Origin of the sequence: Paraburkholderia sp. J11-2 (genome assembly GCF_905220185.1) — a bacterium.
GTDB lineage: Bacteria > Pseudomonadota > Gammaproteobacteria > Burkholderiales > Burkholderiaceae > Paraburkholderia.
Genome location: NZ_CAJMYY010000005.1, coordinates 169,887 through 227,365, shown reverse-complemented (window position 1 = coordinate 227,365; position 57,479 = coordinate 169,887). Strand labels below are relative to the sequence as shown.

Annotated in this window: 49 protein-coding genes (1 of these 49 only partly in view); 22 read left to right on the top strand and 27 right to left on the bottom strand. The window is 62.7% G+C overall.

All coding sequences use genetic code 11. The features are described from left to right. From U5A57_RS09520 to U5A57_RS09490, 7 genes are all read left to right on the top strand, one after another. Window positions 1-1,091 carry the 3' portion of a thiamine pyrophosphate-binding protein gene (locus U5A57_RS09520; RefSeq protein WP_321910202.1) on the top strand. 568 nt of this gene lie to the left of the window's left edge, so 1,091 of the gene's 1,659 nt are visible here — the last part of the coding sequence; its start codon lies off the left edge, out of view; the stop codon is at window positions 1,089-1,091. Next, window positions 1,084-1,911 carry an aspartate dehydrogenase gene (locus tag U5A57_RS09515; RefSeq protein ID WP_321910201.1) on the top strand — a complete coding sequence of 276 codons (828 nt, stop codon included), beginning with the start codon at window positions 1,084-1,086 and terminating at the stop codon, window positions 1,909-1,911. The genes U5A57_RS09520 and U5A57_RS09515 overlap by 8 nt, the downstream gene beginning before the upstream one ends. 25 nt (window positions 1,912-1,936) lie before the next feature. Then, window positions 1,937-3,430, top strand: coding sequence for an aldehyde dehydrogenase (locus U5A57_RS09510; protein ID WP_321910199.1), 1,494 nt, complete (start codon window positions 1,937-1,939; stop codon window positions 3,428-3,430). Between the two features lie 77 nt (window positions 3,431-3,507). Further along, window positions 3,508-4,470, top strand: coding sequence for a VOC family protein (locus U5A57_RS09505; protein ID WP_321910198.1), 963 nt, complete (start codon window positions 3,508-3,510; stop codon window positions 4,468-4,470). Beyond that, complete coding sequence (locus U5A57_RS09500; RefSeq protein ID WP_321910197.1) at window positions 4,467-5,708, top strand: NAD(P)/FAD-dependent oxidoreductase; 1,242 nt, start codon at window positions 4,467-4,469, stop codon at window positions 5,706-5,708. Before U5A57_RS09505 ends, U5A57_RS09500 begins: the two co-directional genes overlap by 4 nt. 39 nt (window positions 5,709-5,747) lie before the next feature. Then, window positions 5,748-7,175, top strand: a complete 1,428-nt coding sequence (locus U5A57_RS09495; RefSeq protein WP_321910195.1) for an MFS transporter — start codon at window positions 5,748-5,750, stop codon at window positions 7,173-7,175. A 127-nt stretch (window positions 7,176-7,302) separates the two neighbouring features. Beyond that, a complete protein-coding gene (locus tag U5A57_RS09490; RefSeq protein WP_321910192.1) occupies window positions 7,303-7,539 on the top strand; it encodes a hypothetical protein in 237 nt (78 codons plus the stop codon). A gap of 421 nt (window positions 7,540-7,960) precedes the next feature. Here U5A57_RS09490 and U5A57_RS09485 read toward each other — a convergent pair whose 3' ends face one another. Then, on the bottom strand, window positions 7,961-10,771 hold the full coding sequence (locus U5A57_RS09485) for an ATP-dependent Clp protease ATP-binding subunit (protein ID WP_321910190.1): 2,811 nt from the start codon (window positions 10,769-10,771) through the stop codon (window positions 7,961-7,963). 760 nt (window positions 10,772-11,531) lie between these two features. Here U5A57_RS09485 and U5A57_RS09475 point away from each other — a divergent pair. Together U5A57_RS09475 and U5A57_RS09470 are read left to right on the top strand one after the other, a co-directional pair. After that, the gene (locus U5A57_RS09475) at window positions 11,532-12,008 is read left to right on the top strand and encodes a hypothetical protein (protein WP_321910189.1); all 477 of its coding nucleotides are present in this window, start codon (window positions 11,532-11,534) and stop codon (window positions 12,006-12,008) included. A gap of 19 nt (window positions 12,009-12,027) precedes the next feature. Next, window positions 12,028-12,363 (top strand): DUF6566 family protein, encoded by a 336-nt coding sequence (locus U5A57_RS09470; RefSeq protein ID WP_321910187.1) that lies wholly within the window; start codon window positions 12,028-12,030, stop codon window positions 12,361-12,363. Between the two features lie 67 nt (window positions 12,364-12,430). Here the strand turns inward: U5A57_RS09470 and U5A57_RS09465 are convergent, their stop codons facing one another. The 7 genes from U5A57_RS09465 to U5A57_RS09435 all read right to left on the bottom strand — a co-directional run bounded on the left by U5A57_RS09465 (window position 12,431) and on the right by U5A57_RS09435 (window position 21,337). After that, on the bottom strand, window positions 12,431-13,330 hold the full coding sequence (locus U5A57_RS09465) for a LysR family transcriptional regulator (protein WP_321910415.1): 900 nt from the start codon (window positions 13,328-13,330) through the stop codon (window positions 12,431-12,433). A gap of 314 nt (window positions 13,331-13,644) precedes the next feature. Then, complete coding sequence (locus U5A57_RS09460) at window positions 13,645-14,100, bottom strand: DUF1269 domain-containing protein (protein WP_321910185.1); 456 nt, start codon at window positions 14,098-14,100, stop codon at window positions 13,645-13,647. A 189-nt stretch (window positions 14,101-14,289) separates the two neighbouring features. Continuing rightward, the gene (locus U5A57_RS09455; RefSeq protein ID WP_321910182.1) at window positions 14,290-15,201 is read right to left on the bottom strand and encodes a bestrophin family protein; all 912 of its coding nucleotides are present in this window, start codon (window positions 15,199-15,201) and stop codon (window positions 14,290-14,292) included. Window positions 15,202-15,334: 133 nt separating this feature from the next. After that, on the bottom strand, window positions 15,335-16,342 hold the full coding sequence (gene cydB, locus U5A57_RS09450) for a cytochrome d ubiquinol oxidase subunit II (protein ID WP_321910180.1): 1,008 nt from the start codon (window positions 16,340-16,342) through the stop codon (window positions 15,335-15,337). A 4-nt stretch (window positions 16,343-16,346) separates the two neighbouring features. Then, window positions 16,347-17,735, bottom strand: coding sequence for a cytochrome ubiquinol oxidase subunit I (locus U5A57_RS09445; RefSeq protein WP_321910179.1), 1,389 nt, complete (start codon window positions 17,733-17,735; stop codon window positions 16,347-16,349). A gap of 98 nt (window positions 17,736-17,833) precedes the next feature. Continuing rightward, entirely contained in the window at window positions 17,834-20,110 is a 2,277-nt protein-coding gene (locus U5A57_RS09440) for an FdhF/YdeP family oxidoreductase (protein ID WP_321910178.1), read from the bottom strand. A gap of 312 nt (window positions 20,111-20,422) precedes the next feature. After that, entirely contained in the window at window positions 20,423-21,337 is a 915-nt protein-coding gene (locus U5A57_RS09435; RefSeq protein ID WP_321910176.1) for a molybdopterin-dependent oxidoreductase, read from the bottom strand. 88 nt (window positions 21,338-21,425) lie between these two features. On the opposite strand from U5A57_RS09435, the gene U5A57_RS09430 reads away from it, so the two are divergent. The 3 genes from U5A57_RS09430 to U5A57_RS09420 all read left to right on the top strand — a co-directional run bounded on the left by U5A57_RS09430 (window position 21,426) and on the right by U5A57_RS09420 (window position 24,354). Continuing rightward, window positions 21,426-22,850 (top strand): PLP-dependent aminotransferase family protein, encoded by a 1,425-nt coding sequence (locus U5A57_RS09430; RefSeq protein WP_321910174.1) that lies wholly within the window; start codon window positions 21,426-21,428, stop codon window positions 22,848-22,850. Window positions 22,851-23,300: 450 nt separating this feature from the next. Next, on the top strand, window positions 23,301-23,942 hold the full coding sequence (locus U5A57_RS09425; protein WP_321910173.1) for a MarC family protein: 642 nt from the start codon (window positions 23,301-23,303) through the stop codon (window positions 23,940-23,942). A gap of 37 nt (window positions 23,943-23,979) precedes the next feature. Further along, window positions 23,980-24,354, top strand: a complete 375-nt coding sequence (locus U5A57_RS09420; protein ID WP_321910171.1) for a TraR/DksA family transcriptional regulator — start codon at window positions 23,980-23,982, stop codon at window positions 24,352-24,354. A 36-nt stretch (window positions 24,355-24,390) separates the two neighbouring features. On the opposite strand, the gene U5A57_RS09415 is transcribed toward U5A57_RS09420, so the two are convergent. Continuing rightward, window positions 24,391-24,945, bottom strand: a complete 555-nt coding sequence (locus U5A57_RS09415) for a phosphoglycerate mutase family protein (RefSeq protein WP_321910169.1) — start codon at window positions 24,943-24,945, stop codon at window positions 24,391-24,393. A 158-nt stretch (window positions 24,946-25,103) separates the two neighbouring features. Then, on the bottom strand, window positions 25,104-25,994 hold the full coding sequence (locus U5A57_RS09410; RefSeq protein ID WP_321910168.1) for a LysR family transcriptional regulator: 891 nt from the start codon (window positions 25,992-25,994) through the stop codon (window positions 25,104-25,106). Between the two features lie 77 nt (window positions 25,995-26,071). Here U5A57_RS09410 and U5A57_RS09405 point away from each other — a divergent pair, with 77 nt between their 5' ends. After that, window positions 26,072-27,373, top strand: coding sequence for an aspartate aminotransferase family protein (locus U5A57_RS09405; RefSeq protein ID WP_321910166.1), 1,302 nt, complete (start codon window positions 26,072-26,074; stop codon window positions 27,371-27,373). Window positions 27,374-27,391: 18 nt separating this feature from the next. On the opposite strand, the gene U5A57_RS09400 is transcribed toward U5A57_RS09405, so the two are convergent. After that, entirely contained in the window at window positions 27,392-27,850 is a 459-nt protein-coding gene (locus tag U5A57_RS09400) for an Lrp/AsnC family transcriptional regulator (protein ID WP_321910164.1), read from the bottom strand. 114 nt (window positions 27,851-27,964) lie between these two features. Between U5A57_RS09400 and U5A57_RS09395 the strand changes: the two genes are divergently transcribed. Next, the gene (locus U5A57_RS09395) at window positions 27,965-28,606 is read left to right on the top strand and encodes a LysE family translocator (RefSeq protein WP_321910162.1); all 642 of its coding nucleotides are present in this window, start codon (window positions 27,965-27,967) and stop codon (window positions 28,604-28,606) included. A gap of 7 nt (window positions 28,607-28,613) precedes the next feature. On the opposite strand, the gene U5A57_RS09390 is transcribed toward U5A57_RS09395, so the two are convergent. From U5A57_RS09390 to U5A57_RS09375, 4 genes are all read right to left on the bottom strand, one after another. Further along, window positions 28,614-29,276: a gamma-glutamylcyclotransferase gene (locus tag U5A57_RS09390; protein WP_321910160.1), complete on the bottom strand. Its 663-nt coding sequence runs from the start codon at window positions 29,274-29,276 to the stop codon at window positions 28,614-28,616. Between the two features lie 149 nt (window positions 29,277-29,425). Then, window positions 29,426-30,121, bottom strand: a complete 696-nt coding sequence (locus U5A57_RS09385) for a hypothetical protein (RefSeq protein WP_321910158.1) — start codon at window positions 30,119-30,121, stop codon at window positions 29,426-29,428. After that, window positions 30,118-30,732, bottom strand: coding sequence for a hypothetical protein (locus tag U5A57_RS09380; protein ID WP_321910156.1), 615 nt, complete (start codon window positions 30,730-30,732; stop codon window positions 30,118-30,120). Before U5A57_RS09380 ends, U5A57_RS09385 begins: the two co-directional genes overlap by 4 nt. Then, the gene (locus tag U5A57_RS09375) at window positions 30,729-31,277 is read right to left on the bottom strand and encodes a PAAR domain-containing protein (RefSeq protein WP_321910154.1); all 549 of its coding nucleotides are present in this window, start codon (window positions 31,275-31,277) and stop codon (window positions 30,729-30,731) included. The genes U5A57_RS09380 and U5A57_RS09375 overlap by 4 nt, the downstream gene beginning before the upstream one ends. Window positions 31,278-31,640: 363 nt before the next feature. Between U5A57_RS09375 and araD the strand changes: the two genes are divergently transcribed. From araD to U5A57_RS09355, 4 genes are all read left to right on the top strand, one after another. Continuing rightward, window positions 31,641-33,389, top strand: a complete 1,749-nt coding sequence (gene araD, locus U5A57_RS09370; RefSeq protein ID WP_415765434.1) for an L-arabinonate dehydratase — start codon at window positions 31,641-31,643, stop codon at window positions 33,387-33,389. Between the two features lie 27 nt (window positions 33,390-33,416). Beyond that, window positions 33,417-34,166 carry a ribonuclease activity regulator RraA gene (locus tag U5A57_RS09365; RefSeq protein ID WP_321910150.1) on the top strand — a complete coding sequence of 250 codons (750 nt, stop codon included), beginning with the start codon at window positions 33,417-33,419 and terminating at the stop codon, window positions 34,164-34,166. A 117-nt stretch (window positions 34,167-34,283) separates the two neighbouring features. Further along, entirely contained in the window at window positions 34,284-35,567 is a 1,284-nt protein-coding gene (locus U5A57_RS09360) for an MFS transporter (protein WP_321910414.1), read from the top strand. A gap of 55 nt (window positions 35,568-35,622) precedes the next feature. Further along, window positions 35,623-36,693, top strand: a complete 1,071-nt coding sequence (locus tag U5A57_RS09355) for a LacI family DNA-binding transcriptional regulator (RefSeq protein ID WP_321910148.1) — start codon at window positions 35,623-35,625, stop codon at window positions 36,691-36,693. A 17-nt stretch (window positions 36,694-36,710) separates the two neighbouring features. Here U5A57_RS09355 and U5A57_RS09350 read toward each other — a convergent pair whose 3' ends face one another. Together U5A57_RS09350 and U5A57_RS09345 are read right to left on the bottom strand one after the other, a co-directional pair. Continuing rightward, window positions 36,711-37,688 (bottom strand): 2-hydroxyacid dehydrogenase, encoded by a 978-nt coding sequence (locus U5A57_RS09350; protein WP_321910147.1) that lies wholly within the window; start codon window positions 37,686-37,688, stop codon window positions 36,711-36,713. 45 nt (window positions 37,689-37,733) lie between these two features. After that, window positions 37,734-39,098, bottom strand: a complete 1,365-nt coding sequence (locus U5A57_RS09345) for an MFS transporter (protein ID WP_321910146.1) — start codon at window positions 39,096-39,098, stop codon at window positions 37,734-37,736. A gap of 174 nt (window positions 39,099-39,272) precedes the next feature. Between U5A57_RS09345 and U5A57_RS09340 the strand changes: the two genes are divergently transcribed. Further along, entirely contained in the window at window positions 39,273-40,445 is a 1,173-nt protein-coding gene (locus tag U5A57_RS09340) for a citrate synthase family protein (protein WP_321910144.1), read from the top strand. A gap of 64 nt (window positions 40,446-40,509) precedes the next feature. On the opposite strand, the gene U5A57_RS09335 is transcribed toward U5A57_RS09340, so the two are convergent. The 5 genes from U5A57_RS09335 to U5A57_RS09315 form a co-directional block, all read right to left on the bottom strand. Continuing rightward, entirely contained in the window at window positions 40,510-40,848 is a 339-nt protein-coding gene (locus tag U5A57_RS09335) for a CBS domain-containing protein (protein WP_321910143.1), read from the bottom strand. Window positions 40,849-41,125: 277 nt separating this feature from the next. After that, complete coding sequence (locus tag U5A57_RS09330) at window positions 41,126-42,142, bottom strand: SGNH/GDSL hydrolase family protein (protein ID WP_415774048.1); 1,017 nt, start codon at window positions 42,140-42,142, stop codon at window positions 41,126-41,128. A gap of 140 nt (window positions 42,143-42,282) precedes the next feature. Continuing rightward, complete coding sequence (locus U5A57_RS09325) at window positions 42,283-43,452, bottom strand: GGDEF domain-containing protein (RefSeq protein WP_321910140.1); 1,170 nt, start codon at window positions 43,450-43,452, stop codon at window positions 42,283-42,285. Window positions 43,453-43,575: 123 nt separating this feature from the next. Continuing rightward, complete coding sequence (locus U5A57_RS09320) at window positions 43,576-44,160, bottom strand: UbiX family flavin prenyltransferase (RefSeq protein WP_321910138.1); 585 nt, start codon at window positions 44,158-44,160, stop codon at window positions 43,576-43,578. Next, window positions 44,153-45,670 carry a UbiD family decarboxylase gene (locus U5A57_RS09315; RefSeq protein WP_321910137.1) on the bottom strand — a complete coding sequence of 506 codons (1,518 nt, stop codon included), beginning with the start codon at window positions 45,668-45,670 and terminating at the stop codon, window positions 44,153-44,155. Before U5A57_RS09315 ends, U5A57_RS09320 begins: the two co-directional genes overlap by 8 nt. A 123-nt stretch (window positions 45,671-45,793) precedes the next feature. Between U5A57_RS09315 and U5A57_RS09310 the strand changes: the two genes are divergently transcribed. Then, window positions 45,794-46,681, top strand: a complete 888-nt coding sequence (locus tag U5A57_RS09310) for a LysR family transcriptional regulator (RefSeq protein ID WP_321910135.1) — start codon at window positions 45,794-45,796, stop codon at window positions 46,679-46,681. A gap of 641 nt (window positions 46,682-47,322) precedes the next feature. Here U5A57_RS09310 and U5A57_RS09305 read toward each other — a convergent pair. Both U5A57_RS09305 and U5A57_RS09300 read right to left on the bottom strand, forming a co-directional pair. Further along, window positions 47,323-48,627, bottom strand: coding sequence for an NAD(P)/FAD-dependent oxidoreductase (locus tag U5A57_RS09305; RefSeq protein ID WP_321910133.1), 1,305 nt, complete (start codon window positions 48,625-48,627; stop codon window positions 47,323-47,325). Window positions 48,628-48,994: 367 nt separating this feature from the next. Beyond that, window positions 48,995-50,104, bottom strand: a complete 1,110-nt coding sequence (locus tag U5A57_RS09300; RefSeq protein ID WP_321910132.1) for a purine nucleoside permease — start codon at window positions 50,102-50,104, stop codon at window positions 48,995-48,997. Between the two features lie 263 nt (window positions 50,105-50,367). Between U5A57_RS09300 and U5A57_RS09295 the strand changes: the two genes are divergently transcribed. Then, window positions 50,368-52,293 (top strand): potassium transporter Kup, encoded by a 1,926-nt coding sequence (locus tag U5A57_RS09295; RefSeq protein ID WP_321910130.1) that lies wholly within the window; start codon window positions 50,368-50,370, stop codon window positions 52,291-52,293. Between the two features lie 66 nt (window positions 52,294-52,359). Here the strand turns inward: U5A57_RS09295 and U5A57_RS09290 are convergent, their stop codons facing one another. From U5A57_RS09290 to U5A57_RS09280, 3 genes are read right to left on the bottom strand one after another with little or no spacing between them, the layout of a single operon-like run. Beyond that, window positions 52,360-53,697, bottom strand: coding sequence for a cytochrome c (locus U5A57_RS09290; protein ID WP_321910413.1), 1,338 nt, complete (start codon window positions 53,695-53,697; stop codon window positions 52,360-52,362). Window positions 53,698-53,718: 21 nt separating this feature from the next. Next, a complete protein-coding gene (locus U5A57_RS09285; RefSeq protein WP_321910128.1) occupies window positions 53,719-55,494 on the bottom strand; it encodes a GMC family oxidoreductase in 1,776 nt (591 codons plus the stop codon). A gap of 3 nt (window positions 55,495-55,497) precedes the next feature. Then, on the bottom strand, window positions 55,498-56,220 hold the full coding sequence (locus tag U5A57_RS09280) for a gluconate 2-dehydrogenase subunit 3 family protein (protein WP_321910127.1): 723 nt from the start codon (window positions 56,218-56,220) through the stop codon (window positions 55,498-55,500). A 426-nt stretch (window positions 56,221-56,646) separates the two neighbouring features. Here U5A57_RS09280 and U5A57_RS09275 point away from each other — a divergent pair, with 426 nt between their 5' ends. After that, on the top strand, window positions 56,647-57,156 hold the full coding sequence (locus U5A57_RS09275) for a DUF1269 domain-containing protein (RefSeq protein WP_321910125.1): 510 nt from the start codon (window positions 56,647-56,649) through the stop codon (window positions 57,154-57,156). The last annotated feature ends 323 nt before the right edge of the window (window positions 57,157-57,479 follow it).

Here is a 57,479-nt window from a genome sequence, read left to right as displayed (position 1 = left end):
ACGACGAAGCGCGCGTGGAGCAACTCGCCAACGAACTCGCGAAGGCAAAGCGCCCGCTGCTGTGGCTCGGCGGCGGCACGCGCCATGCGCGCGCCGCCGTGGAGCGCCTTGTCGCACTCGGCTTCGGCGTGGTGACGAGCGTGCAGGGCCGCGGCGTGCTGCCCGAAGATCATCCTGCCACACTCGGTGCGTTCAACGTGAGCCCATCGGTTGAGCGTCTGTACAAGACCTGCGACGCGATGCTGGTGGTGGGCTCGCGCCTGCGCGGCAACGAAACCCTCAAATACAAGCTCGCGCTGCCGCAACCGCTCTATCGCATCGATGCCGACGCGCTCGCTGACAATCGCGGCTATCGCAACGCGCTGTTCGTGCACGGCGACTCGGCGAGCGTGCTCGATGCGCTCGCCACGCGCCTCGAGAATCGCATCAAGGTCGATCCGCAGTTCGCAGCGGACATCGCCGAGGCGCGCGAAGTCGCAGTGGCGGAAACGGCCAAGGGTCTCGGGCCGTACCGCCGCCTCGTGGAAGCGCTCCAGCGCGCCGTGGGCCGCGACTACAACTGGGTACGCGACGTCACGATCTCGAACAGCACGTGGGGCAACCGCCTCTTGAAGATCTTCACGCCGCGTGCGGGCGTGCATGCGCTTGGCGGCGGAATCGGCCAGGGCATGCAGATGGCGATCGGCGCGGCGCTCGCGAATGCGGCGGCGAAGACCGTCTGCCTCGTGGGCGACGGCGGCCTGATGGTGAACGTGGGCGAACTTGCGACGGCCGTGCAGGAAAAGGCCAACGTGATGATCGTGCTGATGAACGATCAGTGCTATGGCGTGATCCGCAACATCCAGGACGCGCAATACGGCGGCCGCCGCATGTATGTCGATCTGCATCAGCCGGAGTTCTCGCAGTTCTGCGCGAGCCTGGGCCTCAAGCACTATCGCCTTTCGTCGCTCGACGACGCCGACACCGTGATTCGCGAAGGCATGGCGTTCGAAGGCCCCGTGCTGCTCGAAGTGGACATGAAGGCCGTGGGCAGCTTCGAAACGGCGTTCGCGGGCCCGCCGGTGCGCAAAGAGGAGCCCCAACATGCATAACGGCCACGCCGTGCCGCACGCACCCATCGACATTGCGATGATCGGCTTCGGCGCGATCGGGCAGACCGTGTACCGCGCAGTCGCCGCCGATCCGCTCGTGCACGTCTCGCACGTGATCGTGCCCGAGCACCACGCCGCCGCCGTGCGCGAGCAGGTGGACGGCGCGGTGGAAGTGGTGTCGTCGGTGCATGCGCTTTCCACGCGGCCGCAATTCGCGCTCGAATGCGCCGGTCACGCGGCGCTTGTCGATCATGTCGTGCCGCTCTTGCAAAGCGGCACGGATTGCGCGGTGGCTTCGATCGGCGCGCTTTCCGATGTCGAGCTGCTCGAACGCCTCTCGCACGCCGCCGACGAAGGCGACGCCACGCTCACACTGCTTTCGGGTGCGATTGGCGGCATCGACGCGCTTTCCGCGGCGAAGCTGGGCGGCCTGGACGAAGTGCTGTACACGGGCCGCAAGCCGCCGCTCGGCTGGCTCGATACGCCTGCGGAGAAGGTGTGCGACCTGCGTGCGCTCACGCAGGAGCAGGTGATTTTCGAAGGCAGCGCGCGCGAAGCGGCGCGGCTCTTCCCGAAGAACGCGAACGTGGCGGCGACCATCGCGCTTGCGGGCCTCGGCTTGGACCAGACGACGGTGTGCCTGATCGCCGATCCGGCTGTGGAGCGCAACGTGCACCGCATCGTGGCGCGCGGCGTGTTCGGCGAAATGTCGCTGGAGATGTGCGGCAAACCGCTGCCCGATAACCCGAAGACCTCCGCGCTCACCGCGTATAGCGCGATTCGCGCGCTGCGCAACCGGGCCGCGCGCTGCGTGATTTGATGCGAACACAAGTGAGACACCCAAGATGACTGCATTCGATACGAGCCTCATCCCGAACAGCGACATTCTGGTCGGCGGCGAGTGGCGTCAGGGGCGCGCTGCTCCGTTTGCGAGCCTGTACCCCGCCGACCAGTCGCTGAACATGGAGGTCTCGACAGCGAGCGCCGACGACGCGAGCGAAGCGGTCGAGAAGGCGCACGCGGCGTGGAAGCAGGGCGAGTGGGCCGGCATGAAGCCGCATCTGCGCGCGCTCGTGCTGTACCGCATCGCCGAGCTCATCATGCAGCGCCATGAAGCGCTTGCGCAGTTGCAGCGCCGCGACAACGGCAAGCCGATCGGCGAAACGCGCGCGCTGGTGGCGAGCGCGGCCAACACGTTCCGCTATTTCGCGGCATGCCTCGAAACGCTCGACGACGACCTCACGCCCTCGCGCGGCGACTACCTGACGATGAGCGTGCACGAACCGATTGGCGTCGTGGCGGCGATCACGCCGTGGAATTCGCCGATCGCCTCCGACGCGCAGAAGCTTGCGCCCGCCCTCGCGGCGGGCAACGCGGTGGTGCTCAAGCCCGCCGAAGTCACGCCGCTCGTCTCGCTCGCGCTTGCGCGCATCTGCGAGGAAGCGGGCGTGCCCAAAGGCATCTTGAGCGTGCTGCCCGGCAAGGGCTCGGTGATCGGCGACGTGCTGGTGCGTCATCCGCTCGTGAAGAAAGTGTCGTTCACGGGTGGCACCGAAGTGGGCCGCGGCATTGCGCGCATCGCGGCGGAAAAGCTCATGCCGGTGTCGCTCGAACTGGGCGGCAAGTCGCCGACCATCGTGTTCGAAGACGCCGACCTCGACCATGCCGTGAACGGCGTGCTGTATGGCATCTTCAGTTCGTCGGGCGAGGCGTGTATCGCCGGATCGCGCCTTTTCGTGCAGCGCTCGATTTACGACGCTTTCATCAAACGCCTCGTGGCAGGCGCGCGCAAGCTGCGCGTGGCCGACCCGTCGCGCGAGAACACGCAGATGGGCCCGCTGATTACAGCGAAGCACCGCGAGTCGGTGGAGCGCTATGTGGCGCTCGGTCTGGAAGAGGGCGGCAGACTGTTGTGCGGCGGCGAGCGCCCCGTTGGCGACGGTCGCGAGAACGGCTTCTTCTATCAGCCGACCATTCTGGAAGGACTCCAGAACAATGCGCGCATCTGCCAGGAAGAGATTTTCGGGCCCGTCCTCGTGGCCATGCCTTTCGACGACGAAGCCGCCTTGATCGAAGAGGCGAACGACAGCGTGTTCGGCCTCGCCGCCGGCATCTGGACACGTGACTACAAACGCGCGTGGCGCGTCGCGCGCAAGCTCGAAGCGGGCACGGTCTGGATCAACACGTACAAGCTGTTCTCGATCTCCACGCCGTTCTCGGGGTGGAAGGAAAGCGGCATGGGCCGCGAGAAAGGGCGGCTCGGCATTCGTGAATACATGCAGCAGAAGAGCCTTTACTGGGGCTTGAACGACGCACCGCTGCCGTGGGCCAGCGCCTGAAGGCGCGCTCGACTCGCTATGCATGGGACCGCACCAAGCGCTAAAGCGCTAAGTGCGGTCGACAGGAGACAAGCAACATGACGATACTCGGCATTGAACAGATCACTTACGGCGTGGCGGACCTCGAAACCTGCCGTCGCTTCTTCGCGGATTGGGGCTTGAAAGAAACCGCGCACGACGAAACGCGCGCACGCTTCGAAACGCTCAACGGCTGCACCGTGCTCGTGGTCGACGCGAACGATGCTTCGCTGCCCACCGCGTTCGAAACAGGCCCGACGCTGCGCGAAGTGACGTGGGGCGTGGCCACACGCGCGGAACTCGACGCGCTGCGCGAACGCCTGCAGGGCCAGCCTGGCTATTACAGCGAAGCCGATGCAGTGGGCTGCTTCGATCCCGCGGGCATGGCGATACGCGTGGAAGTCACGCGCCGGTGCGAGATTGACGTGAAAGGCTCGCCATCGAATGTATGGGGGCAAACGCTGCGCGTGGATCAGCCCTCGCCAATTTATGAGCGCGCGGAGCCGGTGGAAGTGGGCCACGTGGTGTTTTTCACGAACTGCCTTGCTCAGCAGGAAGCGTTCTATCACGAACTGCTCGGCTTCGAGACCTCGGACCGCTACCCGAACCGCGGCGCCTTCATGCGCTGCGCGCCGCACGGCGGCCACCACGACCTGTTCCTGCTCGCGCTGCCCGATGGCAAGAAGGGCCTCAATCACGTGGCGTTCACGGTGCGCGATATCCACGAGGTGTTCGGCGGCGGATTGCATATCAGCCGCTGCGGCTGGACTACGCAGCTTGGGCCAGGCCGGCATCCGGTTTCCTCGGCGTACTTCTGGTACTTCAAAAACCCGGCGGGCGGCCTGATCGAGTATTACGCCGACGAAGACGTGCTCACGCCCGAATGGCAGCCGCGCGAATTCGAACCCGGCCCCACCGTATTTGCGGAATGGGCCGTGGACGGCGGTCTCGACGGCAATACGCGCCGCCAGAAAGATGCCGAAGCGCCGCAAGGCAAGTTCATGACGGAGCGTAAGCAATGAGCGCCACACATGAAGACGTCACAGCGCATGCGCCGCGCACCGTTGTCGTGATCGGCGGCGGCCAGGCCGCAGGCTGGGTCGTGAAGACGCTGCGCAAGGAGGGCTACGAAGGCCGCCTCGTGATGATCGCCGACGAAGTGCATCTGCCCTACGAGCGTCCGCCGCTCTCCAAAGCCGTGCTCGCGGGCGAAGCCGATATCGAAACGGTGCGCATTGCGAAGCCCGATGAGTTCGCCGCACTCAGTGTCGAAGCGTGGCAACCCGACTGTGCAACGTTCATCGATCGTGCGACATGCGTGGTGACCACGCGTTCGGGCCGAGAAGTGAAGTACGACCGGCTTGTGATCGCTACAGGCGGCGCGGCGCGCAAGCTGCCCGCGAGCGTCGCGAAGAGCGCCCACGTGACGTACCTGCGCACGCTGGACGAAGCGCTGGCGCTCGGCGAGCGTTTGCGCAACAGCCAGCGCGTGCTGGTGGTGGGCGGCGGCTGGATCGGCCTCGAAGTCGCGGCGACGGCGCGCAAGCTCGGCGTGCAGGCAACGGTGGTGGAGGGCGCGCCGCGCCTGTGCGCGCGCTCGTTGCCGGAGGCGGTGTCGCGCTTCCTGCTCGATCTGCACCGCGCGAACGGCGTGGACGTGCGCCTGAATGCGATGCTGCTCGCGCTCGAAGACCGCCCCGAGGGCGGCGTGCGCGCGACGTTCGCCGACGGCAGCACACTCGACGCCGACTTTGCGGTTGCCGGCATCGGCCTCGCGCCGCACACGGCGCTCGCCGTCGATGCTGGCCTTTCGGTGGACGACGGCATTGTGGTGGACGAGTTTGGAGAAACATCGGATTCCTGCATATTTGCCTGCGGCGATGTGGCGAACCATCCGAACGCGTGGCTCAAGCGCCGCGTGCGGCTCGAATCGTGGGCCAACGCGCAGAACCAGGCGATTGCCGCCGCGAAAGCCGTGCTCGGCGTGAAGACGCCGTACGCGGAAATTCCGTGGTTCTGGTCCGACCAGTACGACGTGAATCTGCAGATACTCGGCGACATTCCCGCTGGCTGCGCGCCGGTGCTGCGCGGCAGCCTCGAGGAGAAGCGTGCGTCGCTCTTCTTCGTGGAAGACGGCCATCTGCGCGGCGTCATTGCGATCAACGCAGCACGCGAACTCAAGCTCGCGCGCAAATGGATGAGCCAGGGGCGCGCGGTGGATATCGCCGCCCTCGTGGATACCAGCAAGGCGCTCGCTTAATACCTCATACACGAGACAACACGGGACGGGATCACAGGCATGAGAACCCTCGACAACTCCATCGGCCATCGCGGCGGCGCCGCCCTGTACGAGCCGCTCAGCGACGCGACCGGTGGGCCCCACACGCGCGGGTCGATCATTGCACGCCTCGAACGGCTGCCGACCAACGCCATGCAGGTGCGCGCGCGTATCCTCATCGGTCTCGCCACGTTCTTCGACGGCTTCGACGTCATCGCGATTGCCGCGACGCTGCCGATCCTGATCCAGAAGTGGCATCTCACGCCGTGGGAGATCGGTTTTCTGATCGCTTCGGGTTCGGTCGGGCAGTTGTTCGGCGCGTTCCTGTTCCCGTGGCTCGCGGAACGCCACGGCCGCGTGCGCGCGATTGCGTGGAGCTCGGGCATTATCGGCGTGACCAGCATTGCGTGCGGATTGGCGCCGAGTTTCGCCGTGTTCGCGGCGTTGCGTGTGGTGCAAGGCCTCGGCTTGGGCGGCGAGCTGCCCGTGGCCGCGACGTATATCAACGAGGTTAGCCGCGCTCACGGCCGCGGACGCTTCGTTCTCCTCTACGAGATCGTGTTCCCGGTTGGCCTGCTCGCTTCGAATGCGCTGGGCGCGTGGCTCGTGCCGCGCTTCGGCTGGCAGATCATGTACTTCATTGGCGGGATGCCGCTCGTGCTGTTCTTCGTGCTGCGCAAGCTCGTGCCCGAGTCGCCGCGCTGGCTCGCGGAACGCGAACGCGTGCAGGAAGCGGATCGCGCGGTGAGCGCGTTCGAGCGTACCGCGAAAGGTCCGCTCGCCCCGGTCACGAACGCCGCCGAATTCGACGCGCTCGTGGCGCGCCACCCCAAGCGTAGCGTGAAGGACTTGTTCGGGCCCGCGTATCGTAAGCGCACGCTCGCGGTGGCCATGCTCTGGATCACCTGCGGTTTTATCCAGTACGGGCTTTCGACCTGGCTGCCCACGATCTATCGCACCGTTTATCACGCGCCGTTGCAACTCGCGCTCAATCTCGCGGTCGCGGCCTCGGTGCTCGGCGTGCTCGGCTCGCTCGCTTGCGCGCTGCTGGTCGACAAGGTGGGCCGCAAGCCCGTGATCAACGTCTCCTTCGTGCTTTGCGCGGTCTCTCTGGTGCTGGCTGGCGTGTGCCATGCCATGTCGGTTTATGTAGTCGCGACGTTTTGCGCGCTGGCGCTCGGCCTGCTCGCTAGTGGGTTTATTACCGCTTACGTCTACACGCCTGAGTTGTACCCCACGAGCATCCGTGCATTGGGGTGCGGCGTGGGCGGCGCGTGGCTGAAGGTGGCCGCCATTTTCGCACCGACGATAGTTTCGAAGACGATGATCGGCGGCAATCTCGACGTTGCGTTTTATATTCTCGCCGCGGTGCCATTCCTCGCGGCCGTGACGGTGCATTTTCTCGGCATCGAGACGAAGGGGAAGGTGCTCGAACAACTGGAGGCGTGAGCGCTACGACGCGCTGGCGCGAGTGCCAAACCGGTGGCAAGGACGGGTGTGTTGCGGCCGAACGATGTATCCTGTGCAAAGCATGGTTCTACAAGCGCGTATCGGTCTTGTACGGGAAGGAGGCGTCATGGAACCGCAACAGCCGTCAACAAACTCCACACCGCAACAGCAGGAATTCGACTTTTACATCAACCTCGCTAAACCGACGCTTGGGCTATATGTGCGCAAAGGCATGGGGTTGCCGGACCTTGCCAACCCGAAGGAGTGGCAGTTTTCCGGGCACATCTGGCAAAGCGAACTCAATGGCGAAACGCTCAAGAATCTTGAGGCGAACGGGCATGCGTTCCAGGAACTCGGGGCGTGACAGAGGGGTCCTGCCCGACCTGAGAAAGACGCAACGGTTGTCCATATCATGAATGCGTACCCCGATGAGAGTCATCCACTGTCAATGCGCCACGCAGACCTGGCACGCACCGTTTCATGATTTCGGCGACTGTGCGCACGCGCATCGGAATTGGCCGCTGCGCTCGAATCAGTAGGTGCAGTTCCTGGTATGGAATGTTGTGTTGTGGTAGCAGTGGCACGAGTTGAGACACCGTGTATGTCTCGCGCGAGGCGGGGATGTTTTTCACAACGGTGAATCGGGCGAAACTGAAAGGCATGTTTGAGTTATCGATGCGTAGCAAGAGCGCGGGCGTGTCTTTTTGGAATTGATATCAACGATTGCGGCGCCGAGGGCTAAAAATGTCGGTTTAACCACCGGGCGCCGCCTCAATTCGAATTAGTTAGCTGGCGTTCGGACCAGACTCCTTTTCACTACGTTTTTTGCGTCCCTTGCCGGTCACGGTTCCCCCCGAAGGCGCGGTCGAAGCAGCGTCGTCCGTTTTGGCGCTCGCGCCATTGCCCGTCTTCGGTTCAGGCGTGGCGGAAGACTGCACCTTGTTGAATCTCACTTCCTCATTTTTCTTGTCATAGTCGATTTCCACGCTGTCGCCGGATTTCAGCGTGTCTCCGAGTATTTCCTTTGCGAGCCGGGTCTCGACTTCCTGGCGGATTTGCCGTTTCAGCTCGCGAGCACCGAACTCCGGTTGATAGCCGACTTCGACCAGATGGTCGACCAGCGACCCGCCCACCTTAAGCGTGATGTCCTGTGCGGCTGCAGTCCGAACGACACGGTCGAGCTGAATTTGTACGATCGCGCGAATATTCTCCTTTGAAAGCGAGTGGAACACGATAATGTCGTCGATTCGGTTGAGAAACTCTGGCCGGAAGTGGCCCTTGAGCACTTTCATCAGCTCGTCACGCACTTCCTTTTCGCTTTTGCGCTTCGCCTCAGGCTGTTCGAGGTTCTCCATGATGATCGAGGCGCCCAGATTGCTCGTGGCGATGATGATCGTGTTGCTGAAATCGACCACACGGCCCTTTCCGTCGGTGAGACGCCCGTCGTCGAATACCTGCAGAAGCACGTTGTAGACGTCCGGGTGCGCCTTCTCGATCTCATCGAGAAGGATCACGCTGTACGGACGCCGCCGCACGCGCTCGGTGAGCTGTCCGCCTTCGTCATAACCCACGTATCCCGGTGGCGCGCCGATCAGCCGCGCGACGGCGTGGCGCTCCATGTACTCGCTCATGTCGATCCGGATAATTGCCTGTTCGTCTCCAAAGACGCTTTCCGCAAGGGCTTTCGCGAGTTCGGTCTTGCCAACACCCGTCGGTCCGAGGAACAGGAAATTCGCAATGGGCCGGTGCTCCTGGCCCAGGCCCGCGCGCGACAAACGCACGGCATCGCTCACAGCGACAACCGCGTCGTCCTGGCCGACCACGCGCTCTCTCAGCGTCTCCTCCATCTTCAGCAGCTTTTGGCGCTCTTCCTGCGTGAGTTCGGCAACAGGAATGCCGGTCAGGCGCGAGACGACCTCGGCGACGGAAGCCACGGTCACTTCCAGCGTTTCCGTGCCGGTCTTGCGCTGCCATGCCTCCATCTGCTCATCGAGCTGTTTCTGTTTCTCGTTGATGCGTTCTTCAAAGGCCTTTGCTTCGTCGAAACGCTTGCGCGACGACGCATAATCCTGCTCGCGCTTGAGCTGTGCAACTTCCGCCTCCAACTCCTGGATGTCGGCCGGCCGCGACGTGGCGCCGATGCGCACGCGTGCGGCAGCCTGGTCGATCAGATCGATGGCCTTATCGGGGAGAAAACGCGAGGTGATATAGCGGTCGGCGAATTCTGCCGCAGCAACGAACGCGTCATCGGAGAACGTCACCTGATGGTGTGCTTCAAGTTTGTCGCGCAGGCCGCGCAGGATAACGATGGTTTGCTCGACGCTTGGCTCCGGCACGAGAACGGGTTGGAAACGACGCTCCAGCGCCGCGTCTTTTTCGATGTACTTCTGATATTCGTTCAGTGTCGTCGCGCCGATGAGGCTCAATTCGCCGCGCGCGAGTGCGGGTTTCAGCACATTCGCTATGTCGAGGCCGCCTTCGCCGCCGCCTTGGCCAGCGCCTACGATCGTATGCAACTCGTCGATGAACAAAATGAGTTCATCTTGCTTGGCTGTCACCTCGTCGATCAATTGCTTCGCGCGCTCCTCGAATTCACCGCGGTATTTCGCGCCGGCGACCATCGAGTTGATATTGACTTCCACGAGGCGTTTGCCGCGCAGGACCTCAGGTACGTCACCGTTGACCACGCGCTGCGCGAGTCCTTCGACAATCGCGGTCTTGCCCACGCCCGGTTCGCCGATGAGCACAGGGTTGTTCTTCTTGCGGCGCGCCAGCACCTCAATCGTGCTTTCGATTTCCTGAGCGCGGCCGAGCACCGGGTCGAGCTTGCCCTGGCGCGCGAGCGCAGTGAGGTCCCGGCCGAACTTGTCGAGGTTCGGCGTACCGGTAGGCGTTTCGACGCGTCCATCTTCGGCACCCTTGCCGACCACCTTGACTACTTTCTGGCGCAGCGCCTCGGGTGTTACGCCATACTTCTTGAGCAGCGTGCCAGCCAGGCTTTCCGGTACGGCGGCGAGGCCGATCAGCAGATGCTCAGGGCCCACGTACGAATGGCCGAGGTCGCGAGACGCCTGGAAAGCAAACTGAAAGGCCTTTTTCAAACGCGGCGATACCGTCATTCTCTCGAGCGATTCATCGTCGCTGGCCGTGCCGTGTTTGGCGTGTTCGTCGATATAGCGCTTGATATCCTGCGGCGAGAGTTTCAGCTCTTTGAGTAGCGCCGCGCACACGTCGGTATCGGCGAGCACATAAAGCAGATGCTCGGTATCGAGTTCGGTGCGGTGTAATTCGTGAGCTTTTTCGGCGGCGCGTTGCAGTAACTCCATGGTTTGCTCGCTGAACGCGTCCGTAGCGTCGACGGACTCCCGAGGCACGCTTGCACTCATTCCGGTTTCATCGCCGAATTCACCGAGCAAACCTGAAAGGTCGCCTCCACCGCCGAGCAGCGAATCGAACGGATTGAGCATGCTTTGATGGCGCATCAACTGTCGATAGTGATAGTCGCAGATCGACAGAGACTTGCGCTCGCCGTTCTCGGTCACGACGACTCGCGCGACAGCGGGGCGAGCGTGGCAGATATCGCAGAGTGTAGGCATGATCGAAGCACCTTTAACCGTTTGAAGTTGTCCTGAAGAAGTCAGCGTGTGCCGGCCGTGCCACTGAATAGGCAAGCGGAGCCGACGCTTCGCTTGTCAGCATCCAGAAAGTGACTGCTTCGCGCAGGTACAGCCTGATCGTCGTGTCCGTTCGATCAAGTTAGCCGGAACGGTCCTCGCTGAGATGGAGTTCATAGTCGCCCGCAAGCAGCGCCGATATCAGACGAGAGCGCGAGGGAAGCCAAAAAGGGACAATTTGACGATTGAATATTATTGTTGAATTCGGCGGATGTGAACCTCTGCCCATCCGATACTTTATATCGGGGAGATTCAGGTCGATCTTATTGTGCGTGCGATATCAGGTATCGGATTGACAAGAAGAAACCGATCTTTCGTGTCGCAGTTTGGATGTACGATTTCCCAAACGCGGAGACAGATACGTCGTATTGGGTAAAGCGGCTGCAACGAAGAACCGAACGTTTCGACGGCACACCGCGAGGCGTGGCGTTTGCCGATCCATGGCGTGCGTATACAGCGAGCTATATACTCTCAATGCATGGTCTCGATTTTGATTTCGTCAGCGTGCCGGGCGACGCATTTCCACGCCGCGCTGTGACGCACGATTTTGCAGTGGTGCGAAGGGCCTTCCGTACGATTTCCGAGCTTGGCACACAGATCACGCACGGGAATCACGGCCGATAAATACGGTGGGGCACGTTGCCGGGTCCGACGTTGATCCAATCGCTCTTTCGGGGGTTCAATGATGAAAGTGGATAACGAAGCGAGTGCGCGTGTTGAAGAACGTAAAAAGACCGGCCCGCATCTGACCAAGCACGAGCATGTGGGGCTGAACGGCAGGATTGCCGTCGCTATCACTAATGTTGTCGGAACGATGTGGTGCGCCTACGTTTTTGCAGCGATTGCGCTTGTGAGCTTGCCGTCGGCTATCCAGGGTGGCGTTTCGACTCTGGTCGCGTGGGTCGCACAGACATTTTTGCAGCTCGTACTGTTATCGGTAATCATGGTCGGCCAGAAGGTGGCGGCTGCGGCATCGGATAAGCAGGCCTTGCAGACCTACAAGGACGCCGAGGCACTTCTGAAGCTGCAGGACGAGATGCGTAAGCTCATTGAAGTCAACAATACGCTAACCGAAGCCATTCATCGCGCGGTACTGGAAATGCGAACCTCGACGACGGGACAGCCGTCCGCGTTGGGGGATACACGGCCATCAACGTGAATGTCAATGGAGGCAGCGCATGGCTCCGACCGAAAGTATGACGTGCTACGGCTTTCAGATAACGGCACAATCCCGCGAGAACGAGCGGGGCGGCTGGATCGCGCACGTGAAGATTCGTCACGCTGGCCGTTTGTTTGCTACGTGTAGCCCGGACACCGTGCAACCGGAATGGTTGACGCAGGCAGAGGCCAATCGTGACGGCATGGAGCGCGCCTGCAAATTCATCGGTCGCATAAAAAATGACCTTCAGGATCGGTCGTGGGTAGCCGTTCGCGAGCATGCTGAACGCTGGTTCTTCAGGCTTGAATGCACCCAGGAAGCGGAGCAGATCGTTCGCGATCTGAATGCACTTTGATGTAACTAACGACTGTTCAAGCTAGCCAACAGAATGCTCGCGTCATGGATCGGCGTTTCGATTTTCACTATTGGGCCAGTGCCTCGGAGAGGTAGCTCCTGAGTGTGTCGACGATTCTGCGAACCCGCACCGCAATTGGACGCTGGGGCTGAATAAGCAGGTTCAGTGCCAGTGCAGGCACTTCATACTGCGGGAGCACCCGCACCAGCTCGCCTGTCTCGAGGGCGCCCTTGATGGGCGGTGCCTCTAGCACACCGAGCCCGAGTCCTGACAAAACCATTTCATACATCGGGCGCCAATGCGTGGTCTTGATCATTGTCTGAATCGGAGCACTGTCGATGGGCGCACCATCTCGCGAGAGGGGTAGCAGGTCCGCGTCGAAAGAGCCCTTCACGCGAATCAGGTTGTGTCCTGTGAGATCCGCCAGATCGTCGATCGCGTCGTGCCGCTTCAGATAGTCCGGCGAAGCGACTAGTACGCGCTCGATCTCACCAATCGGCCAGGCGATGTACGCACCGTCGCCAGGTTGTCCGAGACGAAACGAGATGTCGACGCCCTCGGTGACAAGGTCGGTGATCTTGTCGTTGAGCACGAGTTCGATGTCGATGCGCGGATAGCTTTCACGGATTCGCTTCACGCCTTCGGGCAGAAGCGTTTCACCGAAGCAGTGTGGCGCTGCAATACGAATCGCCCCCTTCACTGCCTGCTCGTCATTCGACACTTCGGCCACGGCTTGCTCCACGGCGCCTAGCACTGCTTTGCTGCGTTCATGGAAGATGATCCCCTCAGGCGTGCACTTGAAAGCACGTGCGTTGCGTTGCAGCAGGCGACATCCGAGGTACTTCTCGAGCCGCTCGATGCGCTCACTCACGGCCGGCTGGCCGATGTCCAGATCCCTTGCTGCGCCCGAGATGCTCCCTCTTTCGACCACTCTCACGTAAATCCGCATGGCCTCCAGCAGGTTCACCGTGCGTTCCTTGCCGTGGCCGGTGGTATTCGCGGTGCGTCCTTCAGTAAATGGCGTTGACATACGATTCCTCTCATTGCTTTAACTCCGATTCTTGCGTCGCGTCTTGCAGAGGCGACGTGGCGATGGGGTAAGAGTAAGAGGAGTCATTCATGCGCGGAGCGCACAAATCGCGCTCGCTGAGTAGAGTACAGTTTTGATGCGGCGCGTACAGCGTGAGCACATAGATAACAGTTGACGTTCCGGCGAGAGTCGAACTGTTATGGAAGCCTGTGGTGCGATTCGTTCCTGGAGGCAAACCAAAGAGAGGGGCGTCATTCCGGATACGCTTTCCGGTGAACACTGCCGCCATAGCCGCTTACGACATTGTCCACAACAAAGGGGGAAGGTTCGTCCGCTTCGAGTATGACCGCAGCGGAGCCGGGCGTCAGCTTCGCTGAAATCTCGTTCACCAGTTCGCTGTCAAGCAACTCACGCAGCGCATGCGCGGTCAATCCTGCGCTTGCACCGACGACAAAGCCAAGAATCGAGCCGGCCGGGCCGCCCAGCAAGCCGATGAGCGCGCCTGTCGCCGCGCCGATCGTCGTTCCCCAGAAGGACCGTGATTGCCGCTCGAGAACGGACAACTTTCCATCGGTACTCTTTTCCACCACGACGCCGCTGTGGATCATGAACCCTTGTCCTTTTTCTGCGTAGTCCTTGAAGTCCTGACACGCTTTTTCGGCGATAGCGGAATCATTGAAAACAGCGACAATTAAGTTGTTGGCCATGGCACATTAACTCGGGTTCGGTTTCTATTCAGAGTAGGCGGTAGTCGTACGAAAATCTAGTGAGATGAATTTCCAATACATCGTATCGGATTGGCAGTGATTTTATTCGCGCTACCCGTAAGTGAGCGGTGGAGAGAAAATTAACGCTACGATTTCCTCTGCGAAATCTGGCTTCTCGCTACTGCTTACTCAAGTAAGCTGATAAGGTCGAATGGGTGCAACCGGATCGGGAACAGGGCATCCACACAGCTCGAGAACGGAGCGTTCAATATTGCGCGACATGGCGTCGAGTGCGAGCGCGTTGGGCGCCACGCTGAACGGATCGGCGACTTCACTCGCAATGGCTTCGAGCGCAATCAGCGTATACGCAATGAAAACGCACAGTAGCGGCGTAAAAAACTCCGTGGAATCCACCAGCCCAAAAGGCAGCAAAACGCAATAGGCGTAGACGGTACGATGCAGCAGCACGTTATAGGCGAATGGAATTGGCGTCGAGGCGATACGCTCGCAGCCACCCAATGCTTTGCCCAATTCGTCGAGTTGTGCATCGAGCATCCATAACTTCGTATCGGGCGTATGAACGCGATGCTGAGGGATCGAGAGTTCGCGCCGTATTTCGTTGAGAATGGCCACCGGTCTATAGATCTGGCTGCACACCGTCTCAGCCTGCTCGCGGCCAAGAAGACGCTGAAGGTCCGTCGTGGGATCGGTGCCCCGCAATTCATGCTTGATCGCGTAAACGAATGCGACTATCTGCTGCGCGATGCGCAAGGTGTCAGCGCGTTCCGGAATGTAGCAAAGCATTTGCGAAGTCAGCGTGCGCGAAGCGATCAGCAAGTTGCCCCAAAGATGCCGCGCTTCGTTGAAGCGCTCGTAGCTGGCGTTATTTCGAAACGCGAGGAAGATAGCCAGTGCGACGCCGAACAGTGTGAAGGGCGCAGTGTTGAGCGGAATCTTTTCTCCAAACACTCGCCCGTGCGTGAAGACCGCAAGCGTACTCACGACTGCCATGAAGCACAGTTGGGGAATGATTGATGACAGAACCGATCCGTTCCAGACGAACAGCAGCCGGAACCAGTTTTCCCGTGGCCGGACAATCATGATGGCCTTTCATTTTCTGGAGTATTGACGTACGGTTGCCTGCTCATAGGGCGCGCGCAATTACTTAGAACTCTTTCGCTGGCGCATGGGGAAGTCCTTCCGGTCTTGCCTGAGTCAGCGATTTCCATGCCCTTCAGTGATAGCCGTGGTCTCCTTCGCGAACCTTGCCCCGGAACACGCGATATTGCATGGCGTTGTAGACAATAATGATTGGTAGCACGATGACCGTGCCCACGAGGGCGAACAGCTGGCTCGAATGGCTGGACGACGCGTCCCAGATTGTGAGCGAGGGGGGCACGATGTACGGCCAGATGCTGATGATCAGTCCGGTGTAGCCGAGAAAGCAGATCGCGAGCGAAAGGAGGAAAGGCATCGCTTCGTGGCTCCGGTTCAGCGAGCGGTAGATGCCCAACGTGCACAGCACCACGAGAATCGGCACCGGCAGGAACCAGCCGAGATTGCCGCTGAAGAACCAGCGCTGTCGCACGGCGGGCAGTCCGAGCACGGTCCAGAGGCTGACGATGGCAATCGCCAGGAGCAGCACGGCAAGGAGCGGACGCATCACCTGGCGCATCTTGCGCTGCAGCTCGCCGTCGGTCTTCAGGATCAGCCAGCCGCAACCAAGCGTCGCATACGTGAGCAATACGCCGAAACCGCAGAACACGCTAAACGGCGAGAACCAGTCGAACGGATCGCCCGCGAACTTGTCATCGACTATCTTGATGCCCTGCAAGAGCGATCCAAGCGTGACGCCCTGGCACATTGCGGCGAGCGCGGAACCACCGATAAACGCGAGATCCCACGCATGTTGCGTACGCGTGGCTTTCGCGCGCAACTCGAAGGCCGCGCCGCGAAAAATCAGGCCGACCACCATGAGAATGAGCGGCATGTAGTTGGCGGGCAGCAACGTCGAGTAGACCACGGGAAAGGCCCCATAAAGACCGGCGCCGCCCAGCACGAGGAAGGTTTCGTTTCCATCCCACACCGGCGCAACGGTATTGAGCATCACCTCGCGTTCAACCTTGCCTTCGAAGAACGGAAACAGCAGGCCGATGCCCAGATCGAAGCCGTCGAGCATCACGTAGATAAAAACGCCGAGACCGATGATGGCGGCCCAGATCACAGGAAGATCGATTTGCATGGCCTCAGTCCCCCACTACAGCGTCGAGTGCACGATTGTGCAATCCCGGATACTTGAGCGATTCGACACTTTCGACCCCGGTAGCGGGTCCCTTTTTCATCATCTTGAGCATGTAATAGACGCCGGTTCCGAAGACGAGGAAATAGACGATCACGAAGATAAGCAGCGAAACGCCGGCTTGCTGCGCGCCGATGGGCGACACCGAATCGATTGTGCGCACGATGCCGTATACGGTCCATGGCTGCCTGCCCACTTCGGTCGTGATCCAGCCGGCCAGTAGCGCGAGGATTCCGGACGGTCCCATGCAGAATACGAACCATTGAAACCAACGCGCTTCATAAAGTCGCCCGCCGCGACGCAGAAAGAGTCCCACCACGGCGGTCAGCAGCATGAGCATGCCGAGCCCCGCCATGATGCGGAACGTCCAGAAAATGATTGGCGAGAACGGACGATCCTCGGGTGGAAACTCCTTGAGGCCGCGAATTTCACCGTTCCAGCTATGTGTGAGAATCAGGCTGCCGAGATGCGGCACTCTGATCGCGAAACGTGTCACTTCCGCATTCATGTCCGGAAAGCCGACCAGATTGAGCGCGGTGCCGCCGTGCTCCGTTTCCCAGAGTCCTTCAATCGCGGCGATCTTCGCTGGTTGATACTCGCGTGTATTGAGACCGTGCGCGTCGCCGACCACAATCTGAATGGGTGCGAGAAACAGCAATATCCACAGCGCCATCGAGAAACTGCGCTTTACCGGCACGTCGCGCCGCCCCTGCAGCAAATGCCACGCGCCGCAAGCCGCCACGATGAAGGCGGCCACGATAAACGCGGCGATGGTCATATGCGCGAGACGAAACGGGAACGAAGGATTGAAAATCACTTTCCACCAGTCCACCGGCACGATGCGGCCATTCAGGATCGCGTAGCCTTGGGGCGTTTGCATGAAGCTGTTCGACGAGAGAATCCAGAATGTCGAAATGAGCGTGCCGATCGCGACCATGAGTGTGGCGAAGAAATGCGCCTTCGGGCTCACACGACTCCAGCCGAACAGCATCACACCGAGAAAACCGGCCTCCAGGAAGAACGCAGTCAAGACTTCATAGGTCAGCAGCGGACCCGTGATATTGCCCGCAATCGTCGAGAATCCGCTCCAGTTCGTGCCGAACTCGTAAGCCATCACGACGCCCGAGACCACACCCATGCCGAATCCCACCGCGAAGATTTTCGACCAGAAGCGGTACATGTCTTTATAGGCCGCATCGCCCGTGAGCAATAGACGCCATTCGAGCACGGCGAGAAAGCTCGCCATGCCTATGCTGATCGCCGGGAACACAATATGAAACGAAACGGTAAATGCGAACTGCAGCCTGGCGAGATGAAATGCGTCGAAGATGTCCATGATTCTTTTGCGCTCCTGGTGACGATTGCATCTGCATGCCAGAGACATTCCGGCAGGGAAGGCGGGGCGCCCGCCCGGACTACCGGAACTGAATAAGACTAGGTTCCCGCCGCGCGCACCACGCGCACGGGCACAGACTTATAGGAGGGCGTTCCACTCTCCTTGTCGATATAGTCAAGCGGAACAAGCACGTTGGCTTCCGGGTAATAAGCCGCTACGGAACCGCGCGCGATGCTATACACGATGGCGGTGATGTTCTTCAGCCGTAGCGTGCGACCCGACGTGACCGTTTCGATATCGACAAGATCGCCGTGCTCGATGCCGTACGCGGCCATGTCGTCGCCGTTCATGAAGAGCACGTCGCGCCGGCCAAACACGCCGCGATAGCGGTCATCCATCGCGTAAATTGTCGTGTTGTACTGATCATGGCTGCGAATCGTGATCAGGCGCAGCACGTTCTGGGCCCCCAACACGTCGGCATCTTCCTTCACGCCTCCATAAACGGAGAATTCGGCCTTGCCCGATGGCGTGTGCCACTGGCGTTCGGTTGGCGGAAGCGGCAAGCGGAATCCGCCCGGAACGCGAATGCGTCGGTTGAAGTCCTCGAAGCCGGGCACGGTCTGCTCGATCAGATCGCGGATCTTGTCGTAGTCGGCGATAAGCTCCATCCACGCCACTTTCGTATTGGGCATCGTGGCGCGCGCCATGCCTGCAACGATAGCGGGTTCGGAGCGAAGCTGGTCGGAAGCGGGGGTGAGCTTGCCGGCCGAAGCGTGCACCATGGACATCGAATCTTCCACCGTGATGGATTGGCGTCCGCTGCTCTGCATATCGAGTTCCGTACGACCGAGGCACGGAAACACATACGTCTCTTTCGAAACGAGCAGGTGCGTACGATTGAGCTTTGTGCCGATGTGGACGCCCAGGTCGAGCGCGGCCATCGCGGGGAACGACTGCTCGGAGTCGGGCAGCGCAACCGCGAAATTGCCTCCCAGGCACAGGAGCGCCTTGGCCTTGCCATCGATCATCGCTTGCATGGCTTGCACCGCGTCGTGACCGTGTCCGTCGGGCGGTGTGAATCCGCAGGCATTTTCGATGAGCTTGAGGAACGCTTTCGACGGCTTCTCGGTGATCCCAACGGTGCGGTTGCCTTGCACATTCGAATGCCCGCGCAGCGGACAAATGCCGGCGCCGGGCTTGCCGAAATTGCCGCGCAGCAACAGCAGATCCGCAATCAGGCGCACGTTGGCCGTGCCTTTATTGTGCTGGGTGACGCCCATGCCGTACGTGACGATCGTCGCGTTCGATTTCGCATAGGCGATCGCCACATGCTCGAGGTCGGGGCGCGTGAGGCCGCTGGCCTTCTCGATGTCTTCCCATGAGGTTGCTTCGAGATCCGCGGCGAAAGCGTCGAAGCCTTCGGTATGCTGCGCAATGAACGCCTTGTCGAGTACGCCGCCTTGCTCCGCCTCCATTTGCAGCAAGACCTTCATGACGCCCTTGAGCGCGGCCGCGTCACCGCCGGCGTCCAGCTGGAAGTAGGTGGACGCGATGCGGGTCGAACCGAACGTCGCCATTTCAATCATGCTTTGCGGATCGGCAAAACGCTCGAGTGCTCGCTCGCGCAATGGATTGAAGACGATGATGGGCACGTTGCGTCGCGAAGCTTCGTGCAAGGTGCCCATCATGCGCGGATGGTTCGTGCCCGGGTTGTGGCCGATGGAAATGATCAGCTCGGTCGAATCGAAATCTTCGAGCGAGACCGTTCCTTTTCCGATTCCGATCGATTGCGGCAGGCCAACGCTGGTCGGCTCGTGACACATGTTCGAGCAATCGGGGAAATTGTTTGTTCCGTACTCGCGCGCGAAAAGCTGATACAAAAACGCAGCCTCGTTGGACGCGCGCCCGGACGTATAGAACTCAACCTGATCCGGTGAGAGCGAGCGCAGGATTTCGCCGATGCGCGCGAAGGCGTCTTCCCAATCGACGGCGCGAAACGTGTCGCTTGCGCGGTCATAGACGAGCGGATGGGTGAGCCGTCCCATGTCTTCGAGCTCATAGTCCGTTTTCTGCAGCAGCGAGGTGACGGTGTTCGCAGCGAAGAATTCCGGTGTCACCCGTTTCGTCGTGGCTTCCCAGGTCACAGCCTTCGCACCGTTCTCGCAGAACTGGAAGGTGGAACGGTGCTCCTTGTCGGGCCATGCGCAGCCGGGGCAGTCGAAGCCATCGGGTTGATTGGTCCGCATCAGCGTGATGGGCGCCTCGATGCTTTCCATTTGATCGTGAATCGCCTGCGCGGTTGCTTTGAGTGCGCCCCATCCACCAGCCGGGCCAGTGTAGGGATGAACGCCGGGCACATCACGTAGTTTCGTCATGGGAAACTCCATTGGGTTTTCTACGCATGCAGCGCAAGGCCGGAGCAACGCCGCACCAGGATCGCACGGGTCTGAGGATTGTTGTCTGGCGTGTCACGGTTGATTTTAGGCAATCCCGAATTCGGAACAAGAATTAAATCTTCAAGTTCGAATTTTTATTTTCCCGTTATGTATATTTGAATATCTCGATCTTCGATCTTCAGCACGCACATTCGCGTGAGGGCTGTTGAAGCGAAGAGCGAATTGGCGTGCAAATTCTCTACTTCATTCTAGGGACGCAGCGTGTTGCCGTGAACTGTCGGCGAGCCGATATTAGCTATCGGATATGCAACCCTTAATGTTCGAATAAGCCGGGCAGCATGAACGTAAGGTAGGGGCTATTCGGGGCAGCGGCGAGCAGATGAAACACACCTTGCTGCTGCTCGTGTTTTTCCTGCCGGTGTTGCCGCGCATCATCAGCAGGTTGTGAAGCAGGTGTACGGTCTGCACCGCATGCGTGTGCTGCGTGATGTCCATGCACCAGGTCGCAACAACGCGTTTGCCGTGTGCGTAGATACGCGCGAAGCCTTCGATGTCCTCGCGCGCCATGCCCGACTCCACTTCGAGAAGCGGCCAGTTCTCCTCGCGGAGCTCCTCTGCGAAGTCGCTGAAGCCGAGCGTATGCTGCTTGATGAAGTCGATATCGATCATGCGCTCGGTGCCGTTCGCGAGCGCTTCGTCGTCGAGTTCAATGAGCCGTTTGGCGACTGCTTTGACGAGTGCGAAGTCGCCGCCGGGTTTTGTCCGGATCAACATCGACGCGATTCGGGTGCTGCCGAACGCCATTGTTTTGACACTATGCTGCGGGCTTGCGAAGTGTTCGAGGTCGCGCTCATGCAGCGCATTCACCGAAACGATGACCGCGCCGCGTCGCGACGCCTCGCGCAACGCGCCGAGCATGCGCGGATGATTGGCTGCGGGATTGTGCCCAAAGATGATGAGGGTGTCGGCGACCTCGAAGTCGACCGGCGCGAACACGTCGTCCCAGGCAATCTGCGCGTAGCGGCTAGTGACCGCGTCCCAGCCGGCGGAGGGGGCGTGATACGCCTCGATATTTCCCTTTGGCCTCGCCTTGTCCATTACGCTTCGCTCCATGGGTAGCACGCGTTTCCCCAGGGCGTGCCCATAAGGGGTGTGCTGCATCTCGTCATGTTCAAGGGTAAGAGCTATGGACCTCCCCCATGACATACAGAATCCACATGCAATTTAGAGTACAGTTTCGCGCACCGCAGTACACTGCATCAACTGTGCTGTGAGCGGCTACCGGGGAGAGACAGTGAAGCTCTATGAAAAGCTCGCGGACGACATCGAGACACTGATTCGCAAGGGCGTCTACCGGCCGGGGGACCGCGTGCCGTCGGTGCGCCAGGCCAGCCAGCAGCACCGCATCAGCATTACTACCGTCATTCGCGCGTATTTGCTGCTGGAAAGCCGCGGTGTGCTGGAGAGCCGCCCGCAGTCCGGTTATTTCGTGAGCGTGCGAGCGGGCGCTGGCAGCGTGCGCTCGGATGAATTGCGCACGAGCCGGCCGATTGCCGTGTCGGCAACGGTGGACGTGAGCCGCCTCGTGCTGTCTACCTTGCGCTCCATTGGTACCGACGACGCCGTGCCGCTCGGTTCGCCGTATCCCGACCCCCAGCTGTTTCCTTACGAAAAGCTCAACCGCTACGCGGCGGCCGCGGGACGCAGGAAGTCGCTGTGGGGCGTGACCAACGCGCTGCCGCCGGGCACCCCGGAGCTGGTCCGCCAGATCGCCCGGCGTTACCTCGAGAATGGCATGGCCGTAGACCCCAACGAGATCATCGTGACGGTGGGCGCGACGGAGGCGATCAATCTGTGTTTGCAGGCAGTCGCCAAACCGGGGGACGTGATCGCCGTGGAGTCGCCCACGTTCTACGCCATGCTGCACGCTATCGAGCGCTCGGGCATGAAGGCGATCGAAGTCGCGACGCACCCCGAGTACGGCATCGAAGTCGAAGCGCTTGCGAAAATCATCGAATCAGGGCCGATTGCCGCTTGCATGGTGATGCCGAATTTTCAGAATCCACTCGGGTTCCAGATGCCCGATGAGCGCAAGCGCGAACTTGTCGACCTGCTCGAGAAGGCTGAGATTCCGGTAATTGAAAACGGCGTTTATAACGAACTGTATTTCGGCGACTCGCATCCCACCACACTCAAATCGTATGACAAGAAGGGCATGGTGCTGCACTGTGGTTCATTCTCGAAGAGTCTGACCGCGGCGTATCGTATCGGCTGGGCGTTGCCGGGACGTTATCGCGACGAGGTCGAAAAGCTGAAATTCCTGAATACGCTGACGACTTCGGTCATTCCACAACTGGCGATTGCCGAATACCTGGAGCGCGATGGCTACGAGCATCATCTGAGACGCATCCGCAAAAATTACGCACAGCAGTGCAATTTGATGAAGTCGACGGTCACGCGCTTCTTTCCGGCAGGCACGCGCACGTCGACTCCGATGGGTGGGTATGTGCTGTGGATCGAGTTGCCGGCGAAGGTGGATTCGATGACGCTCTACCAGCTTGCACTGGCGCGCGGCATCACGATTGGACCCGGTTATATGTTTTCCGTGTCGGACAGCTATCGCAACTTCATCCGGCTCAATTACAGCACGCCGTGGTCGCCGGAAATCGAACAGGCGGTCATCACGGTCGGCAGACTCGCGGCGTCGTGCGCGCGGTAGGCGAAAGGGGGCTAGCCGGATGTTCGTGTGCCGCTACTTCCTCATCATGGCCATAACGAGAAAGTGAAACGGCAGCGTGAGTAGAACGGTCGCACCGAAGCCGACGCACCAAAGAATGGCAATCCACTTGAGGTCGTGCAGAAATCGATGTCGTCGGTCGCTGGACTTGCGCGTCACGATTGACTCCCGTTGGTCATCCGAAGATCCATTATGGCACCGGCACGCAGGCGATCAATACGCATTGAACCCAGCATGCATTGGATTGTCAACGCCAAACGAGCGATGCAAAGTATCGGAAAATGCAGCGGGCGATTCTATCTCTGACGTGGCATAAACTGTGCGTGCCGTGAACGTCGCGGACATGGCGGCCAGGAATTCAAGCGTCTGCTGTACTCGTGAATTGGGACGCGTTGAGAATCGTAGGGCGGATGACGATCACGAGGTGACCTCATGGCCATCGACTTCGCGTTTTCAATGAAGGTCTTTTCGGCACTCTTTGCGATCATGAATCCGATCGCGAACATCCCGGTGTTCATTTCGTTGACTGAGGGACTGTCCGATGGAAAGCAGCGGGCGGTTGCGGCCACAACCTTTATCGGCGTGACGATTGGCTGTGTTATTTCCGTCACGCTCGGCGAGACGATTCTCAAGGTGTTCGGGGTCAGCATCGACGATTTCCGTCTCGCGGGCGGGTTGCTCGTATTGCTGATCGCGCTGGACATGGTACACGGGTCATCGAGCGCGCAGCACACGCCGCGGCAAGGCGAGCTAGGCGAAAGCGGCTATGATCAGGACGTGGCGGTGTTTCCGCTGACCACGCCGCTTCTTGTGGGCCCTGGCACGATCGCCACGTTAGTGGTGTTCGGCCACACCGCAGACGCCAACGGGAAGATTGCGAGCCTCGCTACGGGGCTGGTCGTGTTTCTCGCCTTGCTGGCTGCTGCATTGTTTTCCGCGCCATATCTCGGGCGCTTTTTGTCCGCCAAGGTGACAGCGATCACCAAGCGTTTGATGGGTATGATCCTTGCAGCCATCGCGGTCGAAATGATGGCCGTCAGTTTGACGGCGATATTCAAAGGTCTGCTCCACTAGCTCGCAGTGTCGTCGATGGGTCTTTGGGAGAATCAACATGACTGATCAGATATTGAGCGAAGCATTCATCGAGAGTCAGCGTCAGCGCTTGCTGGCGCTGCAGCGTGAGGTGCTCGGCGGCGAAGAAGGCACGATTGCGGCGGAGCGCGATCAGGAAGAGGCGTTTGGCGAGGAAGCAAGGGAAGCCGAGGACGATGCCCAGAGAATCGAACAGGACGTCGCCAATCAGGCCTTGCGCAACGTGAACGACCGGAGAATCGCCGACATCCAGCGCGCGCTTGAGAAGATCGCAGAAGGCACCTATGGATATTCCGACAAAAGCGGCGATCCTATTCCCATTGAACGTCTGAAGATATTGCCCGAGGCAATCTTTACGGTGCAGGAGCAAAGCGAGCGTGATGCTAGCCGGTGACTGTGCTCGTTTTTGATCGAGACCAGAACATAAGGCCTAGCGGATTGGCGCGTTGGAATCGCCAGCGAGTAGCGATTGCGGGAGCTGTGAAAACGACCAGCCTTCCCCTGCGCGATCGAATATCCAGACCATGTCGAAACGCTCGTCCGGCCACGTTGCCGGGACCGTGGGCACGCGAGGTATGTGTCCAATGAGCGAGGGCAGCACTTTGTGCTCCCACGCTATCAACACGACGCCCGGTCGAGAGAGTACGTCTGTCATGAGCGCTCGGCCGTCGTCTTTCAGGTAGGTGTTGACGTAATCGACCTGCGATGTTTCGCGCAGCAGCGACACAAGGGGCGCCACCGTCTGCATCGAGCGTTTGCTCTTGCTGGAAGGACCGGCCCCCGCTGCGAATACGGTAGCTGGCTTGAGTTGCGTTGCATGCGTTGTCTCGTTCGGGCAGAAGAATCGCGCCAAAGCGCCGGCTCGCTGCCAGCCGCGCACGCAGAGACTTTCCGCGTCGGGTTTGCCATCCGCCTCGATCCCGATGCCTTCATCGGATGCGGGCTTCTCGGCGTGCCGGATAAACATGATTCTATTGGGTCGCATGTTGCCTCCGGGGTGCGGTTGAAACACGGCATACGATGTTATTACGAATTCAATATCGACCCGCTCACGTCACGAAAGCACGAAAGCAATCGACGCGACGTGGTTGCGCCTGCCTGGCAGACCGCGGCAGTGCGCGCGCCCTGTTCGCGGCAGCGTGCTCACAACATCGGCAGCGTGAGTCGAATGTGCTCCGCAAACGCCGCCGTGAGCAGCGAGGGCCGCTTGCGCCCGAACTTTATCGTGATCCCGACGGCCGGCAAGGGCGGCAGCGCCGGGTCGCCATTGAGAATGGCCAGATCCGGCGGAACGGCGGTTTGCGTCATGACGGCGAAGGCCTGGCCCGAACGCACGAGCGCGGTAAGCCCGGCGAGGCTGCTGCTCGCATACGCGACCCGGTAGGCTCTGCCCGCGCGCTCCAATGCCTCGCAGGCCGCGATGTGGTCGAGCGTATCGGGATCGGAGAGCGCGAGCGGCAGCGGGTCGAAGTGGGCGGCGTCGAGTTCGGGCGAGCCGATCCAGACCAGTTGCTCGCGGCGAATGATCTCGTCGTCCGTGCCGCTGGCATTCAAAGGCAGCGACACCATCGCGAGGTCGACCGCTCGCTTGTCGAGTTGTTCGAGCAGCCGCGGCGTGGGCACGCACACGACTTCCACGAGCGCATGGGGATGCTGGCTCGAAAACTGTCGCAGCAAAGAGGGGAGGAACACGGCCGCATAGTCGTCCGGGCAACCGAAGCGGATGCTCCCCGACAGGCCCGTGCCGCACAGGTCGGCCATCGCCTCGTCGTGCAGGCGCAGGATGCGCTGGGCGTGGACCAGCAGCCGCTCGCCGGGGCTCGTCAGCGCGACGCCGCGCCCGGTGCGCTGAAACAGCGGCTGATCGACGATCTCCTCGAGCCGCTTGATCTGCTGGCTCAGCGCCGACTGCGTGCGGCCCACGCGTTCGGCCGCGCGGCTTAGCGAACGCACCTCGGCAATGACCGCGAACGAGCGCAGCAAATCGATTTCGAGCGGGCGGCTCACGATATTAGCCTCTCTTCTAGCTTGCATAAGAACTATTCGATTCTATAAAACCAGAGCGCCGACTAGACTGCAAGAAAAACCTGCCACCCGAAAAGGAGAAGCCTGTGTCCAGGAACGACGACGAACAGTTTTGGCGCAACGCGCGGCAGCATCTGATCCGCTATGGCGGCACGTTCGAGCCGATGATCATCGAGCGCGCCCAGGGCAGCTTCGTCTACGACGCGGACGACCGCCCGATACTCGATTTCACCTCGGGGCAGATGAGCGCGGTGCTCGGCCACAGCCACCCCGAGATCGTTTCGGTCATCAACGAATATGCGGGCAAGCTGGACCACCTGTTCAGCGGCATGCTCTCGCGGCCCGTGGTCGAGCTGGCGACGCGCTTAGCCGATATCACGCCCGCCGGGCTCGACCGGGCGCTGCTGCTGAGCACCGGCGCGGAGTCGAACGAGGCCGCCATCCGCATGGCGAAACTCGTCACCGGCAAGTTCGAAATCGTGGGCTTTGCGCAGTCGTGGCACGGCATGACCGGCGGCGCGGCTTCGGCCACCTATAGCGCAGGCCGCAAGGGCGTAGGTCCCGCAGCGGTGGGCTCGTACGCGATTCCCGCGCCGTTCATGTACCGGCCGCGCTTCGAGCGCAACGGGCAATACGACTACCTCGCGGAACTCGACTACGCGTTCGATCTCATCGACCGCCAGTCGAGTGGCAATCTCGCGGCCTTCATTGCGGAGCCGATCCTGAGTTCGGGCGGCATCATCGAATTGCCGCCGGGCTATATGGCGGCGCTCAAGCGCAAGTGCGAAGAGCGCGGCATGCTGCTGATCCTGGACGAGGCGCAAACAGGCGTTGGCCGCACCGGCACGATGTTCGCGTGCGAGCACGACGGTGTGACGCCCGACATTCTCACGCTCTCCAAGACGCTGGGCGCGGGCTTGCCGCTGGCGGCGGTGGTGACGTCCGCGCAGATCGAAGAAGCGGCGCACGAACGCGGCTTTCTGTTCTACACGACCCATGTGTCCGATCCGCTTCCCGCCGCGGTCGGCCTGCGGGTGCTGGACGTGGTGGAGCGCGACGGACTCGTTGCGCGCGCAAACATCATGGGCGACCGGCTCAGGCGCGGACTGCTGGACCTGATGGAGCGCTTCGACTGCATCGGCGACATTCGCGGGCGCGGCCTGCTGCTGGGTCTCGAGATCGTCAAGGACCGCCGCACGAAGGAACCCGCAGACGGTCTTGGCGCGAAGATCACGCGCGAATGCATGAAGCTTGGGCTTAGCATGAATATCGTGCAGTTGCCCGGTATGGGCGGCGTGTTCCGCATTGCGCCGCCGCTGACCGTAAGCGAGCAGGAGATCGATCTCGGCGTGGAACTGCTGGGCCAAGCAATCGCGCGTTCGCTTTGAGCCCTTGGGTCGTCGCGGCTAGGCCTTGCCGCGCGACCCGTTTTGAGGCGGCGTGAGCGCACGCGCGGCGAGCGGCGTGGACATGACGATGGACGTGCGCGTCTCGCCGTAAAGGTTGATCCGCTGGATCAGTCGCTCCAGATCAGCCACGCTCGTTGCCACGAGGCGAATGACGTAGGAGTCCGCTCCCGTGACGTGATGGCATTCGAGCACCTCGGCAATCGTGCTGAGCAGCTTGAGAAACTTCGTTTTCGCGGACTGCGGCACCGTAATGCCGATCAGGGCGCAGAGGGGATAGCCAGCGGCGGCCGGATTCACGCGCGCCGTATAGCCTTCGATCACACCGGCATCTTCGAGACGTCGCACGCGTTCCGTGACCGCCGGCACCGAGAGATGCACGCGGCGAGCCAGCTCCGTATAGGTCATGCGCCCGCTCTCCTGCAGCAGCGCCAGTATTTTCCAGTCCAGATCGTCCATCTTGGCGAAATGTTTAAGGTGAGATGCCCATTTTCCCTTAAATCCCCGCTTCTGCGGATAATCTTCGCGGTCTACGATAGTCCCTCACAGAACATGAATTGCGGAGAGAGGGACATGTTGTTCGTTAAAGCGGTGGCGTTGGGTTTTTGCATCGCCGCACCGGTCGGGGCCATCGGCATGCTGTGCATCCAGCGCAGCCTGAGCCGGGGTTTCCGCTCCGGCTTTGCCACTGGCATGGGTGCTGCGTGCGCGGACGCGTGTTACGGCTTGCTCGGCGCGCTCGGCGTGGCGGGTATCGTCGCGGCGCTGCCGATGCTGACCGTGGGCTTGAAGGCGGCTGGCGGGGCATTTCTGGTATGGATGGCGTGGACGATCGCGCGCGAGGCGCCTCGTGCGCCGGCCGCCGTCCAGGAGGGCTTGCGCACGCCTGTTACGCGTGACTTCTTCACGACGTTTGCGCTCACGCTCTCGAATCCCCTGACGATTTTTTCGTTCATCGCCGCTTTTGCGGCGCTCGGACCATTGCCGGCCATGCCGGGCGAACATGGCGTGCCGGGATGGCTTTCGGTGGCGCCCATGGTGACGGGTGTGTTCGCGGGCTCGGCCGTGTGGTGGCTGTTCCTGAGCGGCGTGACCTCCGCGTTGCGAACCAAGCTGCCGCTCGCGTTCACGCGGGGCATCTCCATTTTTTCCGCCGTTGCGATCGCCGCGTTTGGCGTCGTTCAGTTGGTCACGGGACTCGCGCGGCTCGCTTAGCGCGTAGTCAGGGCGTCAATTCGATCCGTTCGAGCGCCTGCGCCACCTCCTCGACGTAGGCGTCGGTCAACGCACAATCGGCGAGCGCTTGCCTGAGCTGGAACACATATTCCGCGTTGGAGCCGAGCGGTCCCTGCGCCTGGGCGATCAGGCGGGCCACCGTCGCGGGGCTCGAATCGGCCTCGTATTGCCGCGGGCAATCACTTGCCACGAAGGCGAGAGCGTGGCGCGTTTCGCCCGTGGCGAGTGTCACGGTGGTCCAGGCCGGCGTATAGGCGCCGGTCAGCATCTCGCGGGTCCAGAGGATATGCAGTTCTTCTTCGAGCGTCGCGGCGTCGAGGCGCAGCGCGAGGCCTTGCGTGGCGCCCCCTGGCTCCAGCGCGAGCATGCGGCCCGGCCGCTGCGGCGTGCCGCGGCCGCCGAAAAGGCGAATGCAAAAGCTCCGGCGCCAGCCGTGCAGCGTGGCGCTCGCGCGCCGGTCGAAGCGCGAGAGCGGATTCCACATGAGCGAACCGTAGCCGAACACCCAGATCTCTTTGCCAGCGGGGCGCTTCGCCATCGTTTCGGCGAGCGACTGGTCGATTTGGGTCTGCGTCCAGAGAATTTCCGGCGGAAGATGGCTGAAACTCTCGAGAAACGCACCGGAGCGGATGGCGTCTCTGTTTAGCATGGCGTCGGCATGATCGTGAAATCTATGAGAGGCAGTATGCGGGCGCTGTTAGTCTGGATAAAGTGGTTCGAACGCGATGCTGTGTTCATCGGGAGGCGACAATCGCTGCGGCAATTGGTCATCCGCTTGTCCTGGCGCGGCGAGATCGGCTATTCCTGTCGATAGAAGGTGAACGGGTTCTCTGGCGTAACGAAGCGCAGATTGATCTTCTTGCTTGTCGGGGCAAATCGCCCGCGCTCGAATGCAAAGTACGAGATTTGCAAACCTGTTCGTGCATCCTGCGTCGCATTCCACACATAACTATTCTGCGGGAAGACCACTTGGCCGTTGTGCGTTGCCAGCACGGCCCGGCATGACGAAAGAAGGCCAGGCAAATGAAGAAACACTGGCTGATGGCCAAACGGGTTCATCAGAAGGAATATCTGTTGACGGCGATTGGCTTCGCCGGACCCGCTACCGTGCCCCTCCAGACACAGAAGCGGCGAACGATTGTCCAGACCTTTCGCAATGAAAACTTCGGCGGTGCCGGGGTAGATGTCGCCCGTGTGTTCGTTTGGAAATGTTATGGCCTGGGCAAACCTGTACGTTTTCTTATTGATTGATATGTGCCCCGAAGCAACCTGAATTCTCGCGGGTCTCCCGTTGATGGTTGCCCGTATCTCCGCATAGATGCCATTTTCGCCGAAGTTGGAATATACATTCCTCCTGTCTTGTTTGAGCGGGGTTTTGAAAATGGCGCCTGGTTGGTCGGCATAAAAAGCGTCATAGTCGTCGTAAATTTTCTCTGCATATGCGTATGTCGATATGCAAGAGGAGACGGCCAGGAGGATTGTGAAGCGCTTCATCGATACGATTTTCCACCCGTTGCCTGCAGGTAGTCAGGATCGTGAATCCAGAAAATCGTGCTTCCGTGGGCTGCGGTTGAAATCCATACCGAATCGTACCGGCCACGCTCGGCGCCATCGACGACCTGGCCAGTCTTTCTGTTTCGCACTCGCCAATACGCAATGACAGACCGGCGTTTTTCCGGCACGTCGAATAGGTTGTGGGACGGATCTGTCCATTTGAATCCGTCGCGGACTTTGGGGTGGCTGGAATACCTGGTTTTGAAATCCAGCCCATCCCACCAGAACGCACCATTTGAAGGGTCCACGCCGCTGTTCGCTATTGCCTTGCGTGCAGAGTCAATCGCCAGTTGCATGCCTGGATTGAACGCTATCTCCGCGTCTGATGTTCGCATGAGCTTATTGAAACGCTCGTTGGAACCGTCCCACGCGTATGCATAGTTTGGATCCGCACTGCGCAATTCGGTCACAGTCTTGTTGCCCCACGCACGACACCTGTTAGCAACTGCAAAAGCGATGCCGCCGATTTCCTGAGCGTCGTTTGCCGTTGAAGCTTCGCCGTAAGCAATGGCTGCGAGCAGACGCACGTTTTTGTCGATCGTGTCGCTCATCTGACGTCCCCCTTGCGCCATGCAATGAACGTTAGATTGGGATAGTCGGCTTTAGAAACGATTGCCGTTCTCCCGGTGACAAGCGATTGACTATTGACCAGCGAAACACCGTTGCTTAACAGCGTATAGGTCATTCCTTCAATTGGAGCGCCGCTTACCGCGTCAACGATTTCAAAGTAGTGTTCCAGTTCGTCGTGCCCGGCCGGGGATGCGCGGGTCATCGAATGGCCGGCACCTGTTGCCCTTTCCAGTTCATCCGACTCGAACACATGCCAGGCGCTGTTCTGCGAAGCAAGGAGCACCGGTGGCGGATCGCATCTGCAGAGGCAGAGATCGCCTTCCAGGGCCTGCTGCTTGCCCATCATCGTTGCCTTGCGATGCGGGCCGTTCCAGCCAATCACGCCTTCCGAATTGCACTCGGGACACCAGATCTTCGCGCCGATGAAAGTGAGCGGCGTGCCGTGATGCAGGCAACTATCGACGCCTTCGAGCACAACGCCACCCGCCGTCGTCTTGTCTCCGAGCTTTAGCAGGGCTCGTCTCATTTCGACTCCCCTGCGCGGCATTCCCGCTTACCTGACATTTTCCTATCCTCACGAAGTCGATAAAAAACGCCCGTCTAGCGATATGGCTGGTGCGCAATGGCGGGATAAAATTATCTTGTGTGAGATATCGTCAGGTAGACCGGCCGGCGGTGGTATCGGATATGTCCGAAAAAGGGGCGGCAACCGACATGCAGCGCAGCACGACAGACGTACTGCGTGCATCACGCTCCGTATTTCCCCCAGGATCCGATCGCGAATGATAACGCTACCATCTGGAACACCTCACCAGCGGCCCTATCGAACCCGCCCGCCCTCGGCGGTTTTTTTATTCGCCGAAATGGTAGCGTTATCATGGAGAACACCTTGTCCCCAGTCCGCAAGAAGCCCGAAGACCTGCGCAGCTACCGCTGGTACGGCGTCAACGACCTCCGCTCGTTCGGCCACCGCTCGCGCACCGCGCAGATGGGCTATCACGCGTCCGATTACATGGGCAAGCCCGTGATCGCCGTGGTGAACACGTGGAGCGAGATCAACTCGTGCCATACGCACTTCAAGCAACGCGTGGAGGAGGTGAAGCGCGGCATCTGGCAGGCGGGCGGCTTTCCGGTCGAGATGCCCGTGATGACGTTGGCGGAGCCGTTCCAGAAGCCCACCACCATGCTTTACCGCAACTTCCTCGCCATGGAGACGGAGGAACTGCTCAAGTCGTACCCGTTCGATGGCTGCGTGCTCATGGGCGGCTGCGACAAGACCACGCCGGGTCTCCTGATGGGCGCGATCAGCATGGATCTGCCCGCGATCTATCTGCCCGCCGGGCCGATGCTGCGCGGCAACTGGAATGGCCGCACGCTCGGCAGCGGCTCGGACACATGGAAGTACTGGGCGGAGTTGCGCGCGGGCAAGATCACCGAAGACGAGTGGAAGGGCATCGAGAGCGGCATCGCGCGCTCGCCGGGCCACTGCATGACGATGGGCACGGCCTCGACGATGACGAGCGCCACCGAAGCGCTAGGCCTCACGCTGCCTGGTTTTTCGTCGATTCCCGCGGCGGACTCGCGTCACGCGCAGTACGCGTCGCTCACGGGGCAGCGCATTGTCGAGATGGTGTGGGCCGACCAGAAGCCCTCGGACATCCTCACCGCGAAGGCGTTCGACAATGCCGTGACCACCGTGCTCGCGATGTCGGGCTCGACCAACGCGATCGTGCACCTCGTGGCCGTGGCCCGCCGCGCGGGCATCGATCTGACCACGGCGCGCTTCGACGAACTCGCGCGCGTGACGCCCGTGCTCGGCAATATCCGCCCGGCCGGCCAGTATCTGATGGAGGACTTCTATTACGCAGGCGGCCTGCGTGCGCTGCTCGTGGAACTCGGCGACCTGATCGACGGCACGCAGATGACCGTGAGCGGCAAAACGCTCGGCGAAAACATCGCGGGCGCGGAAATCTTCAACGACGACGTGATCCGCACGCGCCGCAACCCGCTCGTCGCGCGCGACGGCCTTGCCGTGCTCACGGGCAATCTCGCGCCGGACGGCGCGGTCATCAAGCCCGCGGCGATGGAGGCGCATCTGCTCAGGCATCGCGGCCCCGCCGTCGTGTTTCGCGACTACAACGACATGGCGGCACGTATCGACAGCGACGACCTCGACGTCACCGCCGACTCCGTGATCGTGCTGCAGCACGCGGGCCCCGTAGGTGCGCCCGGCATGCCCGAATGGGGCCAACTGCCGATTCCGCAAAAGCTGCTCAAACAAGGCGTGCGCGACATGCTGCGCATTTCCGACGCGCGCATGAGCGGCACGAGCTACGGCGCGTGCGTGCTGCACGTGGCGCCTGAATCGTTCGTGGGCGGGCCGCTCGCGCTCGTCAAAGACGGCGACATCATCGAGCTCGACGTCGAGGCGCGCCGCCTGCATCTGCAGGTGAGCGACGCGGAACTGGCCGCGCGCAAAGCGGCGTGGACGGCGCCGAAGCGTCCGTTCGAGCGCGGCTTCGGCGTGATGCATCAGCTGCACGTGACGCAGGCGAACAAGGGCTGCGATTTCGATTTCCTCGAAACGCCAGCCGCCACGCCGTGCGAAGCCCACGGCACCGAGCCTGAAATTCACTAATCTCCACCATCGAAGACATCACCGATCATGACCGCACCGAACTCTGCAACGAACCCGCCAGTCAGCGAAGCCGCGCTCGAACAACTGCGTCACGTGAGCACCGCCACGCTCACGACCCAACTCTTCAAGCGAGGCCTGCGCAATGTGTTTTTGCAGGGCGTGGCGCCGCTCGTGAAGCCCGAACCGGGCACGCCGAATCTCGTCGGTCCTGCATTCACGCTGCGCAATATTCCGGCGCGCGAGGACCTCGACCACGTGGGCGTGTTTCAGAACCCGGATCATCCGCAGCGCAAGGCCGTGGAAACGGCGCCTGCGGGTAGCGTGCTCGTGCAGGACTGCCGTGGAGACCGCACCGTGGCGTCGGTGGGCTCGATTCTCGCGTTGCGTCTCGCGAAGCGCGGCGTGGCGGGCATGGTCTCGGACGGCCCTGTGCGCGACAGCGGCACGATCGCGGCGCTCGGTTTGCCTCTGTGGTGCGCGGGGGCGAGCGCACCGCTGAATCTCGCGAAACATCATGCCGTGGACATGAACGTGCCGATCGCGTGTGGCGGTGTGGCGGTTTATCCGGGCGATATCGTCGTGGCCGATGCCGATGGCGTCGTGATCGTGCCGCACGAAATGGCCGAGGAAGTGGCGCGCGACGCCACCGAACAGGAGCGGCTCGAAGCGTTCATCACCGAGCGCATCGAGTCGGGTCTCGCACTGCGCGGCACCTATCCGCCGAACGAGGAAACGCTGGCGGCATATCGCGCATGGTGCGAGCAGCAGGCAAAATAGGCCGCCTGAAGTAAGCAGAACGGCACCAATAAACAGAGGCCCGTGCGCAAAGCGGGCTCAGGAGACAACGTGAACGATGCCATCGCAGCGGTTGACGAGCCGCGTCTGATCAACCGCATGGGCTGGCGGCTAATGCCGCTGCTCGGCGTGCTTTATCTGGTCGCGTATATCGACCGCTCCAACATCGCCTTCGCGAAGCTGCAGATGCTCGACAGCCTCGGGCTTTCCGAGGTCGCATACGGGCTTGGCGCGTCGCTGTTCTTCATCGGCTATCTGCTGTTCGAGGTGCCGAGCAATATTTTGCTCCACAAGTACGGCGCGCCGCGCTGGATGGCGCGCATCATGTTCACGTGGGGCGTGGTGACGATTTTGCTCGCCTTCACGCGCAACGCCACGATGTTCTACGTCCTGCGCTTTTTGCTGGGCGCCTCCGAAGCCGGGCTCTATCCCGGCGTGATCTATTACCTCACCCTGTGGTTCCCGCAGCGCCACCGCGTGCGCATGCTCGGTTACTTCACGGTGGGCAGCAGCCTCGGCAACATGGTCGGCGCGCCGATTTGCGGCTGGCTGCTCGACAAAGGCGGACTGTTCGGACTGCAAGGCTGGCAGCTCGTGTTCGTGGTCACCGGCATTCCATCGGTACTGCTGACGATCGTCGTGCTGTACCTGTTACCGAAGGCGCCGCAGCAAGCGACGTTCCTCTCCGAAGGGGAGAAGCGCTGGCTCGTGCACACGCTCTCGACCGAGAGCGCGGCCGCGCGGGGCCGGGAGCGCCACGGCTCCGTGCTCAGCGTGCTCACGGAGCCGCGCGTGCTCGGCATGGCGTTCTACTACATGATGCTGTCGATTTCCGTGTACGGCGTGAGCTACTGGCTGCCTACGCTCGTCAAGGGATTCGGCGTGAGCAACACCACGAACGGGCTGCTCAACATCATTCCCTGGCTGCTGGCGACGATCGTGCTCGCGACGCTCCCTTCGCGGCTGCGCGCGAGCAATCATGCGACGGTCGCGATGCTCGTGGCGTCGCTGCTCGGCATGGTGTTCTTTGTTTCGTCGGTGTTTCTGCCGGGCCACGCGCTGCGCTTCGCCGCGCTGTGTCTTGGTGCGCCGTGCATGTATCTGCTGATTCCGTGCTTCTGGACGCTGCCGCCCAAGTTCCTTTACGGCGCGCGCGCTGCGGCAGGCATTGCGGCAATCAATTCGCTCGGCAATATTGGCGGTTTCATTGCGCAGAATCTCGTGCCCTTCGTGAAGCAGGCAACGGGTAGCACGCGCATGCCCATGCTCGTGCCCGCCGCGTGCATGGTGATCTTCGCGATCGTCACCGCCATGATCCTGCGCCGTGGCAATCGTACGCCGCAAGCCGCAGACGGCGCGCCCCTGCCGAACAACGCACGCTAGGCTGCGAGGCGCATTCGCTACAATAGCCGCGCACCGCCCACACCCGTTCACGTTCATGTCGACCATCAAACCCGCTCCGAGCATCGAACACGCGGACGCCACCGTGCGCACGAAGCGCACGCGCGGCGGCCCGAAGGGCCTGCGCATCACCGATGTCGCCGCGCAGGCGGGCGTCTCGCCCATCACGGTTTCGCGCGTGTTCAACAACCCGGAGTCGGTCGCGCCGGAAACGCTGGAGCGCGTGCGTCAGGTCGTGCAGAAACTGGGCTATGTGCCCAACCGGCTCGCGGGCGGGTTGTCGTCGGCGCGCTCGCGGCTCGTTGCGGCCATCGTGCCAACGGTTTCGCACTCGCTGTTTGCGGAAACCATTCAGGTGTTCAGCGAGACGATGTCGCGCGCGGGCTACGAAGTGCTGCTCGCGCTGAGCGGCTATAGCGCGTCGAACGAGGAGAGCCTGCTCGATACGGTTTTAAGCCGCCGTCCCGAAGGCGTGCTGCTCACGGGTGTGGCGCATACCGAATCGTTGCGCGAACGCCTCAAGAACGTTGGCATTCCCGTGGTCGAAACGTGGGACATGACCGATACGCCCATCGACATGCTGGTGGGCTTTTCGCACTACCGGATCGGCGCGGCGGTGGCCGAGCACTTTATCGCGCGTGGCGCGCGCCGTCCCGCGCTCATCTCCGCCAACGACGCGCGCGCGCTCGCGCGGCGCGCGGGCTTTCGCGAACGGCTCGCGCAGGCAGGCATCGAGGACGTGCCCGAGGAACAGGTCGCGCCACCGAGTTCCGTCGCGCACGGCAAGCGCGCGCTGCCGCAACTGCTCGCGCGCGCCCAGGATATCGACGCCGTGTTCTGCGGCTCGGACTTGCTCGCCATCGGCGCGCTCGGTGCCGCGCGCCAGATGGGCGTGCACGTCCCCTCGCAACTGGCGATTTGCGGCTTCGGCGATCTGGAATTCGCCACCGAAACCACGCCCCAGCTAACCACCGTGCGCGTGGAGGGCACGCGCATTGGCGTGAACGCCGCGCGCTTTTTGCTGGACCGCCTGAGCGGCGAAACCAGCGTGACCGAGGCTCGCGCGCTCGACGTGGGGTTCACGATCGTGGCGCGCGAATCGGCCTGAGTCTTGCCCAGGAGCGGTCAGGCTGCTGCGGCGGTCTTCACGACTTCCGGCGTTTGCTCAGGTGCGCTGCGCGGACTGGCAATGCCAAAATGGCTCGCCAGCATATCGACCACGTTATCGGCCATGCCCGTGCGCGTTTCTTCCGTTGCCGAACCAATATGCGGAGTCAGCACGACGCGCGGGTTGTCGATCAGCGCTTGCGGCACATGGGGTTCGTGCTCGAACACGTCGAGCGCCGCGCCTGCGATACGTTCTTCATCGAGCGCCGCGATCAGCGCTTGTTCATCGACCACCGGACCGCGCGCAATGTTGATGAGGAAGCCTTGCGGGCCGAGCGCGTCGATCACGGCCGCATTCACCAGATGATGCGTTTGCGGCGTGAGCGGGCAGGTGAGGATCAGCATGTCACTATCGGCCGCAAGACGCGTTACGTCGTCGTAATACGGCAGATCGACACTCTTGCGGTTCGGCCCGTAGTACGCGACTTGCGAGCCGAACGCCTTCAACCGCTTCGCAATCGCCGCGCCGATCATGCCGAGCCCGACAATGCCGACCTTCATGCGCGAAATCGAGCGGCCGAGCGGCAGTGCGCCATGCTCGGGCCATTGTCCGGAGCGCACGTAGGCGTCTGCCTGCACGATGTCGCGCGTGAGCGCGAGCGCCAGGCCAATAGCGGTATTCGCGACATCTTCGGCCAGCACGTGCGACGCGTTTTCGATGCGGATGCCGCGCGCCTGCGCGCTTTTCACGTCGAGGTTGTCGAGGCCGGCGCTATAGCTCGCAATGATCTCCAGCGCGGGCAGGGCGTCGAGAAATGCCGCATCGATCTTCGTCTTGCGCAGCGCGATGCCGCGAATGGACGCGCCGTGCTGCGCGAGAAACGCAGCCGCTTCTTCCGGCGCCTTCGGCAGTTCGAGCATCGTGAAGAGCGAGGCGAGTTCCGCCTGGGTGCGTTCCGGCAATTCGGCTGCGTTGAGAATGATGGGTTTTGCCATGGTGAATCGATGAATCCTTGCTTCGGTTGAGGCGTGGGCACGCGCTCAGTTGACGTTCACGCGCTCGATGCGGCCCATGAACACGAGATAAACCAGCGCCGCGACCACACAGTGTGCCGCGACAAAATAAAGACCGGCCGTGTAGCCGCCCGTTGCCTGCACGATATAGCCGAACACGATAGGCGTGACGATACCGCCAATATTGCCGATACAGTTGAAAATCGCGCCGGCGAGACCCACGGCTTCGCGCGGCGCGGTATCGCAGACGATGGCCCAGGTGCCCGCGCCGGCCGCTGCGCCCTTGCCGAAGAAAGCGAGCGTCATGAGCAGCACGATCACGGTGTTGCTCTCGGTGAACGCCGAGAACACGATGCAGCAGCCCACCGCCATGCCGACGATATAGGGCGTCTTGCGCGCCCACGAAACGCTCCAGCCATGCCGGATCAGCGCATCCGAAATCACGCCGCCCGCAATGCCGCCCAGAAAGCCCGCGACAGCCGGGAGCATCGTCGCGAGGCCGGCCTGCATGACGTTCATGCCGCGCGCCTGCACGAGGTAGATCGGAAACCACGTGATGAAGAAATAGCTCAGCGCGATCACGCAATATTGGCCGATATACGAGCACCAGAGCATGCGGTTGCCCAGCAGCATGCGCAGCGCCTTGCCGGACACCGCGGGGCGCGACAGACGCTCGAACTTCGAGTCGATGTCGATCATCGCGCCGCCCGCGACGAGACGGTCGAGTTCGGCCGGCGAAATGCGCGGGTGTTTGCGCGGTTCGTTCATCACGCGCACCCAGATGCCGGCGCAGGCAATGCCGATCAGGCCGAGTGCGAAGAACGGTGCGGGCCAGCCGAACTTGCCGGTGAGCCAGCCCGCGAACGGCGAGAAGATCGCCACCGCGAAATACGATGCGGACGCAAACAACGACGTGGCGAAGCCGCGCTCCTCCTTCGGGAACCACATGACCGTCACGCGGCTGTTGGCGGGGAAACTCGGCGCTTCGATGAGCCCCAGTGCGAAGCGCAACGCGAACAGCAGGCCCAGCGCCATCGATACATCGGAAGTGACCTTGCCGACGAAGCCGACGAGTATCGTTGCGAGCGACCACAGGATCAGCGTGGCGCCGTACATGACCTTCGTGCCCACGCGGTCGAGCAGCAGGCCGCCTGGGATCTGCCCGACCACATAGGCCCAGCTGAACGCCGAAAGCACGTAGCCGAGCTGGATGGGGTTGAGCCCGAATTCCTTTGCAATGCCGGGTCCGGCAATCGAGAGGATCGCGCGGTCTGCGTAGGCGACCGTCGCGAGCAACAGGATGGCGGCCAGAATCGTGTATCGCGTGCGGGTGGCGCGCGCGGCGCTTGTGACTTCAGTGGCGGCGTAGCTGACGGACCTCTGCGTGGACATCGGTGTCTCCAGTGTCGGGCTCTAAGGCGCGGTTATCATTGTCGATCCGTACCCGTAAGCTGCGTTGCTGTGCGCGGGTCGGATTGACTGTATTTGACGCACCCCGCCAGAACGCGTCAATCTTGATTAAGTGAATCAACCAGCCCAACCCAGGGAAAGCGAGTGGAAAACTGGATGACGCAGGAGGAGGCCTGTCACGCGCTCGGCGTGCGCAAGCAGACGTTGTACGCGTATGTGAGCCGCGGGCGCATCGAGGTGCGCTGGGACCCGGAGCACGCAAGCCGCAAGCTGTACAGCGGCTCGGATGTCGCGGCGCTCAGGAAGAAACGGGATCTGGGCCGCGCGCACAAGAACATCGCGGCGAGCACGATGGCATGGGGCGAACCCATCATCAACACGCGTATTTCCACGATTGCGCGGGGCAGGCTCTACTACCGCGGGCACGATGCGGTCGAACTCGCGAGCCGGGCGACGCTCGAAGAGGTCGCCCAATGTCTATGGGCAACCGGCGCTGCACCGGTTTTCCCCACCTGCCACGACGACGTGAGCGTGCCCGTTGGGGCGCCGCCGCGTGCGCGAGTGTATGCGTCGATTGCACTCGCCGCGGCGCAGCCGCCTTCGAGCGGCGCGCTCGTTGCCGCGCGGTTGAACGAGGAAGCTGCGCGCCTCGTGGGCCGCTTGGCGAGCGCCTTCGTCGGGCCTCGCAACATCGGCGCCTTCGGTGAAAGCGGCGCGCTGCATGAGCGGCTCGCGCGTGCGTGGCAGTGCGAAGCGCAGGCGGACTTGCTGCGGCGTGCGCTCGCGTTGCTGGCGGACCAGGAGCTGACGACCTCGGCGTTTGCCGCACGCGTGGCCGCATCGACGGGCGCGTCGCTTGGCTCATGCATGCTGGCGGGTCTCGCCGCGTTCGCCGGGCCCTTGCATGGCGACGCCGCATTGCGCGTGCAGGCGCTGCTCGGCAAGGTGCGCGAGATGGGTGTCGCGGCGGCGGCCGAGTCGTGGCTCGATTCGAACGGCCCGTTGCCGGGTTTCGGTCACGCGCTTTATCCGCAAGGCGACCCGCGCGCGGCGGATCTGCTTGCGGCGTTCGAGGCACCGGACGACGTGCGCGCGCTGATCGACTACGTTCACGCGTCGCGCGGTCTCGCGCCCACGATCGACATCGCGCTCACCGCGCTGGCCGCCTGGTGCCGCTTGCCGGAAGATGCCGTGTTCGCGATATTCGCCATTGGTCGCAGCGTGGGCTGGATGGCGCACGCCATCGAGCAGATGACGAGCGGCACGCTGCTGCGGCCGCGGGCCAACTATATCGGACCCGCCGGCGCTGGAAATCATCAGGAGTATTGACGAAGGAAATCGCCCTCATTCTCCAGATGTGACAGACGTATGCAGTCGATGTTCGAAGGCTGCGCTAGAGCGTGGGCGTCACGCGAGGAAACGTTTTATGCACGATGGCGTCGTCGTGTGCTTTGCCGTTGACCGCGGGCGGTGCGGGATCGTCTGCAGCGGCCTGTTCGCGCGGCGACGACACGAGGATTTCGAGCCACCGTGCGCGTTTCGCGCGGACCGTACCGTTCGCTATTCGATGCAGGATGTCGCTGTGGCTGACGATGCGGACAACCTTTCCCGTTGCGTCGATGACCGGCAGGCCGCCGATATCGTTGTCGACGAACAAGGTCGCCACGTCGCGGATCGTCATCTCCGGCATGGCGGAGACGACGGACTCGGTCGTGATGTCGAGTGCGCGCATGGTCGCTCCTTCAGCGTGACGCGACGAATCTTCATTCGTCGCACGATTCTGGCAGACACACCGGCGGGGGCACACGGTGCCAAGGCGCCAGAATCGGGGTTCGCAACGAACGACTGCTCGCACTGCCTACGATGCGCATCTATGGCAGGCGATGGTCTCCTCGCTGCATAGCGCGGTCACGTCCGAGCGGGTTGCGAAATGCGTCACGCACTGAGTGTAGGTCACATTGCTGGTAAGTGTGTGCTGGCTACGCCCCGCGGCCGCGTGAATCCAGCACTCAATGACCCAGGCCGCTCGCCGCGATCTGCTGCTCGACGTACTGCGCGAAGAGCGTGTGCGTGTGCGTGGTCGGGTGCAGGTCGTCGGCGAACATATAGGTCTGGTCGGCATTGGCCGCGACATAGGTGGCCGGCGAGCAGAGCAACGAGGTGTCGTCCGGCGTTTTCGAAGCGTCGCACGCCTGGGCCGTGTTGGACACGCTAAATCCGCTCGCCTGGAAGTTCGCCACGAGCTGCGTGATCCAGGTGTACGAATCGACTTCGATGACCTTGCCCTGCAAACCTTCGGCCTGCAATGCGCCGTTCAATGTCGAGTTGAAGAGCTGCGATAGCTGGGTCAGATTCGCGCCGCCGTCGGCAGCGGCAAGGCCCTTGGGCGAGAGCCCGATGTTCGGCACGTTGATCACCACGACATGCGTGGCGCCGGCCTGCACGATCTGTCCGACGATTTGCGCGAGCGTCGTGGCGGCGGTTTGCACGACGGTATTGGCGGACGGCGGATTGCCCGCGCGCAGCACGTCGTTCGCGCCTGCCCAGACCAGCACGAGCTGGCCGGAGTTGAAGCTGCCGTGCGCGGACAGATAGTTCGAAACCTGCTGATTGACCGGCATTTCGATGTTGCCGATCACGCTCGAGAGGAAGTCGTACTGGTCGGCCGGCGTGGCGACCGTCGAGCCGCCCTCCGCGTAGCCGAAGCCACCTTGCGCGCTCAGCTTGTGATCAATGCTGACGGTGTAGGCGGCGCTCAGGGTGTCCCCGTAATATTGCGCGACGTCCTGGGACCAGACCTGGCCGGGGTTGGTTGTGAACCGCCCGCCGCCTACGGCGCCCGCAATCGGCGCGTAGGTTCCGACATCGGAAAGACTGTCGCCGAACGAGACGACCTGCAGCTTGACGCCGCCCGCCGGCGTGTTCGCACCGGTGCTCGAGCCTCCGCTTGCGCTGCTGCCACCGCCGCCGCCGCCCCCGCCGCCGCAAGCCGCGAGCAGGACAATGAGTCCGGCAGAAATTGCCATCCGGATCCGGGAATCGATCGTTGCCATTGCGCCCCCTTACCGCTCAGTGCGGTTACGCCCGCGACCGGGATGAGGCGGGCTTAAGTGGCTCAGCAAAAAGGATGCGCGCAGCCTACAAATGGCTGACTTGGCGTGCGGTGCTAGAGAACCAGCATTTCGAGCCGGTTGCCGCCCAGCGACTTCGCGCTGTAGAGCGCGGCGTCGGCAGCGGCCAGCAGGTCGGAGAGCGTGGACGCCTCGTGACCATGCTGCGCGAGGCCGATGCTCACCGTGGCGCGGATGTCCACGCCTTCGATCTTGTGCGTCGCGGTTTGGGCGAAGCGCCGGGCGATCGCTTCGCCCACCGCTTTGGCGCGCAAGCGGTCGTGGCCTGGCAGCAGGGCGGCGAATTCTTCACCGCCTATGCGCGCGAGGATCGCGTCGGGCCCCATGGCGCTGCGGGCAATGTCGGCGAACGCCTTGAGGACTTCGTCGCCGGTCTTGTGGCCGTAGCGGTCGTTGATGGTCTTGAAGTGGTCGAGATCGAAGGCGAGGAGCGAGACCGGCTGGCGGGCCCCGGCCTCGCGCGCCCCGGCCTCGCTCATCACGCGCTCGCCTTCTTCGAAGAACCAGCGGCGGTTGCCAAGGCGGGTCAGGTAGTCCGTTTGGGATTCGCGCAAAAGCTGCCCGTGCGTTTCCTCGCGAATCAGCTTGAGCAGCGACATGGGCAGAACGATCGAATACAGCACGCCTTCATACATCGTGATCTTGCTGACCAGCGCGACGAAGCCGTCCCCATAGCGGCTCCCCAACAAGGGGAGCAAAAACGTCCTGAACACGTAAAAAAGGGCATGAAAGCCGGTCACGAAGGTCGCGACGTGGCGTGATTGCACCCCTTTCATGCCGTCGCCGCGCAACAACTCGCGCGAAGTCATGCCGCTCGCCAGCGCAATGGGAAACGCGCTCGCGTAATACCACATCTCGGCCGGATGCCGTGCGCCCCATGTGGCCCATGTCAGCGCGATCAGCGCGAGCAGGGCGATCGAGCCTGCCCGGTATTGCCGCCCGTTCATCGTCGCGACGCCGTGCAACACCAGCAGATAGCCGGCCATGATGATGAGGTTGCTCAGCGCCGCGCCCCATACGCCCGGCAGGTCGGCGCGCACGAGTACCGCGGCGCACCCGGTTGCGAGGGTGGCGTACCCGGCGGCAAGAATCCGTAAGGCCTTGCTGCGCGCGGGATGCGTTCGATGCTCCCAGAGCGTGATCAGGGAACTGGCTAGCAGGGTCCCGATCAGGAGAAAGTAGATGGTAAGTAGATCGACGTGCATCGCTGGCGTGAGGCTTCTACGCCGGTACATCGCGGCGAACGGCGCATTTTACGCCGAAACTTAATACTGCGATGCACGTTCCCTGATTGTCCGGCGTGCGTCCGCGGGGTGTCCACGGAGGCTTTACGCGTCGCGCCACGCCTCTATGCGTTCGGTATCGAGCCCGAACTGGTCGAGTGCGCGGCTCACCGAATGATCGACCATCTCCTGCAGGCTCGCGGGCTTCGCGTAGAACGCGGGCACCGGCGGGAACACCACTGCGCCGGCCTCGGTCACCGTCGTCATGTTGCGCAGGTGAATGAGGTTCAGCGGCGTTTCCCGCACCATCAGCACGAGTGGCAGGCGCTCCTTGAGCACCACGTCGGCGGCGCGCGTGAGCAGTGTGCTCGTGACGCCCGAGGCGATCTCGCCAACGGTGCGCATCGAGCACGGCACGACGAGCATGCCGAGCGTGCGGAACGACCCCGACGCAATGGAAGCGCCCACATCGGCGATCGGGTGGACATGGTCGGCGAGCGCATGCACGGCTTCGCGCGAGAGGTTCGACTCGTACTCGCGCGTGAGTTCGGCCGCGCGGGAGATCACGAGATGTGTCTCGACCTCCATTTCGCGCAGCAGACGCAGCGTGCGCTCCGCATAGATAAAGCCCGTGGCGCCCGTCACGCCCACGATCAGCCGCTTGCGGCCATTCAACGCGCGCTTACTCATGATCGCCCCCGAAAAGCGTGGGGGCAAACGGGCGCGGGTCCACCTCCTTGAACTTCGCCCGCACGAATTCGTCGCGCAGATGGTACGGCGCCGTGCAGTCGAAGATGGTCTTGCAGGTCACGCCGCGCGCGGGCAGCGCGGGATTGAATTCGGGCGTTTGCGAGGGGTCGAGCACATGCCCGTTCACCTTGGGCACGAACACGGTAGAGACGTCGCCCTGGTAGCGCGTGGTCATGGCCCACATGACGTCGTCGGTGTCGAAGGGATCGACGTCGGCGTCCACGAGGATCACGTGCTTGAGTTCCGAGTACACGCCGAGCGCGATGATCGCCGCCTGCCGCGCGCGGCCGTCGTCGAAGGCCGACTGCTTGTTGACCTGCAGCACCGCGAGCAGCTTGCCGCCGCCGGCCGTGTGTGCGTACACCTGACTCACGAAGCCGGGCATGGCGGCTTCCACGGCGTTGTAGATGCTCGCCTCGGTGGGAATGCCCGCGAGATTCGTGTGCTCCTCGCCCGGGCCCACGAGCGTTTGCATGATCGCGCCGTGGCGCATCGTGATGGCCTTGACCTTGATGACGGGCAGCGCAGGATTGGCCGGGCCGTTGTAGCCCGGAAATTCAGGCATGGCGTGGCCGGTGTGCGTGTGCTGGTCTTCGGCCACGCGCACGTTCGGCAGGATCTCGCCTTCGATCACGATCTCGGCGCGCGCAATCGACTTCTGCTTCACGCTCACGCAGTCCACGAGTTCGACCGGCTTGCCGCGCAACCCGCCCGCAATGGAAAGTTCGTCGAAGCCGAACGGCGTGGTGGGCGCTTCGAAGCAGGCGCCGATATGGATGGCCGGGTCGAGCCCCATGTTCACCGAGATGGGCAGCGCCTCGCCGCGCGCTTCGGCTTTCTGGCGGAAAGCGTCGATATGGCGGCCCGGCGCGAAGAAGATGGAAAGCTCGTCGCGGCCCTGCACGCACAGGCGGTGGATGGTGACGTCGGCGTGGCCGGTGTCAGGGTCGCTGCCCAGCACGAGGCCGAGGCACAGGAACGGCCCGGCGTCGCTCTCGGTGTTGGTCGGCGCGGGAATGAGCTTGCGCAGATCGAAGCCGGGGTCGCTCGCGAGATACACGGTTTCCTGGCACGGCGCGGCTTCGCGCGGCACGCTCACGGGGTCGATGGCGTTGCGCACGGCTTGCGCCATGTGCTGGGTGAGGCGGCGCGGTTCGGCGTCGAGCAGCAGGCCTACGCGCTTGCGGCTCGCCATGAGGCCGACCAGCACGCGGCTTTGCGGGTAGCCCTTCACGTGATTGAAGATCATCGCGGGGCCGAGGCGGGTGGGCCGCTCGACCGTGCCGCCCGCGCCGATGTGCCGGTAGACGCCGGCAAGTTGCGCATGCGGGTCGACCTCGTGGTCGGTTTCGAGCAGTTGCCCGGGCGACTGCTCGAGCCGTTTGAGGGCCGAGCGCAGGTCGTCGATGGGTTCGGTCTGGAGTTGAGCGGGTTCGATTCGTTGATTCATGGTCGTGCGGTGTGGGTGAAGCCAAAGGCTGGATAGCCCTATTGGACCGCTTTGTATCGATCGAATCAATAAATCGAAACCGGCGATTTTGATAAGATAATCTTATTTGTTAAATGTGCAGCTATGGACTTTCGTTACTTCCGAACGTTCGTGATCGCGGCCGAGGAACTGCATTTCGGCCGCACCGCCGAGCGCTTGGGCATTGCCCAGCCGGCTGTTACGCAGCAGATGAAAGCGCTCGAAACGCAGCTTGGCTTCAAGGTGTTCCAGCGCGTGAGGCGGGGCATCGAGCTGACTGGCGCGGGGGCGGTGTTTCTGGAGCACGCGCGCGCCGCGCTTACGCAGGCGGAAACGGCGGTGCTGGCCGGGCGCCGTGCGAGCCGTGGCGAACTGGGCAAGCTGTGCATTGCCTATGCGAGTTCCGTAGCGCTCGAGCCGGAACTGCCTGCGCTGCTCAAGCGTTTTGCACAGGCGCGGCCGGAGGTCGAACTGGAACTGCGCGCGATCTCCGTGCAGGCGCAGATGAACGCGCTCGCCGATGAGCGCATCGACGTGGCGTTTTTGCGCTCGCCGCCGGGGCCCCAGCCGGCCTCGATTCGCATCACGCCGTTTTCGCGCACGCCGCTCGATGTCGTGCTCTCTGGCGAACATCGTTGCGCCGGCCGTCGTCGGATTACGCTGCGCGACGTGGCCGATGAGCGCCTCATCGTCGTGGACGATCCGCCCGGCGTTGGGCTCGGGCATCGCGTGACGGAGCTGTGTCTCGAGGCCGGGGTCGAGCCTGCCAGTGTATTGCGCACGACCGATTCCGTGGGCGTGATGAGCTTCGCGGCAGCGGGGCTTGGAGTTGGCATCGTGCCGCGCACGCTCGCTCGCTTTGGGCTGGAAGGGGCGGTGTTCAAGCCGCTTGCGATGGCGAATGGGTATAGCGAAGTGGTGATCGCTACGCGGGCGTATGACCGATCGGCGGGGACGCGGGCGTTGCTGGAGATGGCCGCTCAGGAGCGGTGAGGTGGGTGCTGGTGATTTGCAGTGCGATGGTTTTTGTGTTCCTGGGGCTTTGGCCTTTTCTTGTGTTCGTGTCGGTATGCGAGCGTTGCCCCTGTGCGGGGCGGCACCTACTTTTCTTTGCAGCGGCAAAGAAAAGTAGGCAAAAGAAAGCCGCTTAAACCGCCAGCGCCTGCCACCGTTCACATCGCGCCATCCCAGTTGAATGGCTCCGGAGCGTCTGTCACCTCGCACCACCGAACTGAGTGACAAGGCGCTCATCCTTCCGGCGGCGCTGCGCGCCCCGAAGGGCATAACCTAAAACCAGTGGTGCGCTTGCATTGCGTTACCGCATGACAATGCCCCTTGGTTTCCCTTGCAGACCCAACCGCTGCGCGCGCAGCGAGCAGCGGGAACGGACGAGCCCTTTGTCACTAACGAGAATGGTGCGAGGTGACAGACGCTCCGGAGCCATTCACCTGGGATGGCGCGATGTGAACTGTGGCTGGCGCTGGCGGTTTGAACGGCTTTCTTTGCCTACTTTCTTTGCCGCTGCAAAGAAAGTAGGTGCCGCCCCGCACAGGGGCAACGCTGGCATACCGCCACGAAAACAAGGAAAGCCCAAAGAGAAACACCAAACCGCCTGGCCACACGGCGACCTAAAGCTAAGGATAATCCTGCATGGCAAGCCAATGCCGAATCATCCGCGCCTGATCCGCATCGAGCGACTTGAGCACCTGCTCGGCGGGCTCCCGCCGCAACGCCTCAACAACAGGCGCAAGCGCAGCGTCGCACAGATGCCAGATGCCAAGCGGCTGGTCCGGGCTCGCGACCACATCCGCTTCGGCAATCATGCCGCCGTCGATCACGGGCGCGCGTCCCACGTTCAACTCGTTGAAATCGGCGCTCACACGAGCAGGCCGGTCGTCGGGCCACGCGCTACGCGTTTGCCAGAAGGGCTGCGTGGTCCAGCGCTGTTCGAGCGCATACACATCGCGCCCGGTGCGCGCGAAGCGCATGAACAACTGCTCAATGCGCTGCTGGTGAAAGCGCAGCGCGAGCGGCGCGCGCTCGGGCCGCGCGAGCAGCGTGTGAATCACGGCGGGCGCCTGCAACGCTGAGGTGAGCGACTGGAACACGCCATTGCCCGCAAGCGGATCGACGGCCATGGCGGCGTCGCCCACGCGCAGCCAGTTGTGGCCGCCGGTACGGCCGCACAGCGTGGCGGTGCTGCTGCGCGCATAGAGGCGCGCGTCGTTCGCTGCGTCGCCTGCGAAGAAGTCGCTGGCAAGCGGCGAGTGCCGCATGCGCTCGCAGAACGCGAGCAGTTCATCGCGCTGCGGCAGCTCGGGGTTCGTGACGTCCAGCGTCAATTGCCAGTAGCAGCGGCCGTTGCCGAGGCGCGCCATCCACGCCCACCCGGCCGGCAGGCTTTCCACCGCAGTGGCCGCCGCGCCCGCGCAGCCCTTCCATACGTTCAGCAGGCTCACGGTTTGCGGGCCGCGCGTGGCGTCGCGCAAGAGCGGTGCGAGGCGGCCACGCGCTTCGACAAGAAAATCCGCGCGCAACGTGAGCGGTCCGTCAGCGGTTTCGATCATGAGGTCGTGCCCCGCGGAAGTGGACTGCAGCGAACGCACATTCGCCTCGATCACGTCCACGCCCGCGCCGCGCACGTCCTCGCGCAAGGCCGCATCGAACACACGCCGGTCGACGAGGAATTCCGCGTCGAGCGTTTGCAGCACGCCGTTCCAGAGTGTGGTGCGCACGCAGGGTCCCTCGCCGCGACTGGCTGCGCGATGCAGGCCCGCACGGCGCAGCGCTTCGATCGCGCGTGCCGATAGGGCTTCGGCAGCATCGAAGCGACGCCAGTCGCTCACCACCTGCACGCGATAGCCGAGCCCCACAAGCGCGCGCGCAACGGCTGACCCTGCTGGCCCCGCGCCGAGCACGACGATGCTGGCGGCATTCATGACGCACTGGCTCGCGAATAGTCACACGCGGACACACTCGCGAACAGGATGGGCGTGGCGGCATGAAGGGGAGGGAAGTAACCGTGCATGCTGTCCCCCGTGAATCATGGCGCATCGCTTCGCGACCCCTGCGCTGCGCTCAAAATGAGTGAGACCTAATCTGGCATAGATGCCGCGATAAAGCTATCCGGTCAAAGGAGGATTTCAGTAGCGGAAATCCCGCATTCGCATGCGCCATGCGTATGAACGATCGTGCGCTGTAATTGCTTTGCGAATAGGCGATGCGTGCCGGATAACGCCATGCATCGATCATCTGTATTCCTCACAAGGATGCTACGCGGCAAAGCGGGGACAGGGCGTGGCGCCGTTAACGAGGTGCGCGTTGAGAAGGGCTTGGAGGAACGCCATTGCGCCATTCGCTCCAATGCGCGACGATGGTCTGCACGAGCGGATGGCCCGCGCGATAGAGGTTTTCCAACGCGGGTGCGAAGCCACCCTGGCTTGCATAGTTCAGTAGATTTGCCGCATTCGATTCACCCGCATACGGACGATCGAAATCCGAGCCTGCGCGCAGCACGGCTACGCGATCGAGGTCCACGCGTTGCGCACGCGCTGCGCGCCTGAGTGCTTCGAACGTGGCGTTGTCCTCCTGCTGCGTCATGCAGTACACGCCTTGTCCGCCGGTCAATTGACGCGTGAACTCGCTTGCCCTCGCGCCGAGCGCCTTGCCCGACCACCAGGTGTCGTCGGCGACCGAATCGCAGCGGATCACGGTGGGCGGCCGGTTCGCGGGTGCATAAGCATATTTCGCGCGCGCGGCCTGAGCCTGCGCGTTATCGGCGAGCGTCACGTCGTGCGAGATGGCCCAGGCGGCCTCGGTCAGCCGCGGGTTCAGGCGGAACACCTCGGTGCGGTAGTCGAGCGCGGGCTTTTCGTCGGGACTTTTCGTATTGATGCCGAGATACCCGGTGCGCCAGTTGCGCGGGCGGCCGTCGCCGTCTATTTCCCACTGCAGGCCGAAATCGACGAGCCAGTCCGACCAGGCCGCCGAGCCGATCGTGCCGTGCTCGGGGTTCACGCCCGCAATGCCCGCGATGAGAAAGTAAGTCTTGCGCAGGTCGAACTGAGGCGCAAAGGCGAGGGCCATGGTCGAGGCGGCAGCGTTCGCGTGGCCCATGCCGGTTGTCATCACGCATACGTCGTCGGTATTGCATTGCACCTTGGGATAGTCGGGCGAGAGGCCCGCGATCGTCACGGACTCCCAGGGACCGAGGCGCTCCAGCCATGTCTTCGCTTCGGGCGCGAACATCGTCACGATCATGACTTTCACGGCACGGCCGTGCGCGGTGGCGCCGCCCTGCGCGAAAGCCGCGGTTGGCGCAGAAAGCGTTCCTGCGTCCTGTTGCGTGGAAAGAGGCTGCAACGCGCAGGCAGCGAGCAACGGCGCGGCGCAGAGCAACGTGAGGCGGGTTCGCATTGTGCAAGTCCTTTGGGTTGTGTGCGTACCGGGCGAATGGTCAGGAAAATACGCTCGACTATGACAGTTCTGCGAAAGCACGGCGCCACGCGCGGCGCATTTTTGCCCGAAATTCCTATACTTCGACTAGCGCGCCCAGCAGGGGCCGCCGCGCCACGAAGCGACAGACGAAGCGACAAACCAGGCCACAAACCAAGCGATAAGCGAGGCGACAAGGCCGCGCGGCCCCCCGGCCCGCATGCGGCCGCCACGAGGAGGGAGACATGGGACATTCCGCATCCGCGGGGCACGCGCACGAGCGCCTTGGCGACTCCGGCCCGCATCGCCCGGCGCTTCCCGCGCTCGCTCTCGCCGCGCTCGGCGTGGTCTATGGCGACATCGGCACGAGCCCGCTCTACACGCTCGCCACCGTGTTCGATCCCGCCAACGGCCTCGCGGTCAATGCTTTCAATATCGTAGGCATCGTGTCGCTGATCTTCTGGTCGCTCATGATCGTCGTGTCGCTCAAGTACGTCGCGCTCATCCTGCGCGCGAACAATCACGGCGAGGGCGGCATCATGGCGCTGCTCGCGCTCGCGGCTTCCTCGGTCGCCTCGCGGCCGCATCTGCGTAACACGCTGCTCGTGATCGGCGTGATGGGCGCGGCGCTCTTCTTCGGCGACAGCGTGATCACGCCGGCCATCTCGGTGCTGAGCGCCGTGGAAGGCCTCGAAGTGGCCGAGCCCGCGCTCAAGACCTATGTGATTCCGGTGACGCTTGTGGCGATCGTCGTGCTGTTCCTCACGCAAAAGCACGGCACGGGCGGCATCGGCGCCGTGTTCGGCCCGGTCATGGTGCTCTGGTTCGCCGTGATCGCCGTGGCGGGCGTGGCCAACATCGCCTCAGCGCCGGCGGTGCTGTTCGCGCTCGATCCGCGCGAGGGCCTCGCGTTCTGTCTGCATCACCGCTGGCTCGCCTTTGTCGCGCTGGGCGCGGTCGTGCTCTCGCTCACGGGCGCCGAGGCGCTCTACGCCGACATGGGCCACTTCGGCAAGCAGCCTATTCGCCTCACGTGGTTCGGCATCGTGTTTCCTGCGCTCGCGCTCAATTATCTCGGGCAGGGCGCGCTGCTGCTGGCGAACCCCGGCGCGGTGCAAAGCCCGTTCTACCGGCTCTTTCCGCAATGGTCCATCGTGCCGATGATCGTGCTCGCCACGGTTGCCACCGTCATTGCCTCGCAGGCCGTTATTTCGGGTACCTATTCCATGGCGATGCAGGCCATGCAACTCTCCTTTCTGCCGCGCATGAACATCGTGCACACGTCCGAGCGCGAGATCGGGCAGATCTACGTGCCCGGTATCAACTGGATTCTGCTCGTGGCCGTAGTGGCGGCGGTGGTGGGGTTCCGTTCGTCCACGGCGCTCGGCTCCGCTTACGGCATTGCCGTGACCGGCACGATGCTCATCACGACGTTCCTCACTTTCTTCGTCGTGCGTTACGCGTGGCATTACAACTGGGCGCTGTGCCTGTTCGCCACGGCGTTCTTCTTCGTGATCGACGCCATGTTCTTCTCGGCCAACCTGCTCAAGATCGTGGACGGCGGCTGGTTCCCGCTCGTCATCGGCGCCCTGATGTTCACGATCATGGCGACCTGGGGAAAGGGCTGGGAAATGATGATGGCCGAGGCGCGCGTACGCGCCGGCAAGAAGCCCCTCAAGCCCTATCTTACGACGCTGCTGGAGAGCAACCCCGTGCGCGTGGGCGGCACGGCGATCTTTCTCACGCCGAATGCCAATGCCGTACCGCATGCGCTCGTCAACAATTTGCGGCACAACCGGGTGCTGCACGAACGCGTAGTATTCCTGAGCGTCGTGACAAAAGACGTGCCATGGGTGGCAGAAAGCGAACGCGTGAAGGTCGAGCTGCTTTGCCCGGGCTGCTATCACGTCGTCGTCAACTATGGGTTCAAGGACGAAGTGGACCTGCCATGCACGCTTGCCGCGTTCAAGTCCGCGGAGTTGACCTTCGATCTCGACGAAACGTCGTGGTTCCTGAGCCGCGCGGTGGTGGTGCCCAAGCGCGGCCATGGCATGTCGATCTGGCGTGAGCGTCTTTTCGCGGTGATGCTGCACAACGTCGGGAATATCGCGGCGTTCTTCAAGCTGCCGGCCAATCGCGTGATCGAGGTCGGCGCGCGCGTCGAGATCTAGGGCACGTTCGCGAGCTCGTTAGGCAGGTGAACGGGCCCTGGCGCCGTCCCGGCGCGTGCGCGGCGCTTACGGGTTTTCGGCGCGCGACGGTTGCGGTCCTGCCTGCGCGGCCTTGCGAGCCTTCGCCACGTCGGCGGCCGACACGGCCGGCGCGTGATTGCCCCAGCTCGAACGCACGAAGTTCAGCACGTCGGCGATATCGCGGTCGGTGAGGCGCTGCGCGAAGCCGGGCATCGCGTAGTGCGTGGGCGCGGCGTTCGTCCACGGCATCTGGCCGCCCTTGAGCACGATGCGGATCAGCGAGGCCGGATTGTCGCTGTTGACCACCGAGCTTCTGGCGAGCCTCGGGAACGTTGCGTCGTAGCCGGCGCCGGTCGTGCGATGGCAGGCCGCGCAGTTGTCGACGAACGTGAGCGCGCCGTTGCTGCGGTCCGTGCCGGCGCGCAAGGCGGCCGCGGCGCTCGGGTCGGGTCTGAGCGCGTCGCCGTTCGGATCGACGGGAGAGAGCGTCTTGAGGTAGGCCGCAATCGCGCCGAGGTCGGCGTCGCTCATGTACTGCGTGCTGTGCTGGACGACATCGACCATGCCGCCGAACGCTGCCGCATCGTCGGATCGTCCTTGCTTCAGAAACGTCACGATGTCGCTTTCGCTCCACGTGCCGAGGCCGTTCTTCGCGTCACCGCGCAGGTTTTTGGCGAGATAGCCGTCCACCACGCCGCCTGAGAGATAGACGTTCTTGTTGTCGCTCAGCGCCTGCTCCTGGAGGCCAAAACCGCGCGGTGTGTGGCACGCGCCGCAGTGTGCGAGTCCCTCGACCAGATAGCTTCCGCGCAGCGCGGGGTCTGCGCTGGCCGGCGCGTTGGCGGTCACCGGCGTGGGGGCGAACATCATGCGCCAGAAGCGCAACGGCCAGCGCATCGAGAGAGGCCAGGGAATGCCTTCTGCGCGATTGGCCTGCTCGACGGGCGCGACCGCATGCGTGAAGTACGCGTAAAGTGCCTCGATGTCTTCGGGCGTCGTTTTGGCGTACGACACATAAGGCATGGCGGGGTAGAGCGTCGTGCCGCTCCTGGCAATGCCGCGGCGCACCGCGCGATCGAAGTCGCGCAGTGTGTACTCGCCGATGCCGGTGCGCTTGTCGGGCGTGATGTTGGTCGAGTAGATCGTGCCGATGGGCGAGGCAATGCCGACACCGCCCGCGAACGGCTTGCCGCCCTTTGCCGTGTGGCAGGCCGTGCAGTCGGCCACGGTGGCGAGGTAGCGGCCCTTTTCGATCAACGCGGGGAGCGCCGCGTTGGCGCTGGCTTGCTGCGTGGCGGTGCGATCGTCCGCTAGCGCGTGCGAGAACCAGCCGGACAGCGCCAGTGCGGCCCATGCCAGCACGGCACGCGAGTATTTCGTCATCCTCATCAGGGGAATTCCTCCTTACGCCTGAACGAGCGGCGCGGGCTGCTTCAGGTACTGCTCGCGGATCGCTTTCGCCGCGTGATACGCGAGCGCCGCCACGAGGCCGGTCGGGTTATAGCCCATGTTCTGGGGAAACGCCGAAGCGCCCATCACGAACACGTTGTGCACGTCCCAGCTCTGCAGATACTTGTTGACCACGCTCGTTTGCGGAGATGCGCCCATGACGGCGCCGCCGGTCGTGTGTGTCGACTGATAGAGGCGCGTGTCGTAGTGGTCGCCGGGCTTGCGGATCGCGCGGTAATACGCGTCGTGCTTCATGGCCTTCGCCACCTCCTCCACGCGCGTGCCCACGTAGTCGAGCATGCGGTATTCGTTGTCGTGCCAGTCGAACGTCATGCGCAGGAGCGGCAGTCCGTGGGCGTCGCGGTAGGTCGGGTCGAGGTCGAGGTACGCGTCGCGGTACGGCATGACCGAGCCGGAAATGCCGATGCTCAGGAAGCGCTGATACGCATCGACCACGCCGGCCTTCCATTGGCCGCCCCAGGCGGGGGTGCCGGGCACGATGGAGGCCTGGCCAATCGGCCGGCCGCCCGTGCGCGCGTGGCGCACGCTCGCGCCGCCGAGAAAGCCCAGATGACCGTGGTCGAACTGGTCGCCGTTGAGGTCGTCGAGCGCCACCGCGCCCGCGCCCGAGCCGATGAACGGATTGAGCAGGGTTTCTTTGGGCAGCAGCACGTTGACGGCGCCGTTCATCTGGTACGCGTAGTTGCGGCCCACCACGCCTTGACCCGTCGTCGGGTCGTACGGCTTGCCTATGCCCGAGAGCAGCAGCAGGCGCACGTTGTGCATCTGGAACGCTGCGACGATCACGAGGTCGGCCGGTTGTTCGACCTCGCGGCCCTGTGCGTCGACGTAACTCACGCCCACGGCGCGCTCGCGGCTGCTGTCGAGCAGCACCTTCTTCACATACGAATTCGTGCGCAACTCGAAGTTCGGCTTCTTGAGCAAAGCCGGAAGAATGGTGGTCTGCGGCGAGGCCTTCGAGTACATGAAGCAGCCGAAGTCCTCGCAGTAGCCGCAGAAGTTGCACGGGCCGAGCCGCACGCCGTAGGGATTCGTATAGGCCTGCGAAGCGTTTGCGGCAGGCGCCGGGTACGGATTGAAGCCCGCCTCGCGCGCCGCCAGTTCGAACAGTTGCGCGCCGAGCGTGTTCTTGAGCGGCGGCGTTGGGTACTCGCTGCTGCGCGGGCCTTCGAGCGGATTGCCGCCGAACCGGATCTGCCCCTGGAGATTGCCGGCTTTGCCCGAGGTGCCGAACACTTTCTCCGCGAAATCGAAATGCGGTTCGAGTTCGTCGTAGGTCACGCCGAAGTCCTGCACCTGCATGCCTTCCGGGATGAAACGTTTGCCGTAGCGCGCTTCGTAGGTCGAACGCAGCTGCAGCTCTTCGGGCAGGACGCGGTAGTGCATGCCGTTCCAGTGGAAGCCCGCGCCGCCCACGCCGTTGCCGAGCAGAAAGGAACCATGCTGGCGGTAGGGCACCGCGAGATCGTTCACGCCGTGGCGAATCGTGACCGTTTCGCGCGAAAGGTCCTGAAACAGCTTGCCGCGCACGGCGTATTTGAGTTCGTCGGCGACCTGTGGATATTTCGCGTCGGTGGGCGTGTCGCGCATCGCGCCGCGTTCGAGCGCCACGACCTTCAGGCCGGCTTGCGTGAGTTCCTGGGCGAGAATCGCACCGGTCCAGCCGAACCCGACGATCACGCAATCAACCTTGTTCATTTTGATGGTCATCGATCAGCCTCTGCTTCCGTCGATAGATACCGGGCCATACGGGTACTTCACGCCCGGTTGGTCGATCCAGTCGGCAAAATCGGCGCGGGCGCCGGGAAAGCCGATCGTTTTCCAGCCCGCCATTTTTTTGTTTCCGCCATAAATGGGATCGGCGAAAAAGCCCTCTTTCGTGTTCGCGAGGAGAAAGCCGAAGAACGTGCTGGCTGGAACGGAGTCGAAGTGGGCTTTGCCGTGCTCCATGGTCTGGAGCACGGCCTCCTGTTCGGCGTTGCTCAGGGATACGAATGATTTGCCGCTGTAATGCTGGCGGCACCACGCGTCGCAGGCCTTGATGCCATGCCGGTACACGTCGCGCGGCGCGAGATTCAACTGGTAGCCGAGTTCCGGCGCTTCGCTCACGTGAAACGGCCCCTGCATGTACCAGAGCTTGCCGTGGCCCCATGGCGTTTCCATCTGGCGGTCGATGAATTCCGGCACGCCCGCTTCGAGCGCGCCTGGCCCCAGGTGGTCGGAAGGAATCAGGCGCTCGACGGCGGCTTGCAGAAAGCGCCATTCGTCTGCCGTGAAATAGTCGGGCTGGTAGGGCGGCGGCGCGGCGGCCGACGGCGCGGACGCCGGCTTGCAGGCGGACTGCGAGAGCGCGGCTCCCGTTGCAAGGGATGCGGTCGGCACGACTGCGAGCATGCGCCGCAGGAATTGGCGGCGCGGATCCTGTTCGGTGGACATAGGCTGTTCCCCTCGATTTGAGGTGAGCGATGGTAGGAGGAACAGATACGTCTTGTTTTCAGGATCGCGTTATCGAGATAAGGCCCTTTCGTTGAGAAAATGCGCTGTTTTTGCGGGACTTTTTGCGTACGCAAGGTCGGTTGCCAATGCGGGCGGTTCAGACTTGCGCTGTGGATGCAAGCGATTCGATTGATGCGTGACAAGTTCCCGTGGCTCCGCGCTTGTCGGGAAGCGGATCTCCTCGTGCAGACCTTCAGCGAAATGCAAAAGAATCAAAACGCAGAGAGCGGCGGCAAACCGAATGGAAATCGGCGTCAGGCTGTCGCGCTGACAGAAACTCAGGCGTAGGATGATCGGAATCGCATCGTAGTCATGTGGCAGCGAGCGGGTCGCTAGCGTGTCGCTGCATGACCGAAGGAGGGCATCATGAGACGCCTCTATTTCCTCGCTCCCGACACGACCACGGCGCAGCAGATCGTCGACGATCTGCTGCGCGCGCGCATCACGTGGCGTCATATTCATGTGCTCGCCAATCACAGCGTGGGCCTCGAGCGCTTGCCCGAGGCTTCGCTGCTGCAGCGCAGCGACATCGTGCACGCACTGGAGCGCGGCGTGATGTTCGGCGCTGCGACCGGCGCCGTCGTTGGCCTCGTGGCGCTGATGTTTCCGTTCGAGAACTTCGATATCACGGGCGGCGTGGTCGTTGCGTTGACGATTGCCGGCGCGATATTCGGCGCGTGGGCGGCCGGCATGATTGGCGTGGACGAGCCGAACACGACGCTGACGCGCTTTAACCGTCCGATCGAGGACGGTCAGTTGCTGGTCATGGCCGACGTGCCCGGCTCGCGCGAAGCCGAGATCGAGGCGAACATCGCCCAGCATGTGCCGCGCGCCGATGTGGAAGGCGCGGAAGCCACGACGCCGATCTTTCCCTGAATGCGCCGGACCGTAAGGCGTGATGCGGCTGCGGCGCGGGCCTGATCGCGTGCGCGCACCAATAATCGCGCCCCATTTATCGACGCTGACGCGCCATTTGAGGGCCGTACCGCTCACCGTTTGACAGCCGGGATTGCGCCGCGCTGCCCGCGCGCATTGCCCGCCGTATCGCCAGGCGACCGCCTGCGTCAAAGCCCGGCGCACCGCGCCGGACACGCCATTCCCCCGCCAAATCCCGCATTTTGACCGGCTTGCGCCCGCGACAAGGCAAAATACGGGTTTTGAGCCCGCGCCGGGCTCGAGTTTCCCCTGCCGGCCGCCTC

Excerpts from the sequence above, each read along its gene's own strand:
- U5A57_RS09290 (WP_321910413.1), bottom strand. The coding sequence starts at position 53,697 with ATGACGAAATACTCGCGTGCCGTGCTGGCATGGGCCGCACTGGCGCTG.
- U5A57_RS09305 (WP_321910133.1), bottom strand. The coding sequence starts at position 48,627 with ATGAATGCCGCCAGCATCGTCGTGCTCGGCGCGGGGCCAGCAGGGTCA.
- U5A57_RS09300 (WP_321910132.1), bottom strand. The coding sequence starts at position 50,104 with ATGCGAACCCGCCTCACGTTGCTCTGCGCCGCGCCGTTGCTCGCTGCC.
- U5A57_RS09395 (WP_321910162.1), top strand. The coding sequence starts at position 27,965 with ATGTTGTTCGTTAAAGCGGTGGCGTTGGGTTTTTGCATCGCCGCACCG.
- U5A57_RS09500 (WP_321910197.1), top strand. The coding sequence starts at position 4,467 with ATGAGCGCCACACATGAAGACGTCACAGCGCATGCGCCGCGCACCGTT.
- U5A57_RS09440 (WP_321910178.1), bottom strand. The coding sequence starts at position 20,110 with ATGACGAAACTACGTGATGTGCCCGGCGTTCATCCCTACACTGGCCCG.
- U5A57_RS09515 (WP_321910201.1), top strand. The coding sequence starts at position 1,084 with ATGCATAACGGCCACGCCGTGCCGCACGCACCCATCGACATTGCGATG.
- U5A57_RS09320 (WP_321910138.1), bottom strand. The coding sequence starts at position 44,160 with ATGAGTAAGCGCGCGTTGAATGGCCGCAAGCGGCTGATCGTGGGCGTG.
- U5A57_RS09490 (WP_321910192.1), top strand. The coding sequence starts at position 7,303 with ATGGAACCGCAACAGCCGTCAACAAACTCCACACCGCAACAGCAGGAA.
- U5A57_RS09505 (WP_321910198.1), top strand. The coding sequence starts at position 3,508 with ATGACGATACTCGGCATTGAACAGATCACTTACGGCGTGGCGGACCTC.
- U5A57_RS09455 (WP_321910182.1), bottom strand. The coding sequence starts at position 15,201 with ATGATTGTCCGGCCACGGGAAAACTGGTTCCGGCTGCTGTTCGTCTGG.
- U5A57_RS09280 (WP_321910127.1), bottom strand. The coding sequence starts at position 56,220 with ATGTCCACCGAACAGGATCCGCGCCGCCAATTCCTGCGGCGCATGCTC.
- U5A57_RS09380 (WP_321910156.1), bottom strand. The coding sequence starts at position 30,732 with ATGAGCGACACGATCGACAAAAACGTGCGTCTGCTCGCAGCCATTGCT.
- U5A57_RS09325 (WP_321910140.1), bottom strand. The coding sequence starts at position 43,452 with ATGCACGTCGATCTACTTACCATCTACTTTCTCCTGATCGGGACCCTG.
- U5A57_RS09330 (WP_415774048.1), bottom strand. The coding sequence starts at position 42,142 with ATGGCAATTTCTGCCGGACTCATTGTCCTGCTCGCGGCTTGCGGCGGC.
- cydB (WP_321910180.1), bottom strand. The coding sequence starts at position 16,342 with ATGCAAATCGATCTTCCTGTGATCTGGGCCGCCATCATCGGTCTCGGC.
- U5A57_RS09360 (WP_321910414.1), top strand. The coding sequence starts at position 34,284 with ATGGGCTGGCGGCTAATGCCGCTGCTCGGCGTGCTTTATCTGGTCGCG.
- U5A57_RS09495 (WP_321910195.1), top strand. The coding sequence starts at position 5,748 with ATGAGAACCCTCGACAACTCCATCGGCCATCGCGGCGGCGCCGCCCTG.
- U5A57_RS09350 (WP_321910147.1), bottom strand. The coding sequence starts at position 37,688 with ATGGCAAAACCCATCATTCTCAACGCAGCCGAATTGCCGGAACGCACC.
- U5A57_RS09460 (WP_321910185.1), bottom strand. The coding sequence starts at position 14,100 with ATGGCCAACAACTTAATTGTCGCTGTTTTCAATGATTCCGCTATCGCC.
- U5A57_RS09470 (WP_321910187.1), top strand. The coding sequence starts at position 12,028 with ATGGCTCCGACCGAAAGTATGACGTGCTACGGCTTTCAGATAACGGCA.
- U5A57_RS09365 (WP_321910150.1), top strand. The coding sequence starts at position 33,417 with ATGACCGCACCGAACTCTGCAACGAACCCGCCAGTCAGCGAAGCCGCG.
- U5A57_RS09355 (WP_321910148.1), top strand. The coding sequence starts at position 35,623 with ATGTCGACCATCAAACCCGCTCCGAGCATCGAACACGCGGACGCCACC.
- U5A57_RS09335 (WP_321910143.1), bottom strand. The coding sequence starts at position 40,848 with ATGCGCGCACTCGACATCACGACCGAGTCCGTCGTCTCCGCCATGCCG.
- U5A57_RS09475 (WP_321910189.1), top strand. The coding sequence starts at position 11,532 with ATGATGAAAGTGGATAACGAAGCGAGTGCGCGTGTTGAAGAACGTAAA.
- U5A57_RS09510 (WP_321910199.1), top strand. The coding sequence starts at position 1,937 with ATGACTGCATTCGATACGAGCCTCATCCCGAACAGCGACATTCTGGTC.
- U5A57_RS09410 (WP_321910168.1), bottom strand. The coding sequence starts at position 25,994 with ATGCAAGCTAGAAGAGAGGCTAATATCGTGAGCCGCCCGCTCGAAATC.
- U5A57_RS09275 (WP_321910125.1), top strand. The coding sequence starts at position 56,647 with ATGAGACGCCTCTATTTCCTCGCTCCCGACACGACCACGGCGCAGCAG.
- U5A57_RS09425 (WP_321910173.1), top strand. The coding sequence starts at position 23,301 with ATGGCCATCGACTTCGCGTTTTCAATGAAGGTCTTTTCGGCACTCTTT.
- U5A57_RS09385 (WP_321910158.1), bottom strand. The coding sequence starts at position 30,121 with ATGAAGCGCTTCACAATCCTCCTGGCCGTCTCCTCTTGCATATCGACA.
- U5A57_RS09310 (WP_321910135.1), top strand. The coding sequence starts at position 45,794 with ATGGACTTTCGTTACTTCCGAACGTTCGTGATCGCGGCCGAGGAACTG.
- U5A57_RS09435 (WP_321910176.1), bottom strand. The coding sequence starts at position 21,337 with ATGTCATGGGGGAGGTCCATAGCTCTTACCCTTGAACATGACGAGATG.
- U5A57_RS09390 (WP_321910160.1), bottom strand. The coding sequence starts at position 29,276 with ATGCTAAACAGAGACGCCATCCGCTCCGGTGCGTTTCTCGAGAGTTTC.
- U5A57_RS09420 (WP_321910171.1), top strand. The coding sequence starts at position 23,980 with ATGACTGATCAGATATTGAGCGAAGCATTCATCGAGAGTCAGCGTCAG.
- U5A57_RS09400 (WP_321910164.1), bottom strand. The coding sequence starts at position 27,850 with ATGGACGATCTGGACTGGAAAATACTGGCGCTGCTGCAGGAGAGCGGG.
- U5A57_RS09315 (WP_321910137.1), bottom strand. The coding sequence starts at position 45,670 with ATGAATCAACGAATCGAACCCGCTCAACTCCAGACCGAACCCATCGAC.
- U5A57_RS09445 (WP_321910179.1), bottom strand. The coding sequence starts at position 17,735 with ATGGACATCTTCGACGCATTTCATCTCGCCAGGCTGCAGTTCGCATTT.
- U5A57_RS09485 (WP_321910190.1), bottom strand. The coding sequence starts at position 10,771 with ATGCCTACACTCTGCGATATCTGCCACGCTCGCCCCGCTGTCGCGCGA.
- U5A57_RS09345 (WP_321910146.1), bottom strand. The coding sequence starts at position 39,098 with ATGTCCACGCAGAGGTCCGTCAGCTACGCCGCCACTGAAGTCACAAGC.
- U5A57_RS09375 (WP_321910154.1), bottom strand. The coding sequence starts at position 31,277 with ATGAGACGAGCCCTGCTAAAGCTCGGAGACAAGACGACGGCGGGTGGC.
- U5A57_RS09285 (WP_321910128.1), bottom strand. The coding sequence starts at position 55,494 with ATGACCATCAAAATGAACAAGGTTGATTGCGTGATCGTCGGGTTCGGC.
- U5A57_RS09415 (WP_321910169.1), bottom strand. The coding sequence starts at position 24,945 with ATGCGACCCAATAGAATCATGTTTATCCGGCACGCCGAGAAGCCCGCA.
- U5A57_RS09340 (WP_321910144.1), top strand. The coding sequence starts at position 39,273 with ATGACGCAGGAGGAGGCCTGTCACGCGCTCGGCGTGCGCAAGCAGACG.
- U5A57_RS09295 (WP_321910130.1), top strand. The coding sequence starts at position 50,368 with ATGGGACATTCCGCATCCGCGGGGCACGCGCACGAGCGCCTTGGCGAC.